Source organism: Vibrio sp. SG41-7, from assembly GCF_014164465.1.
GTDB classification, from domain to species: Bacteria; Pseudomonadota; Gammaproteobacteria; order Enterobacterales; family Vibrionaceae; genus Vibrio; species Vibrio splendidus.
On record NZ_JACJFF010000021.1, the window covers coordinates 1 to 57671 of the forward strand.

The window sequence follows — 57671 nt, forward strand, 5'->3', positions numbered from 1 at the left end:
TCGCGAAAGAAACGACTCAGATGACTAAGTCTCAGATCCTTTCTCAAGCTTCAAGCTCGATTCTTGCTCAAGCGAAGCAAGCTCCGAACTCGGCACTTAGCCTACTAGGTTAATCGATTGAAAGGCCACGTTGCCACGTTGGTTATAAGCGCTGTTGATCATAAGCGTTGTTGATCATAAACGTTAACGTTAGGCTTCCACAAATTAGCTCGTGGTGAGAGATGAGCGCTAAACAGACCCAGCTTCGGCTGGGTTTTTTATTGCCCGTTATTTGGCGAAGGTGTATCTGGAAAAGTGCAGTGCTGGTAAGCAGACGCAAAAGCGAGATTCCCTGTCACGCTCGTTCCTCACTGTAGGGAATGACGGCTATAGAGAGGTATTTGACTTATTGCCTACCTGAATCGAAGTCTGTAGTCGTCATCTCAGAATCGAGTAGAACGAGATATCAGAGATCCCTGTTTGTTAAAATTCACAAGTGTAATTTGATGTATAGGCGAAATGCCTTGAATAGCGCTTAACAACGTTTAGTAAAAAACTAGGTCGGATAGCAGGGGATAAACGGTCAGTGTAGTTGTCATTGGTTGAGGGAACTAGGAGAAGGGTTTCGGTGTGATAGTCAGTAATGCCTATCTGAGGTATTGAACAAATATAGCAGGCACAAAAAACGCCACCCTTAGGTAGCGTTTTTATTAAAGCAGTTAAGTAATCGAAATTACTTAGTTACTTTAAGAACTGGAGTTTCGCCAACAGTTACAGAACCAGAAAGCTTGTTCAGCTCCTTGATTTCGTCCATGTTAGAGATAACAACTGGAGTAAGCGTAGATTTCGCTTTCTCTTCTAGAAGCGCTAGGTCGAAAGTGATGATAGTGTCACCAGCTTTAACAGATTGACCTTCTTCAGCAACACGAGTGAAGCCTTCGCCTTTAAGTTCAACAGTATCGATACCGAAGTGAACGAAAAGCTCAACACCGTCGTCAGACTCGATAGAGAATGCGTGGTTAGTTTCGAAGATCTTACCGATAGTACCGTTAACTGGAGCTACCATTTTATCGCCAGCTGGTTTGATAGCGATGCCGTCACCAACGATTTTTTCAGCGAAAACTACATCTGGCACGTCTTCGATGTTTACGATTTCACCAGAAAGAGGTGCGATGATTTCGATTGCACCAGCATCAGCGCTGTCATCAGATACAAGCTTTTTCAGTTTGTCAAACAGACCCATTGTGTCATGCTCCTAACGTTTAGTTTTATTCTGTAGAATATACTATACCAATCTAACAAATTAGACGACTATTTTTAGCCGTCTAACTTTATTAAGCTCTTGGTGATTACTGAGTTTTCTCAGCGATGAATTTTTCTACGCAAGCTTCAATTTCTGCAGCTGTAGGTAGAGATAGCGCTTCGTCAGCCATAGCTTTAACTTCTGCGAAGTTAGAGTTACGGATTACTTTCTTAACTTTAGGGATAGAGATACCGCTCATAGAGAACTCATCTAGACCCATACCAAGAAGAAGTAGAGTTGCACGCTCATCGCCTGCTAGCTCGCCACACATACCTGTCCATTTGCCTTCTTTATGAGAAGCATCGATTACTTGCTTGATTACAAGAAGAACCGCTGGAGACAGTGGGTTGTAAAGATGAGAAATCATCTCGTTACCACGGTCAACTGCAAGAGTGTATTGCGTTAGATCGTTAGTACCGATAGAGAAGAAAGCCACTTCTTTAGCAAGGTGGTGTGCGATTGCAGCAGCTGCTGGAGTCTCAACCATTACGCCAATTTCGATGTCTTCATCGAAAGCATGACCTTCAGCGCGAAGTTCAACTTTGTACTCTTCGATTGCTTTTTTCAGTTCACGGATCTCTTCGATAGAAATGATCATTGGGAACATGATACGTAGCTTACCGTGTGCAGATGCACGAAGAATGCCGCGTAGTTGGTCACGTAAGATTTCACGACGATCCAAGCTGATACGTACTGCACGCCAGCCTAGGAAAGGGTTCATCTCTTGTGGAAGATCCATGTATGGTAGATCTTTATCGCCACCGATATCCATAGTACGGATAATCACTGACTCACCGTGCATTGCTTCAGCTACTTCTTTGTAAGCAACGTATTGCTCTTCTTCAGTAGGAAGTGCAGTACGGTCCATGAATAGGAATTCAGTACGGTACAGACCAACACCTTCGCCACCGTTGCGCAGGATACCGTCACAGTCTTTAACTGTACCGATGTTGCCGCAAACTTCTACTTGATGGTTATCAAGTGTGATAGCTGGTAGGTCTTTAAGTTTTGCTAGTTCAGCCGCTTCTGCTTCAAAATCAGATTTGATTTTCTTAGCTTCTGCTAATTCAGCGTCAGAAGGGTTGATGATGATCTTATTGTTCATCGCGTCTAGCACAAGCATGTCGCCGTTCTTAACTTGCTTAGTGATATCGTTAGTACCTACGATAGCTGGAAGCTCAAGTGAACGTGCCATGATTGATGTATGAGATGTACGACCGCCGATGTCACAAGCGAAACCAAGAACGTAGTCTAAGTTGATTTGTGCAGTTTCAGATGGCGTTAGGTCGTAAGCAACTAGGATAACTTGTTCATTGATATCTGCTAGAGACACAATGTTAATGCCTAATGCATTTTTAACGAAGCGAGTACCGATATCACGGATATCAGTCGCACGTTCTTTTAGGTACTCATCATCAAGTGACTCAAGTGCAACAGCTTGCTCTTCGATCACTGTGTAGATCGCGTTGTCTGCGTGCATTTTGTCTTTCTTGATGAGTGCTAAAATCTCTTCTTCTAGCTCTTCATCTTCAAGCAGCATGATATGGCCTTCAAAGATTGCTTCTTTTTCTTCGCCAAAAGTTTCAAGTGCTTTTTGCTTTACAACTTCAAGTTGTTGAGAAGATTTGTTACGAGCGTCAAAAAAACGCTGAACTTCTGCTTCAACTTGATCGTCTGAGATAGATTGAGTGTTTAGGACAATTTCATCTTCTTGAAGTAGTAGTGCTTTACCGAAAGCAATACCAGGAGATGCTAGGATGCCTGAAATCATAGCCTTACCTTAGTTGTTCAACTGTAAACGGGAGAATGTGTGACTTTAAGTCGTCGACTAATGTCGCGCTTATCGCTATCTATTTCGAACAAAGCCACTTTGCTGTGCAAAATGGCTTTGAAAGAAGGAGACCGTATTAGTGTAGTTGATCCATAAGAGCAACTAGGTGGTCTACTGCTTGCTGAGCTTGAGGGCCTTCAGCAGAAATAGTTACGTTAGTACCTTTTACTAGGCCTAAAGTTTGTAGTTTGAACAGGCTTTTAGCGCTAGCGCTTTTGCCGTTAGAAGTCACTGTGATGTCAGCATCGAAAGATTTTGCTTCTTTAACGAACTGTGCAGCTGGACGTGTGTGAAGGCCGTTTTCTGCTGTGATTTCTACTTGCTTCTCGTACATTTTATATACCCCAATTAATTTATTTTTTGTAAGTTTGTAACCAGATTAGCTTAACTGCTTTAGCCCAAATGCGCTAGAGGCTAGTACGCCATGTTCGTGTTAGAACTTAGACTGGTTATAAATTTTTATCCAGCCATGGTCGTCTTTTGTTGAGTACTCATGACTTTCAGAATTTGTTTATTGCTTCTTTTATTTTGAAGCGAAAAATAAAACAGACCCGATATTACCAAAGGTGGGGCAGGGATCAACAAAAAAGCCCCTAAATGGGGCTTTTTTGGACGAAAAATTGATTTGACCACATATTATTGTTGGTTCTCTTTCTCCGTAAAGATGCCTGCAAATAGGGCTGTACTTAGGTAACGTTCGCCAGAGCTTGGCAGTACGGTGACAATGGTTTTTCCTGCAAATTCAGGTAGTTCCGCGATTCTGTTCGCCGCTACTACCGCTGCGCCAGATGAGATGCCCGCAAGAATACCTTCCTCTTTCATTAGGCGTTGAGCCATCTCAATCGCTTCTTCAGAAGTTACTGGCTCTACACGGTCGATAAGGTCTAAATCTAGGTTTCCAGGGATAAAGCCTGCACCAATACCTTGGATTTTGTGTGGAGCTGGTTTGATTTCTTCGCCAGCAAGCGCTTGTGCAATCACTGGAGACTCTGCTGGTTCAACCGCTACTGAAGTGATCGCTTTACCTTTCTCGCCTTTAATGTAACGGCTTGTACCAGTAAGCGTACCGCCGGTACCTACGCCAGCGACAAATACATCGATTTCGCCATCTGTTGCTTCCCAAATTTCAGGGCCAGTTGTCTTCTCGTGAATTTGTGGGTTAGCTGGGTTGTTGAATTGCTGAAGTAGCAGATACTTTTCTGGGTCTGAAGCGACAATTTCTTCTGCTTTAGCTATCGCGCCGTTCATGCCTTTTGGTGCTTCAGTCAGTACTAAGTTTGCACCTAGTGCTTTAAGCAACTTACGACGCTCTAGGCTCATTGACTCAGGCATCGTTAGCGTTAGCTTGTAACCGCGAGCGGCTGCTACGAATGCAAGAGCAACACCTGTATTACCACTGGTAGGTTCAACAAGCTCGATACCTGGTTTTAAAGTTCCTGCTTTTTCTGCTTCCCAGATCATGTTTGAACCGATACGACACTTAACGCTGAAGCTTGGGTTACGAGCTTCAATCTTAGCTAGAACGTTGCCTTTGCTTACTTTGTTAAGGCGGACTAGCGGTGTGTTACCAATCGTTAGGGTGTTGTCTTCGTAGATCTTGCTCATGCGATATTCCTTCATTTAATGACAGAACTAAACGTAGTATATCAATCACTTTACCGTCTAGTGTCTTTCGATGTTTGTTTAGCTTGAATTTAGATTAAACAAGTTGAAAAAAAAGTAAAAGGATTAAAAAGTTATATCATATAGATATGTAGCAGAGTTCACGCCTATCTTTATTGTGTTCAGAACTTCAAAAAGATAGGCGTTGTTAAAGAGAGAATGAAGGTTATAGACGAGAACGCAGAGCTTGGTCTTTAAACTCAGCAACCCACATTGCAGTAGCGCCGCAGACGGCAACTGGCATGACGATCAGATTTAAAATTGGAATCGTTGTGAAAACAGACACAAGTGCACCGAAGCTGTAGCTCTTACCTTGTTTTTGTTTCAAATTGTTTCTCATATCATCAAATTTGATTTTGTGGTTATCAAATGGATAGTCGGCGTACTGGATCGCTAACATCCATGCTGTGAAAATGAACCATAAAAACGGTGCAACGGTTTGTCCTAGTGCTGGAATTAACAAAAGTAGGAATAAACCTATCGCTTTTGGCAGAATGTAGACAAGCTTGCGCCATTCTCTCGCTAAAATACGTGGAGTATCTTTGAGTGCATCCAGCAAACCATCGTCATTCACTTTTTTGCCACTGAGTAGCTCTTCTACCTTTTCTGCGAGCAACCCATTGAAAGGTGCGGCAATGAAGTTAGCGAGCGTACTAAAGAAATACGAAAACGTGGCCAAGACGGTTAACACAAGTAGTGGCCATAGAATGTATGACAACCACGACAAAAAGCTTGGTAATGCGCCAATCCAGCCCTCAATCCAAATGTTGAGGTTGGAAAAGATATAAAACAAAGCACCACCAACGAGTAACACGTTAGCGATGAGTGGAAGTAAAACAAACTTACGAATACTCGGTGATAAAGCGATTTTTATTCCGAAAATAAAATAGCCAAAGCCTGAGCGTGGAATAGATTCAATAGTCATATTTAAATTAGGTCACATGTGAATTTGGTTAAATAGCAAACATCCCTAGTGTACTCGACCGAAATTAAGAAAAAAAGCGTGGCGAAAATCACACCATGTAAGGAACTAATTGTATTAAGTTGTTCTAAAACAGTGGCTACTTTTGATAGAGTAGTGAGATTAGCCAAATTAACCCAACTTAGTGACAGCGTGTTTATAGCTAGTCGACTAAGAAAGCTGAGAGCGAAAAATGCAGGAATTGCGATTTGTACTCATTATTGTTGGCGCATTAGCTATCGCCGCATTATTGTTCCATGGTCTATGGACGAGTAAAAAAGAAGGGAAAGCAAAGTTTGGAGATAAGCCGCTTGGTAAGCTTGATAACGACAGCTTAGATGAAGCAGAAACGATCCCAAACCGTTCATTCGCCCCAGAAGATGATTTTGAGATAATCCGAAAAGAGCGTAAAGAGCCGGATTTTGCAGTCTCACCATCTGAGACTGATCCGCTGATTGACTCAGATCCACTTACTGCGCCACAAACGAAAGAAGTTATCGAAGACGACATCGAATTGAATGATCTTCCTTCTTTCAGTGTCAAAGAAGAACCAATTCAGATCGAGAGTGAACCTGAAGACATAAAAGAGGCCGCTGAGCCAGAGGTTCCAAGCTTTGAATTGACTGACGAGCAAAAAGAAAGTCATGCTGGTTTTCAAGAGCAGTGCGGTTCGTTTGAAGAAGCTTCTGATTCGGTTGTTACCGAGCCACTCGTTCCTAGTGAATCATTGACGCCAAGTGAACCGCTTGTTTCGAAAGAGGTCGTTGCTCCACAAAGTGCATCGCCTGTTGAAGAAGCTAAGCCAGATGAAGAACTTGGCTTAGAAGTGATTGTTCTTAATGTTCACTGTGCAGGAGAAATCCCATTCGTAGGGACTGAACTTTTCCGTAGTATGGAGAATAACGGCCTAACTTATGGTGAGATGTCTATCTACCATTGCTTTGCACAATCTAGCGATGAGCCAAAAGTTATTTTTAGTGTTGCGAACATGATGCAGCCCGGAACTCTAGAACATGATGATCCCGCCGACTTTACAACGAAAGGTATTTCGTTCTTCATGACGCTGCCTTGTTACGGTCAAGCTGATCAGAACTTCAATGTAATGCTGAGTGCAGCTCAGAAAATTGCTGATGATATGGGCGGAAACGTTTTGGACGAGTCACGTAACTTAATGACGCCCAATCGTTTGTCAGACTACCGTAAGCAAATCAGAGACTTTATGACGGCTACGAATGCCTAGCCATATTGTTTAGCCTTGTAAATAATCTATATTTATAGAAAAGGGCTCCTAAGGGAGCCCTTTTTGATATTTCAATCACGACAGAGAATGATATGAAAGAATCGATTCAAGTTACCTTAGAGCAGTTAAGAGAAACTCTGCACTATCATGCCGTTCGTTATTACGTAGAAGATAGCCCTGAGATCCCTGATGTCGAGTACGATCGATTAATGCAACAGTTGCTAAAGATCGAGGAAGAGAATCCAGAGCTTGTGACGGTGGATTCTCCGAGCCAACGTGTCGGTGGTCAGCCTCTCGATGGTTTCACTCAAGTGGCTCATGAGATCCCGATGCTTTCTCTGGATAATGCATTCTCTGATGAAGATTTGGATGCGTTTAATAAGCGTATGTCTGATAGAGCGCCAATGGCCAATCTTAAGACTTTCTGTTGTGAGCCTAAGCTTGATGGCTTAGCGGTAAGCCTACTCTATGTAAATGGCACCTTAGTTCAGGCAGCAACGCGTGGTGATGGCGCTACTGGCGAAAACATCACTGAAAACGTGCGTACTATCAGCTCTATCCCACTTAAGTTGCAAGGTGAAGGCTGGCCAGAGCGTATTGAAGTTCGTGGCGAAGTGTTTATGCCAAAAGCGGGGTTCGATAAGTTGAATGAGATGGCGTTGAAGAAAGGCGAGAAAGTCTTTGTTAACCCACGTAATGCCGCTGCAGGTAGCCTACGTCAGCTTGATTCTCGTATTACAGCGAAACGTCCATTGGCTTTCTACGCATACAGTGTCGGTGTTGTACAAGGCGCTGAGCTATCAAATAGTCACTATCAACGCTTTTTACAGCTGAAAGGTTGGGGCTTACCTATGTGCCCTGAGACTAAGCAACTGACCTCTCTTGAAGACGTGAAAGCCTATTACCAAGATATTATGACTCGTCGTGATGCGTTGGCTTACGAGATTGATGGCGTTGTTATCAAAGTCGACGATATCGCGGCTCAAGAAGTGCTTGGCTTTGTTGCTCGAGCGCCTCGTTGGGCTATTGCATACAAGTTTCCTGCTCAAGAAGAGATTACGTTACTTAACGATGTTGAGTTTCAGGTGGGTCGTACAGGTGCAATTACGCCAGTCGCTAAACTAGAACCTATCTTTGTTGGTGGTGTGACGGTAAGTAATGCCACGCTGCACAACGCTGATGAGATTGCTCGCCTAGGTGTGAAGGTCGGAGACAGCGTAATCATTCGTCGTGCTGGTGATGTTATTCCACAGATTGTAGCTGTGGTACTCGATCGTCGTCCTGAGTCGGCAAAAGATATTGTATTCCCTGATGCTTGCCCAGTATGTAACTCTGCAGTAGAGCGCGTTGAGGGAGAGGCTGTAGCGCGTTGTACTGGTGGCTTAGTCTGTCAGGCACAACGTAAAGAAGCGCTTAAGCATTTTGTGTCACGAAAGGCGCTGGATGTTGATGGTCTTGGCGTAAAAGTGATAGAGCAGCTTGTAGACCGTGAAATGGTAGAAACTCCAGCCGATCTCTTTAAGTTAAGCGCTGGCGTGATTACGGTTCTTGACCGTATGGGGCCTAAATCGGCACAGAATGTAGTGAGTGCGCTGAATAAAGCCAAAGACACTACATTAGCCCGTTTTCTTTATTCTTTAGGGATTCGCGAAGTGGGTGAAGCGACGGCTATGAACTTAGCTCAGCACTTTAAGACGTTGGAGTTGGTTCAAGCTGCCACTCATGAACAGTTGGTTGAAGTGTCAGATATTGGCGACATCGTAGCAAGTCACCTCACGAGCTTCTTCTCGCAGGAGAAAAACAGAGCCGTAGTCGAGCAGTTGCTAGAGCTTGGTGTTAACTGGCCTACAATCGAAGCTGTTGCAGATGACCAAGAGCTACCGTTAGAAGGCAAAGTGGTCGTGTTGACGGGCTCACTGTCTAAATTAGGACGCAGTGAAGCGAAAGCCGCTTTGCAGGCTTTAGGCGCAAAAGTGACTGGTAGCGTGTCTAAGAAAACGGATATCTTATTCGCTGGTGAAGCCGCTGGTTCTAAACTGACTAAAGCACAAGATTTAGGTATCGAAATAAGAACAGAAGAAGATCTAATTGCACTTATTTCGTAAGTAAACCAAGGTAAAAAAAGCTCAAAAGCACTCCTTTAAAGGGAGTGCTTTTTTTGTGTCTGCTACAAATTAGATGCCTTTTTAATTGTTGAGAATTTTGTTCCTATACGAACTCTAAAACTAGGACAGTGACGCTGCTCAACATTAATGAAATACCATTCTAGTTGTACAATAATTGCGAGTCATATCTATCTTTATAAATTTAAAGTTCCATTAAAGTGTTGAATTTGTTGGTCTTTATTTTATTTTGTGAGGTTTTTTCTATTTATCGACCTGGATCACTAAGTACCTGCTAAATTTGCACTGACTCATATTTTTTTAGATGAAAATTAAGTTCTCATTGATATTTTTTAGAGCGAAGTTAGTCTTAATACCATGGATGCACACGATGTGCATAACCAGAAAGGAAATAGAGAATTCAGAGTTTAGGGTTCTCAAACAAGAAAAGGTATTTCTCTCTACGGCGGCCAACTTTAGGTGGGGAATATTCAAACAGCTATGTCCATTTTTAGGAGTTTTATTCCATGGAAAACAAATTTTTTAAAGTATCTGCTTTAGCAGCTGCAATGGTAGGTGCTATCGCTGCAACTCCAGTGCTTGCGTCAGAGGCTAATGCCGTTGGTGATGGTTATGTTGAGGCAGTCGATAACTTTATTCATGATGCTACGTTTACCGGTGCTGCAGTTGTAGATACTAGATATAGAGGTCGTGCTAACGCTGACGGCGATATCGAAACGCGACTGAACTACTCTTCATATAACCTGATGATGAACTTTAACTCCGGTTATCATAAAGATACTGTGGGTATTGATCTGGGTGGTTATTTCTCAGGTGATATTTACAACGATAGTATTGAAGATGCTGACGGCAATAAGCTGTGTAATGAAATCTCAATCTGTCAGTCTGGTGACTGGACTGATGGAAGCAGTAACTTTAAAGTTACGACAGCTGCAATTAAACTAAAACTTGGTGAAAAAACAGATGCTCAAGTAGGTTTCATCCAAGGTGGTGTTGGTACAATTGGTAATGTATGGAGCTTTGTACCTGGCACATACCGCGGTTTTAAAGTGTCTACAACTTTAGACAATGGAATGACATTGGGCTATATGGGTACAGATGATCATTCTGCACCATGGCTAATTAACTCGGAAGATGCAACTGAACCGTGGTACAACCAACAATTTAGCTACCTGCACTCTGTCGGCCTAAATGGTTCAGTTGGTGACTTAACATATGGCGTAGGTATTGGTCAGGCATTGGACGTAAACTATGGTACAGATGATCAAGATAACTTCTCGTATAAAATTGACACTAGTTATGCTGTAAACGATTCGATTAAAGTCGGCTACAATATGTACGGTGTTGATGATGATGAGATGTATAACGGTTTCGCAGCTCACCACGGTCTATCTTTAAATTGGTCGTTGACAGACAAAGTATCTTGGCTATCCCAAGTACAATACACTCAGCTTGATGCAGATGCAGGTATGGGTGAATTTGCACCACGTACAATGGCTAGATACGGTTCAAATCAAGGTGGTTTTTATTGGTGGGATGCACTATCTGATTGGAACATGCCTGGTGAAGTGGCTTGGTACAATCGCTTGTCATACGACACTGGTACGGGTTGGGGCTTTAATTTAGGCTTTGGCTACGGGACTGGAGCTGATGAAAGCGTAGCTGGTTTCTCTTATGAAAGTGAGTACGCAATTAACGGTGATATAACTTATTCTGTTTCTAGCGGTGCTCTCAAAGGTACTTTATTCAAGCTACATGCTACTCAACTTGAGCGTGACCCATTTGACGGCAAAGAAGATCGTGATGAGCAAGACTTACGTTTCATCGTAATTGCACCATTCTCATTCTTCTAAGCTACAAAACTGAAGGAAAAGCTACGATAAATATCGTAGCTTTTTTTTTATACAGGTTTTCCATCATACATTTTGCAATAAGTTGGCGGTAATGATTGTACAACTCCGTTAGGAAGTTCACACTTGATCTCATTGTCTAGAGCTCGACCGCCACTAGCTCCATTTGCTAGTATTGAGGCGGAATACAAACTAACTATAAATGTTAGAGTTACCGTTAAAAGCTTCATGATACTCGTCCTTCTTTAATTACCAAAAATAAAACAAATCGCATTTAAACGCCATGCTTAATACTCAATTATGTATAAGGCCAATGAAAGGTCAAAGTAATATAAAAATTTTCTATTAAAAATAACAAGGACCTATTTTAATCATTCAATCAGTAACTTATTGATAAATGGTGTTCGACTTTGTAGAAAAAACTAAGCTATTTACATAATTTCCCGTAAAATGCCTATAAACAGCAGACTTTATTTTCGGCCATTATATTGGTTCTAATATCATTTGTTTAAATGACATAAATCTATAGGTGTTTGAAGATAAGTTATATGCTTCAAAGTGATCTCTATTCATTACTTACTTGAGTAATATTATGAACATAAGTGAAGTCGCAAAGCTTACCTTGTTATCACCTAAGTCTATTCGTTTGTATGAAGACAAAGGAGTGATTACTGCCCCTTTACGCTCTGAAAATGGCTACAGAACCTATGGGCCTAAGCAGATTAAAGAGCTTGGGATCGTTGCAAAGGCGAGAAGTGCTGGATTTTCGCTTGATGAGTGTCGTGCGCTCGTTGAATTAGCCGACAACCCATGCCGAGAAAGTGCCGATGTTAAAGCAAAAGCGCAAAGCAAACTAAACGAAGTGAACAGAAAAATAGAAGATTTATTGGCAATTCAGAATACATTGAAGGAGTGGGTTGAACAGTGCCCTGGTGATTCAAATAGCCATTGCCCGATCATTGATTCACTTGTAGAGAAAAAGCCATAATTTGGTTACTTATGGCTTTAATAAGGAATGCTTGAATTACTCTTTAGTTGGAGTAATCGTTAATACTATGCCATCTACAGCAGTGACAATCACCTCTGTGCCTGCTTCTAAGTCCTGAGCACTAACAGCTGACCACGTAGTATCACCTAGACGGATGCGACACTTGCCTTTTTGAATGTCAGTGTCGACTCGAGTTGTTTGCCCTACAAGTTGTTTTTCTCTTTGATTTAGCTCTCGCCCTGCGTCTGACTGCTTGTCATTAGATAGTTGTCTTCTCCACCACAACCAAGTGGTGATAAGTGAAAAACTCGCAAAGGACAACCATTGCATCTGCCAACCGATTGGTAGCGCGCCTAATAGCGCTCCGACCAACATGGCAGATATGCCTATCCACAAAAAGTAACCAGCAGTACCAACCAGCTCTAGGGCTAGCAGCGCTAGACCAAATGCTAACCAATGCCAGTGGTTTACTTGCTCTAGTAACTCGAACATAAGTTAGTCCTTACTACCCTTGTCGTTGCTTTGTGCAAACATCTCTGCGATACCTGCAACAGAACCCATTAGGCCAGTCGCTTCGAGTGGTAGCATGATTATCTTGCCGTTTTCAGCTTGGCCAATAGACTTCAGTGCGTCGGTGTAACCTTGTGCAATAAAGTAATTGACCGCTTGCATGTCACCTTGAGCGATGGCTGTCGAGACCATTTCTGTCGCTTTTGCTTCTGCTTCTGCTGCACGCTCACGAGCTTCTGCTTGCAGGATGGCTGCTTGCTTTTGACCTTCCGCTTTTAAGATTTCTGATTGCTTATGACCTTCCGCTTTTAGGATCTCAGCTTGTCTTACACCTTCAGCCGATAAAATGTCGGCACGTTTGTTTCGCTCAGCTTTCATCTGGGCATTCATTGCGGCGGTTAAATCAGCTGGGGGCTGTACATCTTTGATTTCGATACGAGTAACTTTTACGCCCCATGGGTTAGTTGCTTCATCCACGATATTTAGCAGCTTGGTATTGATCATGTCACGCTGGCTAAGCATTTCATCCAGCTCCATAGAGCCAAGTACAGTACGGATATTGGTGAGGGTTAAATTACGGATCGCATGCTCAAGGTCATTTACTTCATAAGCCGCTTTCGGTGCATCGATAACTTGTACGAAGCAGACAGCATCAATCATGACATTAGCATTATCTTTGGAGATGACTTCTTGAGCTGGGATATCGAGAACTCGTTCCATCATACTGATGCGTTGTCCGACTTTATCGATAAATGGAATGATCAGGTTTAGGCCTGGTTTGAGTGTCTGTGTATAGCGGCCAAAGCGTTCTACTGTCCAGTTGTTGCCCTGTGGAACGGTTTTGACACCAGCGAAAATGAACAGTAGTGCGACGACAGTAAAGACGCCAATAGTAATCAATGTATCAATAGCCATACAAAATCCTTTGCAAATTTAAGTTTTTGATAGTTCACTATTGATACTGGCTCATATTTAAATTCTGAGCAAATTTATAAACGAGAAATGGGCCATAAAATATTGATTTTATGGCCCATTTTATATTGTTTCATTCGATAAACTAATTGATTAAATTATCAGTTTTCGATGTTTAATCTAACGATTTTAGGGTTTTGTTAGTAAAGCAGAGAGTACAGTTGTCGACGGTACTTACTGGCAACTGGGTTTCCTTGCCCAAGCGCACTTAAGATGTCCATGAACTCTTTTTTCATATCGCCATCGCAAGCATTTAGATCTTTTGCTAGGAAAGACCACAACAGCTCCATCGCTTCTTCGTTGCGGTTCACTTGGTGATATTGCAATGCTAACTCAGAGGCAGTCTTAGCGTCACTCGGGTCTTGCTGAAGAGCGGTTTCTAATGCCTGTATTTCAGGGCTGTCTGCTGCTTGCTTGTGAAGTTCAAGTTTCGCGACTAAGCCTTTGTAGTAGTTGTCTTGGTACTCAAGAGGAATGGTGGCTAGTTGAGTTTCAGCAAGATCAAACTGTTGCGTTTCTAACAAACACTCTGCAATCGCCAGTTTTACTTCGCCTTTGCTTGTTAGCGCAGCTGGAAGTTGTTGCATTGCTGCCAGTGCTTGTGTGTGCTCACCTGCTTGCATTTGCTCTAGAGCTTGACGTAATGCAAGTTCATCTTGGCTAGGAAGGTGCTTGTTTAGCATTTCAACAATGGCTTCTAAGCTCTGAGGGCCACCAAGCCCATCGACAGGCTGACCGTTAACAAACAGTGCAATAGTCGGTAGTGCTTGAACCCCAAATTGGCTAGCAATGGCTTGCTCTTGCTCGCAGTTCAATAAGGCTAAGGTGAAAGCGCCATTGTATTGCTGAGTTAATGTTTGCAGTTCAGGAATGACTTGGGCGCTCTCTTGGCTCATTGGTGCCCAAAATTGGATGAGTACAGGGGTCTGCATCGAACCTTCTAATACTTGACGAAAGTTCTGCTCATTAAGTTCAACAATATGCGGAGATTGCATTTACGTTCCTTGAGGTTTGTTTATGGATACGTTGCAAATATGGGGGGATAAGTCGGTAACTTCAAGATCTAACTGGGGTATCTCAGATAAAAAGAGACAAAAATAAAAAAACGCTATGCTTCGATGTTGGTAGGATGTTTATCTCTACATAGAAGGCATAGCGTAATCATTGAGGTGGTCAGTGAGATATTGCGTGAGATACTCAAAACAGAATAAACAACGTAATCGCCACACTCACACCTACCCAATTAAGGCGGTTTAAAGTCATGAAATATCCAGATTAGATTCACCAATTGAGAGTAATTGATGAGATAGGATAAATCATGACATCTTATTGTTACGGAAAAATTACATCGTTACATTAAAGTTTGCGACTGTGCATTCAAAGTTAGAAAATTATGCAGCTTTTCTCAAAATAGGGTCTAGCCAGCGACTCGGCAGAATCCTTTTCAATACCGCGAACACTTTAGTCGGGGTCGTAACTCGGTATCTTAGCTTTGGTTTCTCTGCGGTGAGTGCGTGATAAACTGGCTCAACACAACTTTCAGGCGGAAGAACAAAAGCGTTGTTCGATGATTCTTTTTCGAGTCGGTCTTTTTGTTGTTGATAAGCTTCTTGATGAGCGCTGCCAGCAATGGTGATCCATTTATTGAAGGCTTTCAGGGCATTATTTCTAAATTGGGTTTCTATTGGACCTGGCTGCAATAACGAGATATGAATACCGCTGCCATGCAGTTCTAAACGTAACGTATCTGTCCAGCCTTCTAGCGCGAACTTTGAAGCGTTGTAAGCGCCACGATATTTCATTGCGGCAAAACCTAATACGGAACTGTTTTGCACGATTCGGCCTTCACCACGTTCGCGCATGTGCGGGAGGATCTGACAAACAAGATGATGCCAACCAAAGAAGTTGGTTTCGAATTGCTCTCTGAGCCCCTGGGTCGGTAAGTCTTCTAGCGCGCCTGCTTGACCGTAAGCGCCGTTATTGAATAACCCATACAATCCGTTAGGTGCGAGTGCAATCGCAAGCTTGGCGCCATTCTCGATACTCTCTTGGTTGGAAAGATCTAATTGAATACAAGTGAGGCCTTCATCTTGAAGGCGTTGAACATCTTGTGGGTCACGGCAAGATGCAATGACATGAAAGCCGCGTTTTTGAAGTGCATGAGCACATGTATAGCCAATGCCTGTTGAGCAACCAGTGATAAGAATCGACTTGTTCACACTTAATCCTTTATTAGAGTCTCTATCGCTTTAGAGTAAAGAATTAGTCTTGATGTTGTAACAAGTTTTTTAGTGCCGGTTCGATTCTTGAGTAACTAAAGATAAATCCCATTTCAGTGAGCTTCTTTGGTTTAGAACGAATGCTGTCAAAGAGGAGACAAGAAGATTCACCCATCAGAAGCGACATTGCCCACTTAGGCGTGAACAAGAAATGCGGTCGGCGTAGTTGTTTGGCGAGTGTGCTGCTGAAAAGTTTGTTGGTGACGGGGTGCGGGGCACACATATTAAATTCCCCTTGAGCATGAGGAATCGACAATAAGTGGTTGATGGCTCTCACCATATCCAGCATGTGAATCCAAGGCATGTATTGCTCGCCTGAACCTAGCGGCCCACCAACTCCGAGTTTGTACGGCATAAGCATCTTTTTGAGCGCACCGCCATTTTCACCAAGTACAATACCTGTTCGTAGTAGTATCACGCGTGTGCTTTCTGATTGTGCTCTCTTGGCTATCTCTTCCCAATGAGCACAGACTTTGTGAGGAAAACTGTCGTCTTCTACTTGTAGTGATTCATCAAATGGGTGTTGCTGTTGATCGCCATAGTAACCTACAGCCGAACCGCTAATGAAAGCCTCCGGTGGGTTGCTACTGGCATGAATTAACTCGACCAGTTTTTCGGTAATGTGCCAGCGGCTATTGCAGATCCTCTCTTTTTGCTCCGCACTCCAACGCTTGTCAGCGATCGATTCGCCAGCAAGATTGACCACAACATCGAAGTCATTGAGATCGCTGAGTTCATCAAGAGATTGAATGTAATGAAGGTTATTCTGGTTCAGATGATTTAGGTTTTGCTTCGCTTTTTCGGGGCTCCGCGTCAACAATGTCACGTCGTCAGTATTCCAGCTTTTGACCAATTCAGAACCAATAAATCCCGTACCACCCGTTAACAATATCTTCATACCAATCTCCCTATTAAACATAATTATAGACATGGCTTGTTTTTGAACGCCAATCAATACGAAAAAATCACTATAACGATCAGTTGGTTTCAATCGTGTGATACCTAATTTACGCCTTATGCAATTTACTCAGGAGTGAAATTAAATCCACCTAGCTCGTTTGCAAACTAGGCAACTCTCGCTGAGCCACGCATCTTGAGGTTACTTGGGTATATACCGCTATCACATTTATGCACTTTACTCCGATATGTTACCAACTGCGTAATATTTGTCACATAAGGAATGATAAGGATTTGTCATGATTATTAGTAATTAATAACCAGACACAATTTCAATGACTAGGAGTTGCGATGACGGCAGTGCTTGCTTTGTTTCGAGCCATGTTAGGTAGCCTAAGGGATCTCTTGCCGATCGTGGCGGTGATTGCTTTCTTCCAGCTTGCTGTTTTGCAAGAGCCACTCCCTCATCTTTTGTCTATTCTAACTGGCTTAGTGTTGGTGGTCTTTGGGCTGACTTTCTTTATCTTTGGCCTTGAAATGGGGTTGTTCCCGATTGGCGAATCGATGGCGCAAGCATTTGCCAGAAAAGGGAGCGTGTTCTGGTTATTGACCTTCGCTTTCTGTTTAGGTTTTGGTACCACCATTGCCGAACCCGCGTTAACCGCAGTGGCTGCTGAAGCAGCAGAAGTTGCAGCTGAAGGTGGTGTTATTCCCAACTCTTTAGATGAAAGGGAACAATATGCCGATGGGCTGCGCTTCACCGTGGCGTTATCGGTCGGTATTGCCATTCTATTAGGAGTACTTCGGATCTTAAAAGGCTGGCCAATTCAGTACATGATCATCGGTGGTTATATTGGAATCGTGGTGCTCACCGCTTTCGCCCCTGAAAACATTATTGGGATTGCGTACGACTCTGGCGGTGTCACAACATCGACGATCACCGTTCCGTTAGTGACCGCATTAGGGGTGGGTTTAGCCTCGGCGATTAAAGGACGAAACCCGATGATTGATGGCTTTGGATTGATCGCCTTTGCTTCACTTCTGCCGATGATGTTTGTCATGGTGTACGGGATGGTGGTGACATGATCAGTGTGCAGCAATTTATCGACACCTTTCTAGGCACTGTGATGGATGTGATTCCGATTGCGGTGATCATCTTCGGTTTTCAGTTAGCGGTACTGCGTAAGCCTGTCAATAACCTTGCCAAAGTGCTCATCGGTTTCTTTTACGTCATTCTTGGCTTATCACTCTTTTTGATGGGGTTGGAGCTCGCGTTATTCCCTCTAGGGGAGACGATGGCAATGCAACTCACCGAACCAAGCTTTTTGACTGAGTTTAAGATCAGCTCTGGTCTTTCATTGGCTTGGTTTGATTATTACTGGGTTTACCTGTTTGCGTTTTGTATTGGTTTTAGTACCACGATAGCCGAGCCTTCTTTGATTGCTGTAGCGATTAAGGCAAACCAAGTATCCGGTGGCAGTATCAGTGTTAACGGACTGAGAATCGCTGTGGCATTAGGCGTTGCCATCGGTATCTCATTGGGTAGTTACCGTATTGTTGCGGGCGATCCTATTCATTACTACATTATTTGTGGCTATGTCATTGTGGTGATTCAAACCTTTTACGCCCCCAAATTGATCATTCCATTGGCCTACGATTCAGGCGGGGTTACGACATCTACCGTGACTGTACCTTTAGTGACGGCTCTTGGATTAGGGCTTGCTTCAACTGTACCGGGACGAAATCCAGTAATAGACGGTTTCGGCTTAATCGCCTTTGCGAGTTTGTTCCCCATCATTTCGGTGATGAGCTACGCCCAAATAACCCAATGGTTAAACCGTTTACACACCTCTAAGGAGAGCAAAGATGCGCTTTAAACTTATCCTAGCGTTTGTAGAAGAGAGCAAAACCGACATTGTGCTCGATGCCGCGCGTGATGCGGGCGCAACCGGAGCAACCGTGATTAATAATGCCAGAGGGCAGGGCTTAAACCAAAAGCGCACCTTCTTCGGATTAACATTAGAGGTGCAAAAAGATGTGCTGCTGTTTGTCGTTGAGGAGCATCTAGCAAGGCATATTCTTGAAAGAATTAGTGAAGTGGGGGAGTTTGACCAAGAATCGGGACAGGGTATTGCAGTACAGATAGATGTGGAAGATGCAGTCGGCGTTGCGCATCAAGTTGAGACGTTAACAAAGGTTGTGGAGGATGAGCTATGAGTACCAGTGAAAAGATCCGAGTAGGCGATGTCATGGCCAATACGTATGTGATTATCGATGGGCTAACTACGGTGTTTGAAGCGATAGAGATGGCTAAAAAGCACAAAGTGAAGGCAATCATTGTCGATAAACGCCACGAGGATGACGAGTACGGTATCGTGTTGATGAATGATATAGCAAAGAAAGTGTTGGCTAAAAATCGATCTCCGAAGCGAACCAATGTTTATGAAATCATGACCAAGCCAGCGCTAAGCGTGTCTGCTGAGATGAACGTAAAGTATTGCGCTCGCCTGTTTGAACGCTTTGGTATCAGTCGCGCGCCAGTAGTTCGTGATCACAAGATAGTCGGTATGGTTAGTTACAATAATATCGTGATCAACGGTATGGCGAGAGATGACGTGTAGCATTTAGATACGTACAATAGGCTCATAAATTTTATGGAGAAGTACGTGTGAAATTATTTTTTGCTTCAGACCTACACGGTTCGCTGCCAGCAACAGAAAAGGTATTAGAACTCTACCAAGCGTCTGGTGCGCAATATTTAGTGCTATTGGGTGACATTCTGAATCATGGGCCAAGAAATCCGATTCCAGAAGGATACAACCCACCGGCGGTTGCAGAGAAGTTGAATGCGTTTTCTCAAGAGATCATCGCCGTTCGTGGTAACTGCGACAGTGAAGTGGATCAAATGCTGTTGTCTTTTCCAATGATGATGGATTACTCATGGGTGTTATTGGAATCAGGTCAGCGTATCTTTCTAACCCATGGTCATTTGTATAACACCACTAAACGACCAGCACTAAAAGCGGGTGATATTATTGCCCATGGGCATACTCATATTCCAGTTGCCGAATACCAAGATGATATCTTTATCTTTAACCCTAGTTCGGTGACATTCCCACGAGATGGTTACGCAGCGAGCCATGGCATCTATGAAAATAATACCTTTAAAGTCATTAGCCTTGAAGGTGACGTAATTGTGAGTGGCGAGCTTTAAATAAACTCAATCGGCGGCGTTAGAAAAGGCTCACTTTGAGTCTACGTGGCCGAGGTCCCTGTCTGGAGCAATGATGTTTCGCACTCTTTGCTTCAGAACTTTCGCTTCTGGAAAACCTTGATCTGCTTTTCTTTCCCAAATCTGCACACCATTACAAAAGATTTCGAACCTGCCTCCGGTGTCTGGATGCAAGCTCACTTGTTCAATTTCTTCGCTAAAGGTATGCAGCAGCTCTTGGCATAACCAACTAGAACGAAGCATCCAATTACACTGACGGCAATAGTGTATTGCGATTGTCGCTTTTGTTGCTGTCTCTTTAGCTGGCGTCAGATTTGGTTGATCCGTATTCATAGTTCATCCTTAAAATGCTACATCCGTAATTTGATACCAACGGCTAACAAAAAAGGGGCATCATGCCCCTTTTCTATTGGTTTACCGTTTAATGGTATTCAGCTATTTTTATACAAAAATAACTGCAGAGTTTTAGTTGGAACCAGTTTTAGTTTGAGAACAAAACGGTAGAACCGTGATTTAAGCTAGTGAGCAGCAGTGCTTTCTGATTAATAATATCAATGCGTCGGCTTTGCTCTGCATCCATCTTAATCACTTGAGTGATAAGTTCGAGTTGCTCTTCCGAAAAGTCTTGGCGCTCAGCCGAAGTTACATCTTTAAACTCCGTTGGCGAAATCAGTAAATAGTTATCGTTAATATCCCACTGACCTGTTTCTGATATGTTGATCACATTCGCAGGTGCAGTTTGAGTGCTGTACAGCCTAACCACTGACATTCTCAGGTACGTACCATTTGGTAGGTATTTCGCATTCGATGACAATTCAACTTTACGAAGCGGGCCGATTGAATCAGCTTGCTTGTTGTCGCTAATCAGAGTCACCATTTTCGATTGCCATTCATGCTGAGTGAGCAAGCGCTCTACTTTTGCATCGCTGCCCCAATATAACCAACCACTTAAGAATGCAGATAGAACCAGTAAAATAATCGATACTTTTAATTTCATGTTACTGACCACCGTTACAAATGTCGTTTACATCTGACTGATTTGCGTAAATTCTTAGGGTTATATTTTCGCTAGAGTAATCTTGCGGGTGAATGTAGTTGAGGGCAAGGTTGTTGGTTTGTCCACCTGTTGCAATCACCTCTGTTGGCTTCAACATACCAGTGTGATTGGTGTTGTAACGCATTACACACTTCTCTATCGCTGGTAGCCAACTGCTGAGATCAGGGTGATTGATTGGGGTTTGAATCTTTACACCATTCACTTCAGTCAATGTTCTGAACTCGGATTCTGCGGGGTTAGTAAACGTTAAAACCAGAATTGGCATGATGAAAGCCGCAAGCAATAACGAAAACGCTAACCACTTATTGGTGCTTTTAACCGGGGTCGCAGTTGGTGTTGCTGCTGGTTCCACTTCAACTTTGGTTTCTTGAAACTTTGTAATTGACTCGGGCTCGACAGCTTCAGTCATTGCTTCTTCGGTCATTGTAGGCGTTGCAAACGTTAAGATAGGTTCTACGTCATTTTCTGCAATTTCAGCCGCTGCTGGCTGATCATTTGATGAAAGTGGTGCAGAGCGTTCAACGGTTGCAATAAATTGGTAACCGCGTTTAGGTACCGTTTTTACGAATTCTGGAGATTTGGTTGAGTCCTTGAGCATCTTTCTCAGGGTCGAAACTGCTTGCGTTAAGCTTGAGTCATCAACCTCAAAGCCTTGATCTCGCCAAACATACTCGTGCAATTCATTACGAGTGATAACTTCATTGGGTCTTTCTGACAGCATCAGGAGAATGCGGCTTTCATTGCTGCCAAGGCGCACGACTTCGCCGTCGCTCATTTGATCAACAAGTGAATTGCTATTTGGATCGAATACGAACCGCTGTGCGAGAATAAACTTTGTGCCGATATTGCTCATTGAATTCTTCTATTTTGGATGATTTTGAGTGCGAAATAGACAAATCTCAGGTGAAGTTCCGTTAATTCTTCACCAAATCATGGCTTCTTTTATGTTCTTTTATATTTATCAGGCTCAAGGATAATAAAAACAGATCAAAAAAACAGTGTTTTTATGATTTTTGACCTTGAATTTACATTTGTCATCCTCATGTTAATGAACATAAGAGTGGCATCAAGTGTTACGCCCCTATGGTATTCAACATAAAGTATAGATGTTTTGGAGTAAAAATGAGCGAAACAGCAACGCAAAATAAAGAGACTCGTGGCTTTCAATCTGAAGTAAAACAACTACTTCACCTAATGATTCACTCACTGTATTCAAATAAAGAAATCTTCCTACGTGAGCTGATCTCTAACGCATCTGACGCGGCTGATAAGCTTCGTTTCCAAGCCTTGTCAAACGGTGACCTTTACCAAGGTGATGCAGACCTAGGCGTAAAATTATCTTTTAGCGCTGAAACCAATACTTTAACGATTTCTGATAACGGCATCGGCATGAGCCGCGACAACGTTATTGAGCATTTAGGTACGATTGCTAAATCGGGTACTGCAGATTTTTTCTCAAAGCTGTCTGAAGACCAAAGCAAAGACTCTCAATTGATTGGTCAATTTGGTGTTGGTTTCTATTCTGCATTCATCGTTGCAGACGCGGTAACGGTTCGCACACGTGCAGCAGGTCTAGCGAGTAATGAAGCTGTTCAGTGGCACTCTGCAGGGGAAGGTGATTACACCATCGAAGACATCACTAAAGAGTCTCGTGGTACTGATATCATTCTTCATATGCGCGAAGACGGTAAAGAATTCCTAAATGAATGGCGTCTGCGTGAAGTCATTGGTAAATACTCTGATCACATCGGTATCCCTGTTTCTATCTTAACTGCGGTTAAAGATGACGAAGGTAAAGACACCGAAGAGAAACATTGGGAACAGATTAACAAGGCTCAAGCGCTTTGGACTCGTAACAAGTCTGATATCGAGAAAGAAGAGTACCAGGAGTTTTACAAGCACGTATCTCACGACTTTGCTGATCCACTAACGTGGAGCCATAACAAAGTTGAAGGTAAGAACGACTACACAAGCCTACTTTACATCCCAGCTAAAGCACCTTGGGATATGATGAATCGTGACCATAAGAGCGGCCTTAAGCTTTATGTACAGCGAGTATTCATCATGGATGATGCAGAGCAGTTCATGCCATCTTACATGCGTTTCGTTCGCGGCTTGATTGACTCAAACGATCTACCACTGAACGTGTCTCGTGAAATCCTGCAAGATAATAAGGTAACTCAGTCTCTTCGTGGCGCATGTACTAAGCGTGTCCTGACAATGCTTGAGCGCATGGCGAAGAATGACAACGATAAGTACTTGGAGTTTTGGAAAGAGTTTGGCCTAGTACTGAAAGAAGGCCCAGCGGAAGACATGGCGAACAAAGAAAAAATCGCTGGTTTACTTCGCTTCTCATCAACGGAAGTTGATTCTGCTGACCAAGCTATCAGCCTAGTGTCTTACGTTGAACGCATGAAGGAAGGTCAAGACAAGATCTATTACCTAACAGCAGATAACTACGCTGCCGCTAAGAACAGCCCGCATTTGGAGCAGTTCAAAGCAAAAGGTATCGAAGTGGTTCTAATGTACGATCGTATTGATGAGTACGTAATGAACTACTTGACTGATTTTGATGGTAAGCAGTTCCAATCGATCACCAAAGCGGGCTTAGACTTAAGCAAGTTCGAAGGTGAAGAAGAGAAAGAGAAGCAAAAAGAGGCAGAAGAAGAGTTCAAATCTGTTGTTGAGCGCACTCAATCTTACCTAGGTGATCGTGTTAAAGAGGTTCGCACGACATTCAAGCTTGCAACCACGCCAGCTGTTGTTGTTACCGATGATTTCGAGATGGGCACTCAAATGGCTAAACTTCTCGAAGCGGCGGGTCAAGCTGCTCCTGAAGTTAAGTACATCTTTGAGATTAACCCTGAGCATGCGCTAGTTAAACAAATGGCTGATGAAGGGGACGAACAGGCGTTTGGTCGCTGGGTTGAGCTACTACTTGGCCAGGCTATGCTGGCTGAAAAGGGCTCAATGGAAGATCCGTCACAATTCTTAGGTGCAATCAACGAACTGCTGACAAAACGTTAGTCTTTCGACTTTGGGCTAAGCCCATAATTATGAATAAAAGCTCGCGAATGCGGGCTTTTTTTATGAACGTCGCTTAACTTCATCGAAATATCGCTAAAGTTGCTAACAAGACGAACGCAAACGCTGTCGATACATTCTTTAGTCTTAATTTCAGCCAAATTGAATATTAATGTGATAGAATGCTCGACCTAATCAGCTGGTACTATGAACCTATCGTCTCCAGTTGTATGATTTTTAAACGTTATACCGAAACTTACCGTTTTGCTTCTGTTTACAGTTGTGCTTAGCCTCAGTTGTTACCTAACCTCTCTTGTTTGACCTCAATTAAACCAGAAAGGCGGGATAGTGAGCTTCGGTATAAATCATAATTTTTATAAGAGGATTAAACATGCGCATCATTCTTCTAGGTGCTCCTGGCGCGGGTAAAGGTACTCAAGCTAACTTCATCATGAACAAATTTGGTATCCCTCAAATTTCAACTGGTGACATGCTACGTGCTGCTATCAAAGCGGGTACTGAGCTTGGTAAGCAAGCAAAATCAGTAATCGACGCTGGTCAGCTAGTTTCTGATGAAATTATCCTTGGTCTAATCAAAGAGCGTATCGCTCAAGATGACTGTGAGAAAGGTTTCCTACTAGACGGTTTCCCACGCACAATCCCACAAGCGGATGGCCTAAAAGAAATGGGCATTGCTGTTGATTACGTTGTTGAATTCGACGTAGCTGACGATGTGATTGTTGAGCGTATGGCTGGTCGTCGTGCTCACCTTCCTTCTGGTCGTACATACCACAATGTGTACAACCCACCTAAAGAAGAAGGTAAAGATGACATCACTGGCGAAGAGCTAGTGGTTCGTGATGACGACAAAGAAGAAACAGTTCGTGCACGTCTAGGCGTATACCACGATCAAACGGCTCCGCTTATTTCTTACTACGGTAAGGAAGCAGAAGCAGGCAACACTAAGTACCTTAAATTTGATGGTACTAAGCAAGTTGCTGAAGTTAGTGCAGAACTTGAGAAAGCACTAGCATAATTGGCTAACAGCCAGTTTTAGAATTTGATATATTGGAAGCGACCGTTAAGGTCGCTTTTTTTGTTTCAATTTTTAGTAATATACCAATCTAGATAAATCGATTGTGCACTGTTTCCGCGGTACGGTTTAGATTCGCGAGGCTAACGCTCAAGGTGATATTGTGATAACCCAGGTTAAGAACGATTATTCTTAAATTTAGTGGCACAACAATGATCTTAAACTTATGCCAATTAGTATATTACGTTCCAGAAAATCACACATTGGTCTCAGGTATCTATGGAAAATAATAAAAAGCAGGGCGTTTTACTGGTGAACTTAGGAACACCAGATTCGGCGACCCCGGCTGGCGTTCGTCGATTTTTGAGTGAATTCTTACACGACAAGCGAGTCGTAAACCTAACGCGTTGGCTTTGGTGTCCTATTTTACATGGGGTGATCTTACCGATTCGAGCGCCGAAAGTGGCTAAGCTGTATCAGTCTGTTTGGATGGATGAAGGCTCACCACTGCTTGTATATTCTCAAAGACAAGCCGACAAGCTCCAGAAAAAATTAGAGATGCCCGTAGCGCTGGGTATGACCTATGGCAACCCAAGCCTTAAGGCGGGGGTCGAGCAACTGATGGAGCAGGGTGTTGAAGACATTATCGTCCTGCCTTTATATCCTCAGTACTCAGGTACAACCACAGCGGCTGTTTCTGATGGTTTAACCAAAGCCTTTAAGCAGATGCCAGTGATTCCGAGCTATCGCTTTATTCGCGACTACTACGCGCACCCAAGCTATGCAAAAGCTTTGGCTGAAAGTGTTCGTAGTCATTGGGATAAAAATGGCAGAGGTGATCATTTAGTGTGTTCTTTCCACGGTATTCCGAAGCGACTCGCTGATGAAGGTGACATCTACCCTCAGCATTGTGAAGCGACGACAAAATTACTTGCTGCTGAGTTAGGCTTATCTGCGGACGATATCACTATGACATACCAGTCTCGATTTGGTCGAGAAGAGTGGTTGAAGCCTTACACTGACGAGACACTTGAATCACTGCCGAGTAAGGGCATCAAGAAGATTGATATCATGGCTCCTGCGTTCTCGGTTGACTGTTTGGAAACGTTGGAAGAGATTTCTGACCAGTGTAAAGAGACGTTCATTGATGCTGGTGGCTCAGACTTTAGCTATATTATGTGTCTTAACGACAGAGACTCACACATCGATATGATGGTTGAGCTAGTGGCGCTTCATCGCTAACTGATATGCCAATAGAATAAATAACAAAAGGGCTGCTCATTGAGCAGCCCTTTTTGATCTTGATGTTTCTTCTTGAAATAGATCTAGATATTAAGCAACCGAAGTTTCTGCTTTTGGTTCTGCTTCAAGCGTCATGTTGGTTTCTACACCATGCATCCATGATACAAGTTTACCTGCACAAAGAAGCAGTAAGACGCCACTTATTGTAGCTGTAATTGCGATACCACCGAAGATAGACATTGCGCCAAGCTCACCAACGTGAGAACCCACAAGGCCAGCGACGTAGTTTGCGACAGCATTGAAGCCAAACCATGCACCCATCATTAACGATGCTAGACGAAGCGGAGCTAACTTAGTGACCAACGACAGGCCAATAGGAGATAGACAAAGCTCACCAAGAGTATGGAAGAAGAAAGCACCGACTAGCCACAGCATTGATGTTTTCACTGTTAGGTCGCCACCTTGCTCCATTACTGCACCCATCATGCACACAAAGCCTAGTGCTAAGAAAAACAACGCCATCGCAAATTTCACTGGCGAGTTTGGTTCACGCTTACCAAGCTTGACCCAAAATGCAGCAATGATTGGTGCAAGTGTAATGATGAAGAATGGGTTCAGAGATTGGAACCAAGCTGCAGGAACTTCAAAGCCACCAATCATACGGTCCGTATATTGTTGAGTGTAGATGTTCATCAAACCGCCAGCTTGTTCAAAGCCAGCCCAGAAAACGATTACGAACAGACCCATAACAAGAATAACTTTTAGTCTGTCGAACTCTTCTTTGGTCAGTGGTGTTTTCTCTTTCGATTTGTTCAGCGCTTTCGCTCGTGCAGCTGCAGGTACTGAGCCAATGTTGCCTAACCATGACTGAGCCATCGTCAATTGCATAACTAAGCTAATAACCATACCGATACCAGCGGCTAGGAAGCCAGCTTTCCAGCCGAATGAATCGACTGCAGCACCTGAAATTAAGCCACCCAGTAGCGCGCCTAAGTTGATGCCCATGTAGAAAATGGTGAAAGCGCCGTCACGTCGGTTATCGCCTTCTTGGTATAGGTCGCCAACCATGGTCGAGATGTTTGGTTTAAACATACCGTTACCACTGATAAGCAGTGCTAAACCTAGATAAAGAGCATTTACTTGGTCTAAGCCAATAGCGCCGTTAGGAAGAGCAAGCGTAAATTGGCCTAATGCCATTAATACACCGCCCACTAGGATCGATTTACGTTGTCCTAAGTAGTTATCGGCAAGCCAGCCGCCGATTAATGGCGTGATATAGACTAAACCGGTATAGATACCATAAAGATCGAGGGCATCTTTTGTTGACCAACCAAGGCCACCATTGATAGTGGTATCGGTAAGAAATAAAACAAGGATCGCACGCATTGCATAGTAGGAGAAACGTTCCCATAGCTCTGTGCTAAAAAGTAGAAATAGGCCTCTAGGGTGGCCAAAGATGTTGTGATTGCTTGGCATAAGTTTTACTAATTTTAGGTATTAAAAGATTTTATAGTTCCTTATGTATACAGAGTGGAATAACCATCTGCAATAGGCGTCTTTTATGGTCACGATAACTATTTTTTTATAAGCTCATGAAAATATGGGGTTTTATTGGGAATGTTGCCCAGACAATGCGTGCTGCAAACTAATTTTCCAGTTTTGAGTTGAGCGCATAGTGTTCTTTTTAAAAGAATTATCGAATGCTAACCGTTCAATTGATTGGTTTGTTGGATGGTTTCTGTATTTAAATGGTATCTCGTTCCTTTTGTGTGTCGCATACATAGCCTTACAATAATGCGTCTTTTTATCTGTAAATGTTCCCTGTACAATGCTTAACCACTTTTTGTCCCTATGGCTTTTTGTTGATAAGTTGGTCTGTTACGCATAATTTATTGCTTATCAGGATTCATTTTATTAACGGTGATTAACGGTTTTAGGCTTGTGGTAATATGTCCCAAAATAGAAAATGGCTAGTAAAATGAAACGTTGGTATTTACTTTACTGTAAGCGTGGTGATCAAAAACGCGCTCAACAGCACCTAGAAAACCAGGGGGTAGAGTGCTTTTATCCTCAAATCGATGTCAAGAAGGTCGTGAGAGGGAAAGAGAAGCAGGTCAAAGAACCGCTATTCCCATCTTACATCTTTGTACGTTTTGACTACGAACAGGGTCCAAGTTTTACTACTGTTCGTTCAACGCGTGGTGTCGTCGACTTTATTAAGTTTGGCGCAAGGCCACACGAAGTCCAAGGCGACTTAGTGTATGAACTGAAAGAGTTTGAGAAGTGTTGCGAAGATGAACCTGAAGAGTGCTGTGTTGAGTTTGAATCAGGGCAAGTGGTCAAGATCAATAGTGGTCAGTTTGCTGGGGTTGAAGCTATTTTCCATCAGAAAGATGGTGAAGCACGATCTATTATGCTGGTAAAAATGATCAGCAAAGTGGTTCCGATCAGTATTGAGAACGAAGCACTACAAGCTCACGCATAAGTGCAGTAATACAAAGCAAAAAATAGGCTTAAAACAAAAAGGCGCATAATGCGCCTTTTTTAGTCTTTAGGGTTTGTTCAAAACGCGCTAAGCGTTGTAAGCATCGTTGTGAACGGCTTGTACTGCACGACCTGATGGGTCGACACAGTTTTTGAATGACTCATCCCACTCAATCGCTTTCGCTGATGAGCAAGCAACTGAAGGACCACCAGGTACACATTCTGCCGCTGATTCTAGAGGGAATAGCTCCTCAAAGATTTCACGGTAAGCATAACCTTCTTTGGTTGTTGGCGTGTTGTAAGGGAAACGGAACTTCGCAGCTTCCATTTGTTGATCCGTTACTTTTTCTTCAGCCGTTGCTTTTAATGTGTCAATCCAATCGTAGCCAACACCATCAGAGAACTGCTCTTTTTGACGCCATGCAATTGAATCTGGTAGGTAGTCTTCAAAACACTCACGTAGAATGTGTTTCTCCATTTTACCGTTACCACACATCTTATCTTCAGGGTTCAAACGCATTGCTACATCGATGAACTCTTTGTCCAAGAATGGAACACGACCTTCAACACCCCATGCCGCAAGAGATTTGTTGGCGCGAGCACAGTCAAACATGCTTAGAGCAAGAAGTTTACGCACGGTTTCTTCGTGGAACTCTTTTGCGTTTGGCGCTTTATGGAAGTACAGGTAGCCACCAAAGATCTCATCAGCACCTTCACCAGACAGTACCATTTTGATACCCATTGCCTTGATCTTACGAGCAAGCAAGTACATCGGCGTTGAAGCACGAATCGTCGTTACATCGTAAGTTTCAATGTGGTAGATAACATCACGGATTGCATCTAAGCCTTCCTGAATGGTGTAAGTCATCTCATGGTGTACGGTACCAATCTTATCAGCAACTTCACGAGCAGCGATCAGGTCAGGCGCGTTTTCTAGACCTACTGCGAATGAGTGTAGTTGTGGCCACCAAGCTTCTGATTGCTCATCGTCTTCGATACGCATTGCAGCAAAACGTTTAGCTACTGCTGAAGTGATTGAAGAATCAAGACCACCAGATAGAAGTACACCATAAGGTACATCTGTCATTAGTTGACGTTTAACTGCAGCTTCTAGCGCTTCAGTCAGTTCTTCTTTACTTGTGCTGTTACCTTGTACCGCAGCGTATTCATTCCAATCGCGGATGTAGTAGCGATGAGGCTCTGCATCTTTCGAAGAGTAGAAGCTACCAGGAGGGAACTCACTGATCGTCTTGCATACTTCAACGAGTGCTTTCATCTCTGAAGCAACGTAGTAGTTGCCGTGCTCGTCGTAGCCTTGGTAAAGCGGGATGATACCAATATGGTCACGGCCGACTAGGTATTCGTCTTTCTCTTCGTCGTATAAAACGAATGCGAAAATACCGTTAAGTTCTTCTAAAAGGTCCGCGCCCATTTCTTGGTATAACGCTAGGATAACTTCACAGTCAGAGTCAGTCTGGAACTGGTACTTATCTTCATAGCGTGCACGAAGTTCTTTGTGGTTATAAATTTCGCCATTCACTGCAAGAATGTGCTTTTTATCTTGGCTGTATAGTGGTTGTGCACCACTGTTAAGACCAACGATAGCCAAACGCTCGTGAGCAAGAATTGCTTTTTCACCAGCATAGATACCAGACCAGTCTGGGCCACGGTGACGAAGCTTTTTAGACATTTCTAAAGCAATAGGGCGAAGTGCTGCGGCATCACTTTTAATGTCGAGAATGCCAAATACTGAACACATAGAACTTCCTTTTAAATAATTTCTAAATCAACTGTATTCAATTTGCCATTCTGGCTAAAAAAAGCAACCGAATGTGAGCAAAAAAATAATATAAAGGGGTTTCTGTTAGAAATTATCTAATTTTAAGGTGGTTTTGGTGAGTGGTGTCTAATTGCGGTTGGTTTTTTAAACAAAAACCTCTCAAAAGTGCAAAAGAACAGCAATTTTGAGAGGTTAACTAGACAATGTTTAGGATTAGATCTTATTGATGTTAGGGTTTAATTGCTCACATACGTGTCGAGCAAAACCACTACCAGCTTCACTGTAGATGTTGAATGCTGCATCGACACCATTCTCTTTCAATGTTTCTAGCTGGTCGGAGTATTCAGCAATGGCGGCGATTTGACCTTTAAAATTACGTGATTTTAGCTGTTCTAAGGCTGTTTGATTACCTTGGTGATGAGGCATCGCCAAGATCACTAGCTTCACGTTTGCTGTATCTAAAATACGCTCCCAGAAATCTGGGTCAGTTGCATCGCCAGAAATAACGTTTCTTCCAAGGCTTCTATGGTTGTGTGCGGCTTCTTCACGAACTTCGACACCTAAGCTAACCTTGCCATAGCGAGAACGCAATTCATCGTAGGCGCCGGTACCAATGCGCCCCATACCAAGAATAAGCACTTGTGCGCGACCAGGATCAATTCGTTTATCACGTTGGTGAAGCTTTTCAGCAGCGTGCTCTTTGAGCCACTTACCTGACTGTTGATAAAGCTTATGACCCGCTTTGTTTAAAGGAGCAGCGATTAAGAACGATAACGAAACCGCAATTGCCACCGCCACTAATATATCGCCAGACATCCACCCCATCTTAAAGGCAAGACCACCGACGATAAGACCAAATTCACTGTAGTTAAATAATGATAGAGAGGCGAGTAGAGAGGTTCGAACACGGAATTTGAAGCGGTTGAGTACCAAGAAGTAAAGCACGCCTTTCACTGGCAGCAACAGCAAGAATAAGATGGCGAGCATAAAGCCTTGAATGGTAGGTTGCTCGGATAATCCAATATTCAAGAAGAAGCAGACAAGGAAAAGCTCTTTGAGGTTAAACAGCGATTTCGACAGCTCTGAAGCTTTTGGGTGACCGGCTAACAACATACCTAAGATCAGAGCACCTAGATCTGGTTTAACCCCTACAAACTGGAACAAGCCTGCACCGACGACCAATGCGAAGAAAATGCCGAACAGCACCAACATTTCGCCGTGACCAACCCAGTCGAGGACTTTGTAGAACAATGGACGACAGAATGGCAAAGCGAACAGTGCGATGGCATACCACTCTGGAATTTTGCCTGTCGATGCCGTTAAGAAGACCACGGCAAAGATATCCTGCATGACCAGAATACCGATCGCTAATGTTCCATAGGTCGCATTCATTTCCCCTTTCTCTTGCAGAGACTTAACTGCGAATACGGTACTAGAGAATGAAAGGGCAAAACCGAGTAGAACAATCTGTTCTATTGACATGGCTGCCAACGAGGAAATACCTAGGAATTTAAAACCAAACAGGGCGACCGCAAAAAACAGAGTGGATAAAAGGTTGTGGATTGTTGCGCCAGCCCAGATCTCTTTAGAGAGCAGGGTTTTGATATCGAGCTTTAAGCCAATCGTAAATAGAAGCAGGGTGACACCAAGGTCAGCCAAAGTAATGATGGTGTCATTGGTTTCAAAACCCAGAGCAAAGAGCCCAAAACCAGCGACCAAAAAGCCGACCAATGGGGGAAGGTGACACTTTAAAGCAATAAATCCTGCAATAAACGCAGTGGATATTAATATAAGTTCCATAACTTGTAGTAGTAGTTCCCTAGCTTAAAAAAACGGGCCGTGTTTATACAAACACGGCCCGCGGAAAATCAGAGTTGTTTTTCTTTAGTCTTCAAGAAGCTTTTGAAGTAACACACCGTTGAGCATGGCGCGCTTAATCATGGCAAAAGCTCCCATCGTAGGATGTTTATCGATCTGTGATGCTACAATAGGCAGGCCGCTATGGAAAGCCGTTAACGACTGATTCTCTACATTGCGCTTAATTGCAGGGAAAACAATCTCTTGTGCCTTTGTAATATCACCCGCAATGATGACTTTCTGAGGATTAAACAAGTTAATCGTCATTGCGATAGCTTTACCCAGTTGATTACCTACTCGAACCAAACTTTGCTTAGCCAGTTCGTCGCCATTGATAGCATGGTCACATACATCTTGAATGGTAATGTGTTCAATCTCTGTTAGCGAGGACTCATAACCTTGCTTAATTAGCTTTTGGACACGTTCAACAATGGCAGGGTTTGCCGCTACGGTTTCAAGACAACCGAAATTACCGCATTGGCATTGCTCGCCAAGTGGATCAATTTGGATATGACCAATTTCACCCACGTTGCGGTTATGGCCAAGGAAAACCTGACCATTAACAATAATTCCAGCACCAGTACCACGGTGAACGCTAACCAAAATAGAATCTTGGCTGTCTTTACTTGCACCGAAGTAGTGCTCAGCAAGTGCCATTCCTCGAACGTCATTACCAACAAAACAAGCAACATGGAATGTATCGCGAATAATGTCGCTTAACGCAAGGTTATCGATGTCTGTATTTGGCATGTACTCAACCACACCTGTCGTTGGGTTGACCAAGCCAGGAAGAGTGACACCAATGGCAATCAGTTGGTCGATCTTTGGTTGGTGTTCAGCAATGAAAGCCTTCAAGTTATTGACCAAGCCTTGGGTGAGGTCTGATTGGTCTGAGTAATTCAGGTCTTGCTGTTGGAAAGCCAGCTCACGACCGCCAAGGTCATGCAGGCTTATTTGAATGTAGTCTCGACCCAAGCGCACAGCGACAGAGTGAAAAGGCTCTACTTCTGTGGTTAGGGAGATAGCGCGTCTACCGCCAGTAGACGCTTGCTGCGCAACCTCTTTAATTAGGCCGCGCTCTAAAAGTTGGCGGGTAATTTTTGTAACACTTGCCGGTGCGAGTTGGCTTACATCAGCCACTTGTATACGACTGATAGGCCCTTGTTGGTCTATTAGTCGGTATACCGCCGCACTGTTTAGTTGTTTAACTAAGTCTACGTTACCTATTTGTCCGCCATTCATACTTAATTGTGCTCGTATTGTCCGTTAACAACAGTCGCTTTAACGTTAAAGTCTCGGTCAAATACAGCTAGGTTTGCAACCATGCCTTTTTTGATTCGACCTAGCTTGCTTTCTACACCGATAGCCGTAGCTGGGTATAGCGTAGCCATGCGAAGAGCTTCGTCTAAAGCGATACCGGCGTGCTCAACTGTATTCTGAACTGCTTCAATCATAGTCAGAGCCGAGCCGCCCAGTGTGCCGTTTTCATCAACACACTTACCATCACGGTAATATACTTTCTTACCGACAAAAATAAAGTATTCCATGTCAGCACCTGCAGGAGCTGTGGCATCCGTCACTAATACCAACTTTTCTCCCTTGATTTTATGCGCAATTCTGATGTTTGCGTAATCAACGTGGAAGCCATCGGCAATAATGCCAGCATAAACCTCAGGTGTATCGTAAATCGCGCCAACAACGCCAGGTTCACGACCAACCATTGGTGTCATCGCGTTGAACAGGTGAGTGGCAAATGTAATGCCTGACTCAAAACCTTGACGCGCTTCTGCGTACGTTGCATTCGTGTGACCAATCGAAACAACCACACCAGCTTTGCGCAGACGCTCAATGTGTTCTGGGTCGTTGAGTTCTGGAGCCAATGTTACTTTTGCAACAAGGTCATTGTTCTCACAGATAAGCTCAATCATTTCGCTGTCTGATTTACGAATGTGATCGACGCTGTGAATGCCTTTTTTCGCAACGTTTAAATACGGACCTTCAAGGTGTAGGCCAAGAGATTGGTTTTGGTATTGGTTGTGATATTCACGAGCTGCGGTAATAACCGCGCGCATGTCTTCGTCAGAAGAAGTGATTAGCGTTGGCAGGAAGCTAGTACAGCCAGATTTAAGGTTTGCTTTGTGCATGATCTGCATTGTGTCTGCAGTGATCTCATCGTTAAGCATTACACCGCCACAACCATTCAATTGTAGGTCAATGAAGCCTGGGCTTAGGTTTGCTCCGTTTAGGTCGCGAACTTCGATTCCTTCTGGTAATTCAGAGATAGGACAGACTTTTTTGATCAGTTCGTTTTCGATTACAACAGCATGATCGGTTAGAACATCACTACCAGTGTAAATTTTACAGTTACTTAGCGCGTACATAGTCAGCTAATCCTTATTTCGTGAGATCTTTAAAATTTGTTCGTTACCTAAATGTGGACTTAGTTTGCGAGCATCATTTACGTAACGATTTATCTTTTATGGGCAAACAGCTTCAAAATAGGAAGCGATTTAAGTTGTTGAAAAATAAATGAACAATTGATTATTAATATACATTTAGGTTCACTTTTAATGATTATTTATTGGACAGCGTAAACCCAGGGGTACCATCATTTTACCTAATGGTTAGGTTTAGATTTTATCTATAAACGTTCATTTTTTTGAATGATAAAATAAGTTTTATGATCTCGCTAGCAAAAACCTCTGGATTTGGTAAAAACTGGTGATTACGATCACAAATGGTAAGGTTTTAATTTGCGGAGCAAAATTAATTGAATACACTGAATAGGACTAAATTGAGCGACTAAAATAAGTTTCTCAAACGAATTCTAAAAAATCCTATAGGGGGAAACAACTGGTGAATATTCTAGGATATGCACAGAAGCTTGGTAAGGCGTTAATGCTACCAATCGCAACGCTTCCGATTGCGGCGCTTCTTTTACGTTTAGGTCAAGGCGATCTACTTGATATTCCATTCATGGCAGAAGCTGGTGGTGCTATCTTCGGTAACCTACCATTGCTATTTGGTCTAGGTATCGCGATTGGTCTTTCTAAAGACGGTAACGGCGCAGCGGGTCTTGCTGGTGCAGTTGCTTACTTCGTACTAACAGCAACAGCAACGACAATTAACGCAGACGTTAACATGTCATTCTTCGGCGGTATCTTCGCAGGTATCATCGCAGGTCACTCTTACAACGCTTTCCATGCAACACGCCTTCCTGAGTGGCTGGCTTTCTTCGCGGGTAAACGTTTAGTACCTATCATGGCCGGTCTATTTGCACTTGTTGCAGGTGCTGTGTCTGGTGTGGTTTGGCCTGGTATTCAATCTGGTCTAGATGCACTAGCTCACGCGGTATCAACGTCTGGTGCTGTTGGCCAATTCGTTTACGGTACTCTTAACCGTGCACTAATCCCTGTAGGTCTACACCACGTATTGAACTCATACTTCTGGTTCGGTATGGGTACATGTCAAGAAATCGTTGTTGCTGGTCAAGGCGCATTCGCTAACATCACTCAACTTTGTGTTGACCCTGCACTGGCTAAAACTCTAGTTGTTGGTCAAGAGCACACATTCACATTCGCTAACTCAGTAACTCCAGAGATTACTACTGTTGTTAAAGAAGTGACTGAAACAGTTAAATCTGGCGACCTACACCGTTTCTTCGGTGGCGATAAAGGCGCTGGCGTATTCATGAACGGTTTCTTCCCAGTAATGATGTTCGGTCTACCAGGTGCTGCACTTGCAATGTACCTAGCTGCTCCTGCTGAAAAACGTAGCCAAGTTGGTGGCGCATTGTTCTCAGTTGCATTCTGTTCATTCCTAACAGGTATCACAGAGCCGCTAGAATTCATGTTCGTATTCCTAGCTCCTGCTCTATACGCAATGCACGCGGTATTTACAGGTCTGTCTCTAGTAGTGGCAAACATGTTTGGTACTCTGCACGGTTTCGGTTTCTCTGCTGGTCTAATCGACTTCGTACTGAACTGGGGTCTAGCAACTAAACCATTCACTCTACTATTGATTGGCTTAGCATTCGGTGCTCTATACTTCTTCACTTTCTCTTTCGCAATCCGCGCTTTCAACTTGAAATCGCCAGGTCGTGAAGATGATGACGAAGCTGCAGCAGCTCCTGCTGGTGACGCTCCAAAAGGTGACGTTGCTCGTCAATACCTGAAAGCTCTAGGTGGTCACGAAAACCTGACTTCAATCGATGCTTGTATCACTCGTCTACGTCTAACTCTTAAAGACCGCTCTATCGCTGATGAAGTTGTTCTTAAGAAACTTGGCGCTAAAGGTGTGGTTAAACTAGGTGAGAACAACCTACAGGTTATCCTAGGCCCATTAGCTGAAATCGTCGCTGGCGAAATGAAAGCTATCGGTGCAGGTGAAGACCTATCTGATGTAAAACTTCCATAGTAAAGGAAGTACTTATTAAGACGTAACAACGGCTCTTAAGTAAGTTTCAAATAGCAAGCCTCCCACACGGGAGGCTTTTTTGTGCCTGTCATTTAAGGCCAGTGAACAAGGTTCGTTCTATTCTTCATCGAATAGCGGAAATAATCACAATTAACTGATGGTTCTTATTGTGCAAAGGCGAAGAATTGTGGATGATTAGCAACAATGATCTTTCTATCTTTGATAGGCAGCAAAAGCGGCCTTTGTCTCGGATATGAAAGATAACTTTCTCTGACAATACTAAATACATAGAGGTGCTATAGATGAGTGAAGCTGAGGCTCGTCCATCGAATTTCATTCGCCAAATTATCGATAAAGATTTAGCGGATGGTACACACAGTAGCGTGCATACTCGTTTCCCGCCGGAGCCAAATGGCTACCTGCACATTGGTCACGCTAAATCTATTTGCTTGAACTTTGGTATTGCTCAGGACTACCAGGGACAATGTAATCTTCGTTTCGATGATACAAACCCTGAAAAAGAAGACGTTGAATACGTTGAGTCAATTAAGAATGATGTAAGCTGGTTAGGCTTCGAATGGTCTGGTGATATTTGTTACTCATCAAACTACTTCGATACGCTTTACGCTTATGCTGTGGAATTAATTAATAAAGGCTTAGCGTATGTTGACGAGCTAAGTCCTGAGCAGATCCGTGAATACCGTGGCACGTTAAAAGAGCCTGGTAAAGCGAGCCCATACCGTGATCGCAGCCCTGAAGAAAACCTAGCGTTGTTTGAAAAAATGCGTGACGGTGGCTTCGAAGAAGGCAAAGCATGTCTACGTGCTAAGATCGACATGAGCTCTTCATTCATGGTTATGCGCGATCCAGTTATCTACCGTGTTCGTTTTGCTCACCACCATCAGACTGCTGACAAGTGGTGCATTTACCCAATGTACGACTTCACTCACTGTATCTCTGATGCATTAGAGGGCATTACGCACTCTATCTGTACGCTTGAATTCCAAGATAACCGTCGTTTGTATGACTGGGTTCTAGACAACATCACGATTGATTGCCAACCTCGTCAGTACGAGTTTAGCCGTCTGAATCTTGAATACACGGTAATGTCGAAGCGTAAGCTGAACCAACTTGTGGTTGAAAACCTAGTTGAAGGTTGGGACGATCCACGTATGCCAACAATCTCTGGTTTGCGTCGTCGTGGCTTCACTTCAAGCTCGATTCGCGAATTCTGTAAACGTATTGGTGTGACTAAGCAAGAGAACATGATTGAGTTCGGCTCACTTGAATCTTGTATCCGTGATGATCTGAACGAAAATGCACCTCGTGCAATGGCTGTTCTTGACCCTATCAAGGTCGTGATTGAAAACTACGACGCTGATACAGTAGAAACACTGACAGTGGCGAACCACCCGAACAAGCCAGAAATGGGTACTCGTGAAGTTCCATTTACACGCGAAGTTTGGATTGAGCGTGACGACTTCCGTGAAGAAGCAAACAAGAAATACAAGCGTTTGGTTCTTGGCAAAGAAGTTCGTCTACGTGGTGCTTACGTGATCAAAGCTGAACGTATCGAAAAAGATGCAGAAGGCAACATTACGACTATCTTCTGTTCTTACGATAACGAAACACTCGGTAAGAACCCAGCAGATGGCCGTAAAGTGAAAGGCGTTATCCACTGGGTATCAGCTGATAAAGCGCTACCTGCTGAGATTCGTTTGTACGATCGTCTATTCACAGTGGCAAACCCAGCTGCTGCTGATGACTTTGCAGCGACGCTTAACCCTGAATCACTTGTTACGCTAAACGGTTTTGTTGAACCTAGCTTAGCGGAAGGTGTAGCAGAGCAAGCGTACCAGTTTGAACGTACAGGCTACTTCTGTGTGGATTCGAAAGACTCTAAAGCAGACGCACTAGTCTTCAACCGCACGGTTGGTCTACGTGACACTTGGGGTAAAACTGAGGCTTAATGGCTTTGTTTTTCTCAGCTCTGTTTTTCCAAGCTTAGTGTCTTAAAGCTTAGTTTCTCAAGATTCGCTTAATAAAAAACCGGCTTAGAGCCGGTTTTTTTGTGTCTGGGAAATAACCAAATTGTGGGCCAAGCTACTGTGATTCTTAATACGGTATCAGCCCAAATAAAAAACGCCGGCCTAAGCCAGCGTTCTGTGTTACTTCTTCGCTTTATGCGCGTCTGGGTTGCCTTTGCAATCCCCAGTGATGCTTTTACCATACAGATATAAACTGTGGTTAGTTAACTGTACGTTGTAGCGTTGAGCGATTTCTTTTTGTCTTTCTTCGATAAGATCATCAGAGAATTCGATAACTTCACCGCAGTCTAAACATACTAGGTGATCGTGGTGATGCTGTGTTGAAAGTTCAAATACAGACTTGCCGCCTTCGAAGTGGTGGCGAGTTACAATGCCAGCATCATCGAATTGGTTCAGTACGCGATAAACGGTCGCAAGACCTATCTCTTCACCTAAGTCGATCAGCTTTTTATATAAATCTTCAGCACTAATATGTTGGCAGTCTGGTTGTTGTAATACTTCTAAAATTTTGAGCCGTGGGAGGGTCACTTTAAGACCAGCATCTTTTAGCGCTTGATTATTGTCTGACATATACTTTCCTGTTGATGATCTGCAGCAATTAACAGAATTCAATATTAATACCATTATAGTTTAGTCAGGCATAACAATAAACCACGAACTTCAAAGGGTTACTTACTGACATCACAATCTGTTTTGTAAATTGGAAGTATCTCACTTATAGTGGAGGTACGACCAGTCAAGCTGGCGGTGTTTCTGATATGAACATGGAATGTTGTTATGAATAAGCAACTCGCAAAAATATATAAACCCAACATTGTAAAATTTGCTCTCAATATTTGGCCTCCTTTTTGGGGATCGGGAATTCGAATCGCTCACATTAGCCCTGACTTTAGGGTTGTTAAGACGATACTAAAGCTGCGCTGGTGGAATAAGAACGCCAATCGTACTCAATATGGCGGCAGTATCTTTTCTCTTACCGATCCAGTTTACTCTTTGATGTTAATGGGAATTTTAGGTGAGCGATATTATGTTTGGGATAAAGAGGCGAGTATTAACTTTATCAAGCCGGGTCAATCCGACTTGTATGCAGATTTTGAGATAAGCCAAGGGCAACTGGATGATATCTATCGTCAGACGCAGCTTGGTGAGAAGTGTTTCCCCGAATTTATTATCCACGTTAAAGATAAGCAGGGGAATGTAGTGTCAGAAATTCAGCGAACCCTGTATGTGAGAAAGAAGCCACAATTTAGAGATGATGACGAAGCATTAGAAGCTGAGTGTTGATTGGTGAACATTAAATAGCAAAAAACCTCCTATAAGGAGGTTTTTTCATATCTACATATCGGTCATTAATTGTAACAATTAACAATCGGTAGAGAATTAGTCTTCTAGCTCTGCTAGGCACATTTCTTCGTGGATTTGTTTAACCCAGTTAGATACACGCTCATCAGTTAGCTCAGGTTGACGGTCTTCATCGATACATAGACCAACGAATTGGCTGTCATCGCCTTCAACTAAGCCTTTCGATGCTTCGAATTCGTAGCTTTCAGTTGATGTGTGACCTAGGATAGTACCGCCTTTCGCTTCAACGATGTCACGGATAGTACCCATAGCATCACAGAAGTATTCTGCGTAATCTTCTTGGTCGCCACAACCAAAGATAGCAACAAGCTTAGTTGAAAAATCAATAGCTTCTAGCTCAGGGAAAAAGTCGTCCCAATCACATTGTGCTTCGCCGTAGTACCACGTAGGGATACCAAGCAGCAGTAGATCGAAGTTATCGATATCTTCTTTGCTGCTTTTTGCAATGTCTTGAACTTGAACGAGCTGCTTGCCCAATTGCTTTTGAATCATCTTAGCAACAGCTTCAGTGTTACCTGTATCGCTACCAAAGAAGAGACCTACACTTGCCATAGAATCATTACCTTTCATTTTGTCTGTTGTCGGTGTAATAAAGTTCGGAGGAAATCGTTAGATTCCAGTTCCTTCCCAGCTTAGTTGGATTATCCCTTTTGCGATAAAACCTTCGCAGCCAAGGAAAAGTACTAACCATACGATGCGACGACCAAATGCAGGAACATTTCCTTCCTTTAGAACGTCTTTAATTGCCATTCCGATTAGAAAGAAAATCGCGGCAAACAGAAGATCTAAACCAATAGATTCAATGATGTTCATGTAGTCGTAAAGCATGGGAACCTTATATACCAAATTTGCTTGGGCGCACTATATCACTGTTGTGAGATAAAGTTAATCTGCTGTGATTACACAGCTCTCATTTATATCGACTAATCAACCTATCTAAGCGATGAATTTTCTTATTGCACGGAGTACTTCAGCTGGCTTTTCCGCGTGTAACCAGTGTCCCGTGTTAGCGATAACATGAGCCTTTGCGTTGGAAAACTGCTGTTGAACGGCGGTTTGATGCTCAGCTGTGAGGTAATCAGAATCCCCACCTTTTATTAACAAGGTTTTGACCGAGGTTTTCTCGATCGGTTCCCAACCAATAATTTGTGGATAGTTGCTCAATAACGAAGCAACGTTGAAGCGCCATTCCATGATGCCTTGTTCCGTTTTGAACAAAGATTTGGTCAAGAACTGGCGAACCCCATCAATTTCGATATGTTTTGCGAGGATCTTAAGCGCGTCTGAGCGTGAGGTCGGTTTTTCTTCTATCACGGCTTGTAGGCCGGCGAATACGTTGTCGTGACGACTTTGGGTGTACGCGACTGGTGCCATATCCAAGACAATCAATTTATGCAGCGTAAGATGTTGTGTCAGCGCCATCGCTACCTTGCCACCCATGGAATGACCAATCACAGTGACATCATTTAACTCAAGATCATTCAGTAGTTGAGCCACATCTTGTGCCATTGCTTTATAGCTGTGAGTGTCACTATGGAAGGATTGGCCGTGGTTGCGTAGATCGATACTAAGTACCTGGTGATCGGCTTTTAGATCCCTAGCGAGCAAGCCAAGGTTGTCCAGATTACCGAATAATCCATGGATCAAAACAATGGTGTGACCCGCACCTTCTAATTTATAGTTGAGCTGTACTGACATTTTTATCTTATTCATGGTGGGTTTGACGTAGAGTATCCGCGCGGATCTCGCTATAATCCCCCTGAGTTTAAACATTGAGATTGTGAAAAGCGAATGAAAACAATTGAGGTTGATGAGGACCTATACCGTTTTATTGCGGGTCAGACAGAACGTATTGGCGAAAGCGCTTCAGATATTCTGCGCCGCTTATTACAGGTTGATAGCCAAGGCATGGTTCCGATCGAAGAGATCGTTGAGCCAAAAGGTATCGTTGTTAGCAAAGAGGTAGGCTTTACTCCAGAGAAGTTCGATGGTGTTAAAGAAATGCGCTCACTACTAATATCAGATGAGTTTGCATCACTGAAGAAAGCCATTGATCGTTTCATGCTTGTGTTATCGACACTGCATAAAATCGACCCTTTAAGCTTTTCAGAAGCAACTCAAGTAAAAGGCCGCAAGCGTGTTTACTTTGCAGACAACGAAGAGACCTTGCTAGCAAACGGCAACACAACTAAGCCTAAAGCCATTCCACAAAGTCCTTTTTGGGTTATAACTAATAATAACACTAGCCGTAAAAGACAAATGGTTGAACAGCTTATGAGCCGCATGAGTTTCCAAGCAGAATTGATAGAAAAAGTAACAGGTTCAATTTAACGAAATCTGATTTAAACCTCATAATATCCATGGATAAGAAGATATTATGAGGTTTTTTTGTTTTTAAATTTTATATATAAGGATGTCGAAAAATGGCTATGCACCCTCGTGCTGGGCAGAAAGCTCAGCAGGAAGATCTTCATAATATTCCGGCTTTAGTGGCTAACTATTTCTTACAGCAACCGGATGCTACTAACCCAGACCACAAAGTACTGTTCGGTACTTCAGGTCACCGTGGTACAGCAGACAAATCAACATTTAATGAAAACCACATCCTAGCGATCGCACAAGCGGTGGCTGAAGTTCGTGCTGAGCAAGGTACAACAGGGCCTCTTTTCTTAGGTAAAGATACTCACGCTCTCTCTGAGCCTGCGTTTTCTACTGTAATCGAAGTGCTTGTAGCCAACAGTGTTGAAGTTATTATTCAAGAAAAAAATGGCTTTACTCCAACACCTGGTATCTCGCACGCGATTCTTACGCACAACCTAGTGAATGATAAAAAAGCGGACGGCATTGTTATCACGCCGTCGCATAACCCACCACAAGACGGTGGTATTAAATACAACCCGACACACGGTGGCCCTGCTGAGGCTGAGCTAACTCAAGCGATTGAAGATCGTGCGAACGTCATCATTGCTGAGCAAATGCAAGGTGTAAAGCGTACTCCTATCGCACAGGCTAAACAGTCTGAGCTAGTGAAAGAAGTTGATTTAGTTGCTCCTTACGTTGCTGACTTGGTTAACGTGGTTGATATGGAAGCGATCCAGAAAGCAAACATCAAGATTGGTGTTGATCCTCTGGGTGGCAGCGGTATTGATTACTGGCGTCAAATTGGCAAAGCGTACAACCTAGATCTTACTCTGGTCAGTGAAGCGGTTGATCCTTCGTTCCAATTTATGTCTCTAGACAAAGATGGGGTGGTTCGTATGGATTGTTCTTCTCCGTACGCAATGGCAGGCTTACTGGCGCTTAAAGATGACTATCAACTAGCGTTTGGTAACGACCCTGATTACGATCGCCACGGCATTGTTACGCCAAAAGGCTTGATGAATCCAAACCACTTCCTAGCGGTTTGTATTGACTACCTATACCGTAACCGTGAAGGTTGGGGCAAAGACGTTGCAGTGGGTAAAACACTAGTATCAAGTGCACTAATCGACCGTGTTGTTGCTGACTTAGGCCGTGAACTTTGCGAAGTGCCAGTTGGTTTCAAATGGTTCGTTGACGGCTTATACAACGGTCAGTTTGGTTTCGGTGGTGAAGAGAGTGCTGGCGCATCATTCTTACGTAAAGACGGAACGCCTTGGTCAACAGATAAAGATGGCCTAATTCTTTGTTTGCTTGCGGCTGAGATCACAGCAGTAACGGGTAAGAACCCACAAGAATATTACGAAGAGCTTGCTGCTAAACACGGTGAGTCTAAGTATAACCGTATTCAAGCGGTAGCAAATGGTGCACAAAAAGACGTACTTAAGAAGCTGTCTCCAGAGATGGTTTCTGCTGAGACGCTGGCTGGTGACCCAATTACTGCACGCCTAACGCACGCTCCGGGTAATGGCGCTGCGATTGGTGGCCTAAAAGTGACGACTGAAAACGGTTGGTTTGCTGCTCGTCCATCAGGTACAGAAGACATCTACAAGATCTACTGTGAAAGCTTTAAAGGTGAAGAGCACCTGAAAGCAATCGAAGCAGAAGCTCAAGAGATTGTTAATCAAGTATTTGCAGCTGCTGGCCTATAATCGAATACCGATTAGTAGAGTCACAAGGTAAATAGTGAAAGGGTTGATGTGAAAGCATCAGCCCTTTTTTATATCAGCTCGTGGGTAAAGCGGCTAAGGCTAGGTGGTTGAATTACTGTACAACTGAGTAGGTTATACTATCCGTGTGGCCAACTTTGTGGCATCACAAACCAAAACTGCCCTGATTTAGTTTGCCCATGAACGAAGCGATCACCAAACTCGGTGATAGGTTCACAGGTGAAGTCATCAGCGCCAGCTGCCCATTGCTCTTTGGTGAGAGGGTAGAGCACGTCAGTAATTAAATGGGCTTGGTTTTGATAACACCAAAAACCGTTTACTTGGCTTGAATTAATGTCATAACCCAAACATTCAGTAGGTACTTTTTGATCTAAGAATGGATTTGTATATAGACGACCCTGCATGAGGAGATGTTTTGAGTCGACATCGATCTCTGGATATTGCTCCACAAACGCCGTTGAAGAGGACATGCCAAGTTGATGGGTGAGCATCCTGTCTAACTTCTTATCCAATTGGTCATGAGAGTTAGAACCAAACCATGTCTGTTCATGGAGCAGGTAAAACTTGATCGCGACTTCCCAGTGTTGCAGCTTTTGGTTGTTCTCTTTTTCAAGAATAAAGTCGATAGCACCGAGTGTTCTTCCCTCAACATTAATTTGAATCTCATCGTACTTGACCGAATAATCAGGTGAGGCTTCAATGACTTGTTCACATAGATGCTGGTAGAGGAAACCTAACCTTGGGTTTCCGTTATAAGTGTGTGATGAGTCGATGGTATGGGTGCTTAAGAATGCACCAAGATCGGAAATTGGTGGCTTAATTTTCAGTAACGGCGGTGAGTCGATGACCCATTGGTAAAAACGTTGCAGTGCTGTCATCGGTTCCTCATAAACTCATCGTGGGGCTTTCGACATTCTACCCGTAAATTGATATAACGACGTTATTATAAAGTTAAGCTGGAAAAAAAATGAATAACTTACAATTAGAAAAGCTACTTAACGAAAAACTTCAGCCACAGCAGATTAAAGATTACTGTCCTAATGGTCTTCAAGTGGAAGGTACTTCGCAAGTGAAGCGCATTGTTACTGGTGTGACAGCTTCTCAAGCATTAATTGATAAAGCGGTAGAACTGAACGCAGACGCTTTATTGGTCCATCACGGTTTCTTTTGGAAAGGTGAGTCAGAAGCCATTCGTGGTATGAAGGGTAAGCGCATTCGGACTCTGATTAAAAATGACATTAACCTTTTGGGTTACCACTTGCCTCTTGATATTCACCCTGAGTTAGGCAACAACGCCAAGCTTGCTGAGTTGCTTGATATCGAAGTTGAAGGCGGTTTAGAAGGGCACCCACAATCAGTTGCGATGTTTGGTAAGTTGAGTTCACCAATAACTGGTGCGGAGTTCGCAGAAAAGATTGGCCAAGCTTTGAACCGCAAGCCATTACATATCGCTCCAGAAAGCCAAGATAAAATGATTACGACTGTCGGTTGGTGCACTGGTGGTGGTCAAGACTACATTGAGTTAGCTGCGTCTAAAGGTATTGATGCATTTATCTCTGGTGAAATTTCAGAGCGCACAACGTACTCTGCACGTGAGCAAGACATTCATTACTTTGCCGCAGGCCACCATGCAACAGAACGCTATGGTGTGAAAGCGCTAGGTGAATGGCTAACGAAAGAACATGGCTTAGACGTAGAATTTATCGATATTGATAATCCAGTGTAACCACGTTTAGAGATTATGACTTTCTGGATATTTGTACCTTCATTGAAGTGATACGAAATACTGGAAGACAAAAAAGGGTTGATGTTAATACATCAACCCTTTTTGATTTCAATCGATTAGAAAAGTCGAAACTTTACTATTCGCGCTCGTGTAGAGCTTGGAAATCACGCTGTTCTTCACCAGTGTACAACTGACGAGGACGACCGATACGGTTCGTCGGATCGCTGTGCATTTCGTTCCAGTGTGCAATCCAACCGATAGTACGAGACATCGCGAAGATTACTGTGAACATAGATACTGGAATACCGATCGCTTTCAGAATGATACCTGAGTAGAAATCTACGTTCGGGTATAGCTTCTTAGAAACAAAGTACTCATCAGAAAGAGCGATGCGCTCAAGTTCCATTGCTACGTCTAGTAGTGGATCTTGAATGTTTAGCTCTTTAAGTACTTCGTGACACGCTTCACGCATTACCGTTGCTCGTGGATCGTAGTTCTTGTAAACACGGTGACCGAAGCCCATTAGGCGGAATGGGTCATCTTTGTCTTTTGCTTTTGCTACATATTCTTCAATGTTGTCTACGCTACCGATCTCTTCAAGCATCATTAGACAAGCTTCGTTAGCACCACCGTGAGCAGGACCCCACAAAGAAGCGATACCAGCAGCAATACAAGCAAATGGGTTTGCACCCGAAGAACCTGCTAAACGAACCGTTGACGTTGAAGCATTTTGTTCGTGATCAGCATGTAACGTAAAGATTTTGTCCATTGCGCGAGCCACAACAGGGTTTACTTCATATTCTTCACATGGGTTTGCATACATCATGTGTAGGAAGTTTTCTGCGTAGCCTAGGTCATTGCGCGGGTAGATAAACGGTTGACCGATAGAATATTTGTAACACATTGCAGCCAGTGTAGGCATTTTTGAAATTAGGCGGTATGCCGCAATTTCACGGTGTGTGTCGTTATTAACATCTAGTGAATCATGATAGAACGCAGCAAGCGCACCTACCACACCACACATAACAGCCATTGGGTGAGCATCACGGCGGAAACCGTGGAAGAAACTAGCAATTTGCTCATGAACCATGGTGTGACGTGTGACTGTCGTCTTGAACTCTTCGTATTGAGCTCGAGAAGGGGCTTCGCCGTATAAAAGAATGTAACAAACTTCTAAGTAATCAGCGTTATTGGCCAGTTGATCAATTGGATAACCACGGTGTAGAAGAATACCTTTTCCACCGTCAATATAAGTTATTTGCGATTCACAAGATGCAGTGGCAAGAAAACCAGGATCAAAAGTGAAAAAACCATTAGAACCCAGTGTACGAACGTCGATGACCGGAGTACCAAGTACACCTTCTGTAATCGGCAATTCGATCGGTGCTTGACCTTCAATATGAAGGGTAGCTTTCTTATCCGCCATAACAATCTCCTTTGTTATTATTAATCCGTCCAGGATGTTTATGTGCCATTTTTTTACTGGTCTTACGTGAGAAAGTCAATTTTTCTGCAGCTTTGTGTGCACTTGTTAGTGTTTTTTACATTAAATTCGTTAAAAATCTGTTCTGTGTAGCATTATTTGTTGCATCAATTGTATTAGAATGTTGCCAGCCGTATAGTGGCGCTGAAAAGTTTGGTTAAAACCTTATAAATGCAAGGCTAAGAAGAAATGTGAGGTGTCTTCAGAAACCTAGCTGTTAACAATTATTTTACAATTATCTAAGGCTCAACTTACGTTATTTGTTAAGTTAATGTTAAATTTTGAAGGTTTGCAATCAAATTTTGTCCATAACAATACATAAGGTTATTTAATGACCATCATGCTCAATGGAGCTGAGTGAGCGAGCCCGTGAAAGAAAGAAAGACAAGACCTGTTAATTTAGATTTACAGACCATCCACTTTCCTATCACAGCAATAGCTTCCATCCTACACCGTGTGTCTGGGGTGATTACTTTTGTTGCGATCGGAATTCTGCTTTGGTTACTATCCATTTCCCTCTCTTCCCCTGTAGGCTTTATGGAAGCTAGCGACATTGTCGACGGTTTCTTCGTGAAGTTTATTCTGTGGGGCATTTTAACCGCTTTGGCTTACCACATTGCTGGTGGTATTCGTCACCTTCTTATGGACCTTGGTCACTTTGAAGAGCTGGAATCTGGCGCTAAGAGCGCGAAGGTTGCATTCGCAGCAACAGCGGTATTGTCTCTACTAGCGGGGATCTTAGTATGGTAAACAACGTTTCTACTTTTGGTCGTAATGGTGTGCATGATTATCTATTGATTCGTGCAACAGCCATCATTATGACGCTTTACACTATCTACCTAGTGAGCTTCTGTGCTTTCTCAGGTGATATTTCTTACGCATCTTGGACGCAATTCTTTGGTGGTACTTTCACTAAAGTCTTCACCATGTTGGCGCTTACTTCAATTTTGGTTCACGCGTGGATCGGCTTGTGGCAAGTACTAACTGACTACATCAAATGTGCAAAATTGCGCGTTGGTCTTCAAGTCGGTGTTGTTGCGGTTCTTCTAGGATATTTCTTCTCTGGTCTGTTTATTTTGTGGGGTGCGTAAGTGACTATTCCTGTTCGTGAGTTTGATGCTGTAGTAATTGGCGCTGGTGGTGCTGGTATGCGCGCCGCGCTACAAATTTCTGAGCAAGGCCTATCTTGTGCGTTGCTTTCTAAAGTTTTCCCAACTCGTTCTCATACTGTATCTGCGCAAGGTGGTATAACCGTTGCTCTTGGTAATGCGCATGAAGATCACTGGGAACAACACATGTACGATACGGTAAAAGGTTCCGATTACATCGGCGACCAAGATGCTATCGAATACATGTGTAAAAATGGCCCTGAGTCGGTTATCGAATTAGAAAAAATGGGTCTTCCATTTTCTCGTTTTGATAACGGCAGTATTTACCAACGTCCGTTTGGTGGCCAGTCTAAGAATTTTGGTGGTGAGCAAGCGGCTCGTACCGCAGCTGCAGCCGACCGTACTGGTCACGCACTGCTACACACGCTTTACCAACAAAACATTAAACACAAAACGACGGTTTTCTCTGAGTGGTATGCACTGGATCTTGTTAAAAACGAAGATGGTGCAATCTTAGGTACTACCGCGCTTTGTATGGAAACGGGCGAGGTTTGCTACTTCAAAGCGAAGGCAACAATCCTTGCTACTGGTGGTGCTGGTCGTATCTATGCATCAACAACGAATGCACACATTAACACTGGTGACGGTGTTGGTATGGCAATTCGTGCTGGCGTTCCAATGCAAGACATTGAAATGTGGCAGTTCCACCCAACGGGTATCGCTGGCGCAGGTGTTTTGGTAACAGAAGGTTGTCGTGGTGAAGGTGGTTACCTTCTCAATAAAGACGGCGAGCGCTTCATGGAACGTTATGCTCCGAATGCTAAAGATTTAGCAGGTCGTGATGTGGTCGCTCGTTCGATGATGGTTGAGATTCGTGAAGGTCGTGGTTGCGATGGCCCATGGGGTCCTCACATTAAGCTGAAACTTGATCACCTAGGTAAAGAGACGCTTGAGTCTCGTCTACCGGGTGTATGTGAGCTTTCTCGTACGTTTGCTCACGTTGATCCAGTTAAAGAACCAATTCCTGTAATCCCAACGTGTCACTACATGATGGGCGGTGTTCCTACACAGGTTTCTGGTCAAGCAATCAAACAAACTGAAGACGGTATAGACGTTGAAATTCAAGGTCTATTCGCTTGTGGCGAAATCGCTTCAGTATCTGTACATGGTGCAAACCGTCTAGGTGGCAACTCGCTACTTGATTTGGTTGTGTTCGGTCGTGCGACAGGTCTTCACCTTGGTGAGACGCTGAATAAGCAAGCTGAAGCAAAACCTGCAACTGAAGCCGACATTGAACGTTCACTAGAGCGCTACAATCGTTGGGAAAACAGTACAGACGGTGAAGACCCTGCGGTAATTCGTAAAGATCTTCAGCAATGTATGCAGAACAACTTCTCTGTATTCCGTGAAGGTAAAGCGATGGCTGATGGCTTAGAAGAGCTTAAAGTGATTCGTGAGCGTCTTAAGAATGCACACCTTTCAGACAAGTCGACAGAGTTCAACACGCAACGTATTGAGTGTTTAGAACTTGAAAACTTGATGGAAACGGCATTCGCAACTGCGGTTGCAGCAAACTTCCGTACAGAGAGTCGTGGAGCGCATGCTCGTTTTGACTTCCCAGACCGTGATGATGAGCAATGGCTATGCCACTCACTTTACAACCCAGAATCAGAAAGTATGACTAAGCGTGGCGTGAACATGGAACCTATCCATCGTGAAGCATTCCCGCCGAAAGCACGTACGTACTAAGGAGATATGACCATGAAACTGAATTTCTCTTTATACCGTTACAACCCAGATGTGGACCAGAAGCCTTACATGAAAGAGTACACCCTAGAGGTGGAAGAAGGCTCTGACATGATGCTTTTGGATGCGCTTATTCTTTTGAAAGAGCAAGATCCAACGATTTCATTCCGTCGTTCATGCCGTGAAGGTGTATGTGGTTCTGATGGCTTGAACATGAATGGTAAAAACGGATTGGCGTGTATTACGCCTCTGTCTGCTCTTACTGGCCAAGATAAAATCGTAATTCGCCCACTTCCAGGTTTGCCTGTCGTGCGTGATTTAATCGTAGACATGACTCAGTTCTACGATAACTACGAAAAAGTTAAGCCGTTCTTAGTGTCTGATGGCAATGTGCCACCGGCTCGTGAAAACCTACAAAGCCCTGATGAGCGTGCTCATTTAGATGGTTTGTATGAATGTATCATGTGTGCATGTTGTACGACTTCGTGCCCATCATTCTGGTGGAATCCAGATAAGTTCATCGGACCAGCTGGCCTGCTTGCAGCATACCGTTGGCTAATAGATAGCCGAGATACGGCGACAGACGAACGTCTGTCCGATCTTGATGATGCATTTAGCGTTTTTCGTTGCCATGGCATCATGAATTGTGTAAGTGTTTGTCCTAAGGGATTAAATCCGACGAAAGCGATTGGTCACATCAAGACCATGCTTGTGAATCGTTCGGTTTAAGTTATATAAAAATTGCCGCCCTAGAAGTTTTGGGGCGGCCTTTTAATAGCTCGGCATAGACCGCAGCAAACGTGAAAACTACTGGTTAAGGGAAAATATGCACAACGGCGTGATGAAGGCATGGCTCGAGTCTTCACACTTGGCTGGCGCCAATGCAACGTACGTAGAAGAACTCTATGAACTGTATCTAAGTGACCCCGATTCGGTAAGTGACGAATGGAGAAGTGTTTTTGAAGAATTGCCTGTGCAAGCTTCAGAAGCAGTGGAACAACCACACTCTCGTGTTCGTGAATACTTCCGTCGACTCGCTCAAGAAACAAAGCATTACAGTGTCCAAGTTAGTGATCCAGATGTCGATGCGAAACAAGTAAAGGTTCTGCAACTTATTAATGCCTATCGATTCCGAGGGCATCAATCAGCAAATCTAGACCCCCTAGGTTTATGGGAAAGAGATACAGTCGCTGAACTGGATCCTTCTTTTCACACTCTTACCGAAGATGACCTCAATGAGACGTTTAACGTCGGCTCTTACGCCATTGGCCAAGAGACGATGGTGCTTCGAGATTTGTACAAATCTTTAAAGCAAACTTATTGTGGTTCGATTGGTGCTGAATACATGCACATGACTAACACAGAGCAAAAGCGTTGGATCCAACAACGTTTAGAGTCTGTTTCTGGTCAACCCTCTTTCGATAAAGAAGAAAAGCAAGCTTTCCTAGAAGAGCTAACTGCTGCTGAAGGTCTTGAGCGCTATCTTGGTGCTAAATTCCCAGGCGCAAAACGCTTCTCGTTGGAAGGTGGTGATGCGTTGATCCCAATGACGAAGGAAATTATTCGTCATGCAGGTGGACAAGGCATGCGTGAAGTTGTTGTTGGTATGGCTCACCGTGGTCGTCTAAACATGCTGGTCAATGTGCTTGGTAAAAAGCCACAAGACCTGTTTGACGAGTTTGCGGGCAAGCACAGCGATGACTCGTGGGGCACTGGTGATGTGAAATACCACCAAGGTTTCTCTGCGGATTTCGCAACACCAGGCGGCAACGTTCACTTAGCACTTGCATTTAACCCATCTCACTTAGAAATCGTAAACCCGGTAGTTATCGGTTCGGTACGTGCTCGCCAAGATCGTCTAGACGATAAAGATGGCAGCCGCGTACTTCCAATTACTATCCATGGTGATTCAGCTATCGCTGGCCAGGGTGTAGTACAAGAGACGTTCAACATGTCTCAAGCTCGTGGTTTCTGTGTAGGTGGTACGGTTCGTATCGTTGTAAATAACCAAGTTGGTTTTACAACGTCTAACCCTCGCGATACACGTTCTACGATGTACTGTACCGATATCGCGAAGATGGTTCAGGCTCCGATTTTCCACGTTAACTCTGATGATCCAGAAGCTGTCGCTTTCGTAGCGCGTCTTGCATTAGATTACCGTAATACGTTTAAGCGTGATGTTGTTATTGATTTGGTTTGTTACCGTCGCCACGGTCACAATGAAGCCGATGAGCCGAATGCAACGCAGCCTTTGATGTACCAAAAAATCAAGAAGCATCCAACGCCACGTAAGCTTTATGCTGACGTGCTAATGGAACGCGGTGAGTTTGGTATTGATACGGCAACACAACTCGTTAACGAATATCGTGATGCACTTGATCACGGTGAAGTTGTGGTTAAAGAGTGGCGCCCAATGGCACTTCACTCAGTGGACTGGTCACCTTACCTAGGTCATGACTGGAACATCGAATGGGACAACAAGATTGACATCGAGCGCCTGAAAGAGCTTGGTAGCAAACTTTGCCAATACCCAGACAGCCACAAGCTGCAAAGCCGAGTAAACAAACTGTACAACGATCGTACTGCCATGGTGAATGGTGAGAAACAAGTCGATTGGGGTATGGCCGAGACTCTGGCTTACGCAACACTTGTTGATGACGGTAAGCGTATTCGTATCTCAGGCCAAGATTCAGGTCGTGGTACGTTCTTCCACCGTCACTCAGTACTGCACAATCAATCAGATGCAAGCACGTATGTTCCTCTTGCGAACATTCATGATAAACAAGGGCCATTCCAAGTATTTGACTCTGTGTTATCTGAAGAAGCGGTACTCGCATTTGAGTATGGTTATGCAACGGCAGAACCAAGCGGTCTAACCCTTTGGGAAGCACAATTTGGTGACTTCGCAAACGGTGCACAAGTTGTAATCGACCAATTCATTTCGTCAGGTGAGCAAAAGTGGGCACGTTTATGTGGTCTAACTATGCTGCTTCCTCACGGCTATGAAGGCCAAGGCCCAGAGCACTCATCTGCACGTCTTGAACGTTACCTTCAATTATGTGCTGAACAAAACATGCAGGTTGTTGTTCCTTCAACACCGGCACAGGTTTATCACATGATTCGCCGTCAGGTTGTTCGACCAATGCGTCGTCCACTGATCGTAATGTCACCTAAGTCATTGCTTCGTCACCCTCTATGTACGTCTTCTATGGAAGATTTAGCAGAAGGTACGTTCCAACCAGCTATCGCAGAAATTGATGATCTGGCTCCTGAGAACGTAAAACGCGTCGTGTTCTGTTCAGGTAAGGTTTACTTTGACCTGCTTGATCAAAGACGTAAGAACGAGCAAGACGATGTCGCTATTGTACGTATTGAGCAACTTTACCCGTTCCCTTACGAGGACGTGAGAGCTGCAATCGCACAGTACACAAATGTAGTCGATTACGTTTGGTGTCAAGAAGAGCCACAAAACCAAGGTGCTTGGTACAGTAGCCAACATAATTTCCGAGCTGCTATTCCAGTGGGTGCTGATATTCAATATGCAGGTCGTCCTGCATCAGCATCACCAGCTGTTGGCTATATGTCGGTACACTTGAAACAACAAAAAGCGTTAGTTGACGACGCTTTGACCCTACTTAAGAACTAGAAGTAAAAGGAAAATACGCACATGACAATTGAAATTCTGGTTCCAGATTTACCTGAATCTGTGGCTGATGCAACAGTGGCGACTTGGCACAAAAAACCAGGCGAAGCCGTTGCACGTGATGAAGTCATTGTAGACATCGAAACAGATAAAGTAGTTCTAGAAGTACCTGCTCCTGAAGCGGGTGTTCTGGAAGCTATCCTAGAAGAAGAGGGTGCTACGGTACTTTCTAAGCAGCTTCTTGCAAAGATCAAACCTGGTGCTGTCGCTGGTGAACCAACGAAAGATACCACTGAAGATACAGAAGCTTCTCCTGATAAGCGCCACAAAGCGGCACTGACAGAAGAAAGCAACGACGCACTAAGCCCAGCTGTTCGTCGTCTTCTTGCAGAACACAACCTACAACCAGCTGACGTCAAAGGCACTGGTGTTGGTGGTCGTATTACTCGTGAAGACATCGACGCGCACCTAGCAGCAGCGAAAGCGGCTCCGGTAGCAGCATCTGCGCCAGCAGTTGAAGCGCCAGCAGCGGCTCGTAGCCAAAAGCGCGTGCCTATGACTCGCCTACGTAAGACCGTTGCAAACCGTCTTCTAGAAGCGAAGAACAGCACAGCAATGCTGACTACTTTCAACGAAGTGAACATGAAACCAATCATGGACCTTCGTAAGCAGTACAAAGACCAATTCGAGAAGCGTCACGATACGCGTCTTGGTTTCATGTCTTTCTATGTGAAAGCAGTAACAGAAGCGCTGAAGCGTTTCCCAGAAGTTAACGCTTCGATTGATGGTACAGATATCATTTACCACAACTACTTCGATATCAGCATGGCGGTATCTACGCCACGCGGTCTAGTGACTCCAGTACTGAAAGACTGTGACACACTAGGTTTTGCTGACATCGAAAAAGGCATCAAAGAGCTAGCAATCAAAGGCCGTGATGGCAAGCTAACTGTTGATGAACTGATGGGCGGTAACTTCACTATCACAAACGGTGGTGTATTTGGTTCTCTAATGTCTACGCCAATCATCAACCCGCCTCAAGCGGCAATTTTGGGTATGCATAAAATCCAAGATCGTCCAATGGCTGTTGATGGCAAGGTAGAAATTCTACCAATGATGTACCTAGCGCTTTCTTACGATCACCGTCTAATCGATGGCCGTGAATCAGTTGGCTTCCTAGTGACTATCAAAGAGCTTCTAGAAGATCCTGCACGTCTGTTATTAGACGTTTAGTATCGCTAAAACGTCTAGTTAACCTCGTTAGCTAGACGTAAAAAGTTTCAAAGGCTAGGCTGCTCAACGTCTGGCCTTCACTTGAACTGTAAAGCCATTAGAAAATGGACAGCAGTTGATTTGAGAAGACCCTACAGACGTACCACAGGAAACTGTGTCGTTATGGAAATAATAATCCCTTAAGGGAAAATAAACGGAATATCAAAATGAATTTGCATGAATACCAAGCCAAACAGCTGTTTGCAGAATTCGGTTTGCCTGTACCAGAAGGTTTCGCATGTGATACAGCACAAGAAGCTTTCGAAGCTGCAGGTCGTATCAGTACAGCCAAGAAAGTCGTTAAGTGTCAAGTACACGCTGGTGGTCGCGGTAAAGCGGGCGGCGTAGAGCTACATGACACTAAAGAAGGCGTTAAAGAGTTTGCACAAAAGTGGCTAGGTAAAAACCTAGTGACTTACCAAACAGACGCTAATGGTCAGCCTGTAACAAAGATCCTAGTTGAAGAAGCATCGAACATTGCTAACGAGCTTTACCTAGGTGCTGTTGTTGACCGTGCAACTCGTAAAATTGTATTCATGGCGTCAACTGAAGGCGGCGTGGACATTGAGAAAATCGCTGAAGAAACTCCAGAGTTGATTCACCAATCTGCGATCGATCCTCTAGTTGGCCCTCAAGCTTACCAAGGCCGTGAATTGGCATTCAAACTTGGCCTAGCTGGCGATCAAATTAAACAGTTCGTTAAGATTTTCATGGGTCTTGGTGAAATGTTCGCTCAGTACGACTTAGCTCTACTAGAAATTAACCCGCTTGTTATTACAAATGAAGGTAACCTTCTTTGTCTAGACGGCAAGATCAACATTGACTCAAACGCAATGTACCGTCAGCCAAAGCTTCGTGAAATGCACGATCCTTCACAAGAAGACGAGCGCGAAGCGCACGCAGCTCAGTGGGAACTGAACTACGTAGCACTTGATGGCAACGTTGGCTGTATGGTTAACGGTGCAGGCCTTGCTATGGGTACGATGGATATCGTAAACCTACACGGCGGCAAGCCAGCAAACTTCCTTGATGTAGGCGGCGGCGCAACAAAAGAGCGTGTAGCTGAAGCATTCAAGATCATCCTTTCTGATGACAATGTTAAAGCAGTACTCGTAAACATCTTCGGTGGCATCGTTCGTTGTGACATGATCGCTGAAGGTATTATTGGTGCAGTTAAAGAAGTTGGCGTAACAGTTCCTGTCGTTGTTCGTCTAGAAGGTACAAACGCAGACCTAGGTCGCGAAGTACTTGCTAATTCTGATGTTGATATCATTGCTGCTGTATCTCTAACAGATGCTGCTCAGAAAGTTGTTGCTGCTGCGGAGGCTAAATAATGTCTGTATTAATTAACAAAGACACTAAAGTAATCTGTCAGGGTTTCACTGGCGGTCAAGGTACATTCCACTCAGACCAAGCTATCGCATACGGTACGCAAATGGTTGGTGGTGTTTCACCTGGTAAAGGTGGTCAAACTCACCTAGGCCTTCCAGTATTCAACACAGTACGTGAAGCAGTAGAAGTAACTGGCGCAACAGCAACAGTTATCTACGTACCAGCTCCTTTCTGTAAAGATGCAATCCTAGAAGCGATTGATGCAGGTATCGAACTGATCGTAACGATCACTGAAGGTATCCCTACAACAGATATGATCGACGTTAAAGTGAAGCTAGAAGAAACTGGCGTTCGCATGATCGGTCCTAACTGTCCAGGTCTTATCACTCCAGACGAGTGTAAGATTGGTATCATGCCTGGTCATATCCATAAGAAGGGTAAAGTAGGTATCGTATCTCGTTCAGGTACTCTGACGTACGAAGCAGTTAAGCAAACAACAGATGAAGGCTTTGGTCAGTCTACATGTGTTGGTATCGGTGGTGACCCTATTCCAGGTTCAAACTTCATTGATATCCTAAAACTTTTCCAAGAAGACCCAGAGACTGAAGCAATCGTAATGATTGGTGAGATCGGTGGTACTGCGGAAGAAGAAGCTGCTGAGTTCATCAAAGCAAACGTAACTAAGCCAGTTGTATCTTACATCGCTGGTGTTACTGCTCCTCCGGGTAAACGTATGGGCCACGCTGGCGCAATCATCTCAGGCGGTAAAGGTACTGCTGAAGATAAATTCGCAGCGCTAGAAGCAGCAGGCGTTAAGACTGTTAAGTCTCTTGCTGACATCGGTAAAGGCCTACGTGAAATCACGGGTTGGTAATCAGCTGGCTTTTATCTAACGAGATAGAAGCTAACTGAACGATATAAGAAAGGCTTGGTCATTGACCAAGCCTTTTTCTTTTTTGACCGATTTTTTTGTAAACGATTCTTTTATAAACGACTGCCGCACCAACTGTTGTGTTGTTAAAAGCCAGAATGAATCTCGACTTTTCACTTTAGGCGCGGGTTCTGTACATTTGAGACAGCATAAACATTGCCGCAGCACTAATAACAACAGACGGGCCGGCTGGCGTGTCATAGAACCAAGA

Annotated in this window: 54 protein-coding genes (1 of these 54 running past the window's edge); 29 read left to right on the forward strand and 25 right to left on the reverse strand. The window is 43.7% G+C overall.

Going from position 1 to position 57671, the window contains the following annotated elements; all coding sequences use genetic code 11:
- Positions 1 to 113 (forward strand): flagellin (locus H5300_RS08140; RefSeq protein WP_259397661.1); only part of this gene is annotated, 113 nt, incomplete at its 5' end.
- Between the two features lie 599 nt (positions 114 to 712).
- Here H5300_RS08140 and crr read toward each other — a convergent pair.
- The 5 genes from crr to cysZ all read right to left on the reverse strand — a co-directional run bounded on the left by crr (position 713) and on the right by cysZ (position 5700).
- Positions 713 to 1222, reverse strand: a complete 510-nt coding sequence (gene crr, locus H5300_RS08145) for a PTS glucose transporter subunit IIA (protein ID WP_004737851.1) — start codon at positions 1220 to 1222, stop codon at positions 713 to 715.
- 106 nt (positions 1223 to 1328) lie between these two features.
- Positions 1329 to 3053, reverse strand: a complete 1725-nt coding sequence (gene ptsI / locus H5300_RS08150; protein WP_017079443.1) for a phosphoenolpyruvate-protein phosphotransferase PtsI — start codon at positions 3051 to 3053, stop codon at positions 1329 to 1331.
- Positions 3054 to 3189: 136 nt separating this feature from the next.
- The gene (locus tag H5300_RS08155) at positions 3190 to 3447 is read right to left on the reverse strand and encodes an HPr family phosphocarrier protein (RefSeq protein WP_004734263.1); all 258 of its coding nucleotides are present in this window, start codon (positions 3445 to 3447) and stop codon (positions 3190 to 3192) included.
- A gap of 302 nt (positions 3448 to 3749) precedes the next feature.
- Entirely contained in the window at positions 3750 to 4718 is a 969-nt protein-coding gene (gene cysK, locus H5300_RS08160; protein ID WP_017079444.1) for a cysteine synthase A, read from the reverse strand.
- 223 nt (positions 4719 to 4941) lie between these two features.
- On the reverse strand, positions 4942 to 5700 hold the full coding sequence (cysZ, locus tag H5300_RS08165; protein ID WP_182795761.1) for a sulfate transporter CysZ: 759 nt from the start codon (positions 5698 to 5700) through the stop codon (positions 4942 to 4944).
- Between the two features lie 229 nt (positions 5701 to 5929).
- On the opposite strand from cysZ, the gene zipA reads away from it, so the two are divergent.
- The 5 genes from zipA (at position 5930) to cueR (ending at position 11937) form a co-directional block, all read left to right on the forward strand.
- Entirely contained in the window at positions 5930 to 6976 is a 1047-nt protein-coding gene (gene zipA / locus H5300_RS08170) for a cell division protein ZipA (protein ID WP_017091372.1), read from the forward strand.
- Between the two features lie 92 nt (positions 6977 to 7068).
- Positions 7069 to 9081, forward strand: coding sequence for an NAD-dependent DNA ligase LigA (gene ligA, locus H5300_RS08175; RefSeq protein ID WP_102453302.1), 2013 nt, complete (start codon positions 7069 to 7071; stop codon positions 9079 to 9081).
- Between the two features lie 388 nt (positions 9082 to 9469).
- The gene (locus H5300_RS27885) at positions 9470 to 9625 is read left to right on the forward strand and encodes a DNA ligase (RefSeq protein WP_259397657.1); all 156 of its coding nucleotides are present in this window, start codon (positions 9470 to 9472) and stop codon (positions 9623 to 9625) included.
- The gene (locus H5300_RS08180) at positions 9606 to 10952 is read left to right on the forward strand and encodes an OprD family outer membrane porin (protein WP_182795762.1); all 1347 of its coding nucleotides are present in this window, start codon (positions 9606 to 9608) and stop codon (positions 10950 to 10952) included. The genes H5300_RS27885 and H5300_RS08180 overlap by 20 nt, the downstream gene beginning before the upstream one ends.
- A 589-nt stretch (positions 10953 to 11541) precedes the next feature.
- Positions 11542 to 11937 (forward strand): Cu(I)-responsive transcriptional regulator, encoded by a 396-nt coding sequence (cueR, locus tag H5300_RS08185; RefSeq protein ID WP_182795763.1) that lies wholly within the window; start codon positions 11542 to 11544, stop codon positions 11935 to 11937.
- Between the two features lie 36 nt (positions 11938 to 11973).
- Here the strand turns inward: cueR and H5300_RS08190 are convergent, their stop codons facing one another.
- The 5 genes from H5300_RS08190 to H5300_RS08210 form a co-directional block, all read right to left on the reverse strand.
- Positions 11974 to 12429 (reverse strand): NfeD family protein, encoded by a 456-nt coding sequence (locus tag H5300_RS08190; RefSeq protein ID WP_004734252.1) that lies wholly within the window; start codon positions 12427 to 12429, stop codon positions 11974 to 11976.
- 3 nt (positions 12430 to 12432) lie between these two features.
- Positions 12433 to 13362 (reverse strand): SPFH domain-containing protein, encoded by a 930-nt coding sequence (locus H5300_RS08195; RefSeq protein WP_004734251.1) that lies wholly within the window; start codon positions 13360 to 13362, stop codon positions 12433 to 12435.
- Positions 13363 to 13559: 197 nt separating this feature from the next.
- Positions 13560 to 14414: a co-chaperone YbbN gene (locus H5300_RS08200; RefSeq protein ID WP_004734250.1), complete on the reverse strand. Its 855-nt coding sequence runs from the start codon at positions 14412 to 14414 to the stop codon at positions 13560 to 13562.
- Positions 14415 to 14810: 396 nt separating this feature from the next.
- On the reverse strand, positions 14811 to 15638 hold the full coding sequence (locus H5300_RS08205) for an SDR family oxidoreductase (protein ID WP_104215956.1): 828 nt from the start codon (positions 15636 to 15638) through the stop codon (positions 14811 to 14813).
- 43 nt (positions 15639 to 15681) lie between these two features.
- Positions 15682 to 16596 carry a TIGR01777 family oxidoreductase gene (locus H5300_RS08210; RefSeq protein WP_182795764.1) on the reverse strand — a complete coding sequence of 305 codons (915 nt, stop codon included), beginning with the start codon at positions 16594 to 16596 and terminating at the stop codon, positions 15682 to 15684.
- A 350-nt stretch (positions 16597 to 16946) separates the two neighbouring features.
- Here H5300_RS08210 and H5300_RS08215 point away from each other — a divergent pair, with 350 nt between their 5' ends.
- From H5300_RS08215 to yfcE, 5 genes are read left to right on the forward strand one after another with little or no spacing between them, the layout of a single operon-like run.
- A complete protein-coding gene (locus tag H5300_RS08215) occupies positions 16947 to 17681 on the forward strand; it encodes a DUF1538 domain-containing protein (protein WP_182795765.1) in 735 nt (244 codons plus the stop codon).
- Complete coding sequence (locus H5300_RS08220; protein ID WP_017090179.1) at positions 17678 to 18472, forward strand: DUF1538 domain-containing protein; 795 nt, start codon at positions 17678 to 17680, stop codon at positions 18470 to 18472. Before H5300_RS08215 ends, H5300_RS08220 begins: the two co-directional genes overlap by 4 nt.
- Entirely contained in the window at positions 18462 to 18812 is a 351-nt protein-coding gene (locus H5300_RS08225) for a P-II family nitrogen regulator (protein ID WP_004734245.1), read from the forward strand. Before H5300_RS08220 ends, H5300_RS08225 begins: the two co-directional genes overlap by 11 nt.
- Positions 18809 to 19216 carry a CBS domain-containing protein gene (locus H5300_RS08230; RefSeq protein WP_182795766.1) on the forward strand — a complete coding sequence of 136 codons (408 nt, stop codon included), beginning with the start codon at positions 18809 to 18811 and terminating at the stop codon, positions 19214 to 19216. The genes H5300_RS08225 and H5300_RS08230 overlap by 4 nt, the downstream gene beginning before the upstream one ends.
- Positions 19217 to 19263: 47 nt before the next feature.
- Positions 19264 to 19809 (forward strand): phosphodiesterase, encoded by a 546-nt coding sequence (gene yfcE, locus H5300_RS08235; RefSeq protein WP_182795767.1) that lies wholly within the window; start codon positions 19264 to 19266, stop codon positions 19807 to 19809.
- Between the two features lie 30 nt (positions 19810 to 19839).
- Here yfcE and H5300_RS08240 read toward each other — a convergent pair whose 3' ends face one another.
- The 3 genes from H5300_RS08240 to H5300_RS08250 all read right to left on the reverse strand — a co-directional run bounded on the left by H5300_RS08240 (position 19840) and on the right by H5300_RS08250 (position 21737).
- Positions 19840 to 20160 (reverse strand): SelT/SelW/SelH family protein, encoded by a 321-nt coding sequence (locus H5300_RS08240; protein ID WP_017090181.1) that lies wholly within the window; start codon positions 20158 to 20160, stop codon positions 19840 to 19842.
- 148 nt (positions 20161 to 20308) lie between these two features.
- Positions 20309 to 20824, reverse strand: a complete 516-nt coding sequence (locus tag H5300_RS08245; RefSeq protein ID WP_054547640.1) for a regulatory protein ToxS — start codon at positions 20822 to 20824, stop codon at positions 20309 to 20311.
- A gap of 1 nt (position 20825) precedes the next feature.
- Positions 20826 to 21737, reverse strand: coding sequence for a transcriptional regulator (locus H5300_RS08250; protein WP_151417357.1), 912 nt, complete (start codon positions 21735 to 21737; stop codon positions 20826 to 20828).
- A gap of 269 nt (positions 21738 to 22006) precedes the next feature.
- Here H5300_RS08250 and htpG point away from each other — a divergent pair, with 269 nt between their 5' ends.
- The 3 genes from htpG to hemH all read left to right on the forward strand — a co-directional run bounded on the left by htpG (position 22007) and on the right by hemH (position 26183).
- Positions 22007 to 23911 carry a molecular chaperone HtpG gene (gene htpG / locus H5300_RS08255; RefSeq protein ID WP_182795768.1) on the forward strand — a complete coding sequence of 635 codons (1905 nt, stop codon included), beginning with the start codon at positions 22007 to 22009 and terminating at the stop codon, positions 23909 to 23911.
- Positions 23912 to 24299: 388 nt separating this feature from the next.
- Positions 24300 to 24944, forward strand: a complete 645-nt coding sequence (gene adk, locus H5300_RS08260) for an adenylate kinase (protein WP_009847341.1) — start codon at positions 24300 to 24302, stop codon at positions 24942 to 24944.
- 276 nt (positions 24945 to 25220) lie between these two features.
- The gene (gene hemH, locus H5300_RS08265) at positions 25221 to 26183 is read left to right on the forward strand and encodes a ferrochelatase (RefSeq protein ID WP_102441677.1); all 963 of its coding nucleotides are present in this window, start codon (positions 25221 to 25223) and stop codon (positions 26181 to 26183) included.
- Between the two features lie 90 nt (positions 26184 to 26273).
- Here hemH and H5300_RS08270 read toward each other — a convergent pair whose 3' ends face one another.
- Positions 26274 to 27659 carry a peptide MFS transporter gene (locus tag H5300_RS08270; RefSeq protein ID WP_004734236.1) on the reverse strand — a complete coding sequence of 462 codons (1386 nt, stop codon included), beginning with the start codon at positions 27657 to 27659 and terminating at the stop codon, positions 26274 to 26276.
- Between the two features lie 502 nt (positions 27660 to 28161).
- On the opposite strand from H5300_RS08270, the gene rfaH reads away from it, so the two are divergent.
- A complete protein-coding gene (gene rfaH, locus H5300_RS08275; RefSeq protein ID WP_004734235.1) occupies positions 28162 to 28668 on the forward strand; it encodes a transcription/translation regulatory transformer protein RfaH in 507 nt (168 codons plus the stop codon).
- Between the two features lie 87 nt (positions 28669 to 28755).
- Here the strand turns inward: rfaH and asnB are convergent, their stop codons facing one another.
- The 4 genes from asnB to nagA all read right to left on the reverse strand — a co-directional run bounded on the left by asnB (position 28756) and on the right by nagA (position 34685).
- On the reverse strand, positions 28756 to 30426 hold the full coding sequence (gene asnB / locus H5300_RS08280) for an asparagine synthase B (protein ID WP_004734234.1): 1671 nt from the start codon (positions 30424 to 30426) through the stop codon (positions 28756 to 28758).
- A gap of 234 nt (positions 30427 to 30660) precedes the next feature.
- Positions 30661 to 32247 (reverse strand): cation:proton antiporter family protein, encoded by a 1587-nt coding sequence (locus H5300_RS08285; RefSeq protein ID WP_017079462.1) that lies wholly within the window; start codon positions 32245 to 32247, stop codon positions 30661 to 30663.
- An 84-nt stretch (positions 32248 to 32331) separates the two neighbouring features.
- A complete protein-coding gene (locus tag H5300_RS08290) occupies positions 32332 to 33546 on the reverse strand; it encodes an ROK family protein (RefSeq protein WP_004734232.1) in 1215 nt (404 codons plus the stop codon).
- 2 nt (positions 33547 to 33548) lie between these two features.
- Entirely contained in the window at positions 33549 to 34685 is a 1137-nt protein-coding gene (nagA, locus tag H5300_RS08295) for an N-acetylglucosamine-6-phosphate deacetylase (protein ID WP_017079464.1), read from the reverse strand.
- A 475-nt stretch (positions 34686 to 35160) separates the two neighbouring features.
- Between nagA and nagE the strand changes: the two genes are divergently transcribed.
- Together nagE and glnS are read left to right on the forward strand one after the other, a co-directional pair.
- Complete coding sequence (gene nagE, locus H5300_RS08300) at positions 35161 to 36720, forward strand: N-acetylglucosamine-specific PTS transporter subunit IIBC (RefSeq protein WP_054542500.1); 1560 nt, start codon at positions 35161 to 35163, stop codon at positions 36718 to 36720.
- A gap of 302 nt (positions 36721 to 37022) precedes the next feature.
- Entirely contained in the window at positions 37023 to 38690 is a 1668-nt protein-coding gene (glnS, locus tag H5300_RS08305; RefSeq protein WP_017085952.1) for a glutamine--tRNA ligase, read from the forward strand.
- 198 nt (positions 38691 to 38888) lie between these two features.
- Here the strand turns inward: glnS and fcrX are convergent, their stop codons facing one another.
- Positions 38889 to 39338 carry a ferric iron uptake transcriptional regulator FcrX gene (gene fcrX / locus H5300_RS08310; protein WP_004734226.1) on the reverse strand — a complete coding sequence of 150 codons (450 nt, stop codon included), beginning with the start codon at positions 39336 to 39338 and terminating at the stop codon, positions 38889 to 38891.
- 207 nt (positions 39339 to 39545) lie between these two features.
- On the opposite strand from fcrX, the gene H5300_RS08315 reads away from it, so the two are divergent.
- Positions 39546 to 40052: a DUF4442 domain-containing protein gene (locus H5300_RS08315; RefSeq protein ID WP_017092672.1), complete on the forward strand. Its 507-nt coding sequence runs from the start codon at positions 39546 to 39548 to the stop codon at positions 40050 to 40052.
- Between the two features lie 96 nt (positions 40053 to 40148).
- Here the strand turns inward: H5300_RS08315 and fldA are convergent, their stop codons facing one another.
- The 3 genes from fldA to H5300_RS08330 form a co-directional block, all read right to left on the reverse strand.
- Positions 40149 to 40682 carry a flavodoxin FldA gene (gene fldA, locus H5300_RS08320; RefSeq protein WP_004734224.1) on the reverse strand — a complete coding sequence of 178 codons (534 nt, stop codon included), beginning with the start codon at positions 40680 to 40682 and terminating at the stop codon, positions 40149 to 40151.
- Positions 40683 to 40739: 57 nt separating this feature from the next.
- Positions 40740 to 40958 carry a DUF2788 domain-containing protein gene (locus H5300_RS08325; protein ID WP_182795769.1) on the reverse strand — a complete coding sequence of 73 codons (219 nt, stop codon included), beginning with the start codon at positions 40956 to 40958 and terminating at the stop codon, positions 40740 to 40742.
- Between the two features lie 108 nt (positions 40959 to 41066).
- Positions 41067 to 41828, reverse strand: a complete 762-nt coding sequence (locus H5300_RS08330) for an alpha/beta fold hydrolase (RefSeq protein WP_102450870.1) — start codon at positions 41826 to 41828, stop codon at positions 41067 to 41069.
- A 93-nt stretch (positions 41829 to 41921) separates the two neighbouring features.
- Between H5300_RS08330 and seqA the strand changes: the two genes are divergently transcribed.
- Positions 41922 to 42461, forward strand: coding sequence for a replication initiation negative regulator SeqA (gene seqA, locus H5300_RS08335; RefSeq protein ID WP_004734221.1), 540 nt, complete (start codon positions 41922 to 41924; stop codon positions 42459 to 42461).
- A 92-nt stretch (positions 42462 to 42553) separates the two neighbouring features.
- Positions 42554 to 44200, forward strand: a complete 1647-nt coding sequence (gene pgm, locus H5300_RS08340; protein WP_182795770.1) for a phosphoglucomutase (alpha-D-glucose-1,6-bisphosphate-dependent) — start codon at positions 42554 to 42556, stop codon at positions 44198 to 44200.
- Between the two features lie 137 nt (positions 44201 to 44337).
- On the opposite strand, the gene H5300_RS08345 is transcribed toward pgm, so the two are convergent.
- Positions 44338 to 45096: a DUF1853 family protein gene (locus tag H5300_RS08345; RefSeq protein ID WP_182795771.1), complete on the reverse strand. Its 759-nt coding sequence runs from the start codon at positions 45094 to 45096 to the stop codon at positions 44338 to 44340.
- An 89-nt stretch (positions 45097 to 45185) separates the two neighbouring features.
- On the opposite strand from H5300_RS08345, the gene H5300_RS08350 reads away from it, so the two are divergent.
- The gene (locus tag H5300_RS08350) at positions 45186 to 45944 is read left to right on the forward strand and encodes a Nif3-like dinuclear metal center hexameric protein (RefSeq protein ID WP_182795772.1); all 759 of its coding nucleotides are present in this window, start codon (positions 45186 to 45188) and stop codon (positions 45942 to 45944) included.
- 136 nt (positions 45945 to 46080) lie between these two features.
- On the opposite strand, the gene H5300_RS08355 is transcribed toward H5300_RS08350, so the two are convergent.
- Positions 46081 to 47370 (reverse strand): citrate synthase, encoded by a 1290-nt coding sequence (locus H5300_RS08355; RefSeq protein WP_004734217.1) that lies wholly within the window; start codon positions 47368 to 47370, stop codon positions 46081 to 46083.
- Positions 47371 to 47784: 414 nt separating this feature from the next.
- Between H5300_RS08355 and sdhC the strand changes: the two genes are divergently transcribed.
- The 8 genes from sdhC to sucD all read left to right on the forward strand — a co-directional run bounded on the left by sdhC (position 47785) and on the right by sucD (position 57403).
- Positions 47785 to 48177, forward strand: a complete 393-nt coding sequence (gene sdhC, locus H5300_RS08360) for a succinate dehydrogenase cytochrome b556 subunit (RefSeq protein WP_012604532.1) — start codon at positions 47785 to 47787, stop codon at positions 48175 to 48177.
- Positions 48171 to 48518, forward strand: coding sequence for a succinate dehydrogenase, hydrophobic membrane anchor protein (gene sdhD / locus H5300_RS08365; RefSeq protein ID WP_004734215.1), 348 nt, complete (start codon positions 48171 to 48173; stop codon positions 48516 to 48518). Before sdhC ends, sdhD begins: the two co-directional genes overlap by 7 nt.
- A complete protein-coding gene (gene sdhA / locus H5300_RS08370) occupies positions 48519 to 50285 on the forward strand; it encodes a succinate dehydrogenase flavoprotein subunit (RefSeq protein WP_102486341.1) in 1767 nt (588 codons plus the stop codon).
- Positions 50286 to 50297: 12 nt separating this feature from the next.
- On the forward strand, positions 50298 to 51011 hold the full coding sequence (locus H5300_RS08375) for a succinate dehydrogenase iron-sulfur subunit (RefSeq protein ID WP_004734213.1): 714 nt from the start codon (positions 50298 to 50300) through the stop codon (positions 51009 to 51011).
- Positions 51012 to 51108: 97 nt separating this feature from the next.
- The gene (gene sucA, locus H5300_RS08380; protein WP_017079473.1) at positions 51109 to 53928 is read left to right on the forward strand and encodes a 2-oxoglutarate dehydrogenase E1 component; all 2820 of its coding nucleotides are present in this window, start codon (positions 51109 to 51111) and stop codon (positions 53926 to 53928) included.
- Positions 53929 to 53949: 21 nt separating this feature from the next.
- The gene (gene odhB / locus H5300_RS08385; protein WP_004734211.1) at positions 53950 to 55158 is read left to right on the forward strand and encodes a 2-oxoglutarate dehydrogenase complex dihydrolipoyllysine-residue succinyltransferase; all 1209 of its coding nucleotides are present in this window, start codon (positions 53950 to 53952) and stop codon (positions 55156 to 55158) included.
- Between the two features lie 206 nt (positions 55159 to 55364).
- Complete coding sequence (gene sucC / locus H5300_RS08390; RefSeq protein ID WP_004734210.1) at positions 55365 to 56531, forward strand: ADP-forming succinate--CoA ligase subunit beta; 1167 nt, start codon at positions 55365 to 55367, stop codon at positions 56529 to 56531.
- Complete coding sequence (gene sucD / locus H5300_RS08395) at positions 56531 to 57403, forward strand: succinate--CoA ligase subunit alpha (RefSeq protein WP_004734209.1); 873 nt, start codon at positions 56531 to 56533, stop codon at positions 57401 to 57403. Before sucC ends, sucD begins: the two co-directional genes overlap by 1 nt.
- Positions 57404 to 57578: 175 nt before the next feature.
- Here the strand turns inward: sucD and znuB are convergent, their stop codons facing one another.
- Positions 57579 to 57671, reverse strand: the end of a protein-coding gene (gene znuB / locus H5300_RS08400; RefSeq protein ID WP_004734208.1) for a zinc ABC transporter permease subunit ZnuB. Its footprint extends 693 nt past the window's final position; the window shows 93 of its 786 coding nt (coding positions 694-786); its start codon lies beyond the right edge, outside the window — the gene reads right to left on this strand; it ends in the stop codon at positions 57579 to 57581.

What these genes read in the sequence shown, in the direction of transcription:
- H5300_RS08180 (WP_182795762.1), top strand. Translation starts at nt 9,606, where the DNA reads ATGGAAAACAAATTTTTTAAAGTATCTGCTTTAGCAGCTGCAATGGTA.
- ptsI (WP_017079443.1), bottom strand. Translation starts at nt 3,053, where the DNA reads ATGATTTCAGGCATCCTAGCATCTCCTGGTATTGCTTTCGGTAAAGCA.
- nagA (WP_017079464.1), bottom strand. Translation starts at nt 34,685, where the DNA reads ATGTACGCGCTAAGTAACTGTAAAATTTACACTGGTAGTGATGTTCTA.
- H5300_RS08230 (WP_182795766.1), top strand. Translation starts at nt 18,809, where the DNA reads ATGAGTACCAGTGAAAAGATCCGAGTAGGCGATGTCATGGCCAATACG.
- htpG (WP_182795768.1), top strand. Translation starts at nt 22,007, where the DNA reads ATGAGCGAAACAGCAACGCAAAATAAAGAGACTCGTGGCTTTCAATCT.
- H5300_RS08350 (WP_182795772.1), top strand. Translation starts at nt 45,186, where the DNA reads ATGAATAACTTACAATTAGAAAAGCTACTTAACGAAAAACTTCAGCCA.
- H5300_RS08325 (WP_182795769.1), bottom strand. Translation starts at nt 40,958, where the DNA reads ATGCTTTACGACTACATGAACATCATTGAATCTATTGGTTTAGATCTT.
- H5300_RS08155 (WP_004734263.1), bottom strand. Translation starts at nt 3,447, where the DNA reads ATGTACGAGAAGCAAGTAGAAATCACAGCAGAAAACGGCCTTCACACA.
- cueR (WP_182795763.1), top strand. Translation starts at nt 11,542, where the DNA reads ATGAACATAAGTGAAGTCGCAAAGCTTACCTTGTTATCACCTAAGTCT.
- H5300_RS08190 (WP_004734252.1), bottom strand. Translation starts at nt 12,429, where the DNA reads ATGTTCGAGTTACTAGAGCAAGTAAACCACTGGCATTGGTTAGCATTT.
- fldA (WP_004734224.1), bottom strand. Translation starts at nt 40,682, where the DNA reads ATGGCAAGTGTAGGTCTCTTCTTTGGTAGCGATACAGGTAACACTGAA.
- hemH (WP_102441677.1), top strand. Translation starts at nt 25,221, where the DNA reads ATGGAAAATAATAAAAAGCAGGGCGTTTTACTGGTGAACTTAGGAACA.
- H5300_RS08290 (WP_004734232.1), bottom strand. Translation starts at nt 33,546, where the DNA reads ATGAATGGCGGACAAATAGGTAACGTAGACTTAGTTAAACAACTAAAC.
- ligA (WP_102453302.1), top strand. Translation starts at nt 7,069, where the DNA reads ATGAAAGAATCGATTCAAGTTACCTTAGAGCAGTTAAGAGAAACTCTG.
- H5300_RS08250 (WP_151417357.1), bottom strand. Translation starts at nt 21,737, where the DNA reads ATGAGCAATATCGGCACAAAGTTTATTCTCGCACAGCGGTTCGTATTC.
- H5300_RS08225 (WP_004734245.1), top strand. Translation starts at nt 18,462, where the DNA reads ATGCGCTTTAAACTTATCCTAGCGTTTGTAGAAGAGAGCAAAACCGAC.
- H5300_RS08270 (WP_004734236.1), bottom strand. Translation starts at nt 27,659, where the DNA reads ATGCCAAGCAATCACAACATCTTTGGCCACCCTAGAGGCCTATTTCTA.
- H5300_RS08245 (WP_054547640.1), bottom strand. Translation starts at nt 20,824, where the DNA reads ATGAAATTAAAAGTATCGATTATTTTACTGGTTCTATCTGCATTCTTA.
- crr (WP_004737851.1), bottom strand. Translation starts at nt 1,222, where the DNA reads ATGGGTCTGTTTGACAAACTGAAAAAGCTTGTATCTGATGACAGCGCT.
- H5300_RS08195 (WP_004734251.1), bottom strand. Translation starts at nt 13,362, where the DNA reads ATGGCTATTGATACATTGATTACTATTGGCGTCTTTACTGTCGTCGCA.
- H5300_RS08210 (WP_182795764.1), bottom strand. Translation starts at nt 16,596, where the DNA reads ATGAAGATATTGTTAACGGGTGGTACGGGATTTATTGGTTCTGAATTG.
- fcrX (WP_004734226.1), bottom strand. Translation starts at nt 39,338, where the DNA reads ATGTCAGACAATAATCAAGCGCTAAAAGATGCTGGTCTTAAAGTGACC.
- sucA (WP_017079473.1), top strand. Translation starts at nt 51,109, where the DNA reads ATGCACAACGGCGTGATGAAGGCATGGCTCGAGTCTTCACACTTGGCT.
- zipA (WP_017091372.1), top strand. Translation starts at nt 5,930, where the DNA reads ATGCAGGAATTGCGATTTGTACTCATTATTGTTGGCGCATTAGCTATC.
- seqA (WP_004734221.1), top strand. Translation starts at nt 41,922, where the DNA reads ATGAAAACAATTGAGGTTGATGAGGACCTATACCGTTTTATTGCGGGT.
- H5300_RS08220 (WP_017090179.1), top strand. Translation starts at nt 17,678, where the DNA reads ATGATCAGTGTGCAGCAATTTATCGACACCTTTCTAGGCACTGTGATG.
- H5300_RS27885 (WP_259397657.1), top strand. Translation starts at nt 9,470, where the DNA reads ATGTGCATAACCAGAAAGGAAATAGAGAATTCAGAGTTTAGGGTTCTC.
- cysZ (WP_182795761.1), bottom strand. Translation starts at nt 5,700, where the DNA reads ATGACTATTGAATCTATTCCACGCTCAGGCTTTGGCTATTTTATTTTC.
- odhB (WP_004734211.1), top strand. Translation starts at nt 53,950, where the DNA reads ATGACAATTGAAATTCTGGTTCCAGATTTACCTGAATCTGTGGCTGAT.
- H5300_RS08375 (WP_004734213.1), top strand. Translation starts at nt 50,298, where the DNA reads ATGAAACTGAATTTCTCTTTATACCGTTACAACCCAGATGTGGACCAG.
- adk (WP_009847341.1), top strand. Translation starts at nt 24,300, where the DNA reads ATGCGCATCATTCTTCTAGGTGCTCCTGGCGCGGGTAAAGGTACTCAA.
- H5300_RS08315 (WP_017092672.1), top strand. Translation starts at nt 39,546, where the DNA reads ATGAATAAGCAACTCGCAAAAATATATAAACCCAACATTGTAAAATTT.
- H5300_RS08345 (WP_182795771.1), bottom strand. Translation starts at nt 45,096, where the DNA reads ATGACAGCACTGCAACGTTTTTACCAATGGGTCATCGACTCACCGCCG.
- rfaH (WP_004734235.1), top strand. Translation starts at nt 28,162, where the DNA reads ATGAAACGTTGGTATTTACTTTACTGTAAGCGTGGTGATCAAAAACGC.
- H5300_RS08240 (WP_017090181.1), bottom strand. Translation starts at nt 20,160, where the DNA reads ATGAATACGGATCAACCAAATCTGACGCCAGCTAAAGAGACAGCAACA.
- pgm (WP_182795770.1), top strand. Translation starts at nt 42,554, where the DNA reads ATGGCTATGCACCCTCGTGCTGGGCAGAAAGCTCAGCAGGAAGATCTT.
- sucC (WP_004734210.1), top strand. Translation starts at nt 55,365, where the DNA reads ATGAATTTGCATGAATACCAAGCCAAACAGCTGTTTGCAGAATTCGGT.
- H5300_RS08200 (WP_004734250.1), bottom strand. Translation starts at nt 14,414, where the DNA reads ATGCAATCTCCGCATATTGTTGAACTTAATGAGCAGAACTTTCGTCAA.
- sdhD (WP_004734215.1), top strand. Translation starts at nt 48,171, where the DNA reads ATGGTAAACAACGTTTCTACTTTTGGTCGTAATGGTGTGCATGATTAT.
- H5300_RS08330 (WP_102450870.1), bottom strand. Translation starts at nt 41,828, where the DNA reads ATGTCAGTACAGCTCAACTATAAATTAGAAGGTGCGGGTCACACCATT.
- glnS (WP_017085952.1), top strand. Translation starts at nt 37,023, where the DNA reads ATGAGTGAAGCTGAGGCTCGTCCATCGAATTTCATTCGCCAAATTATC.
- H5300_RS08285 (WP_017079462.1), bottom strand. Translation starts at nt 32,247, where the DNA reads ATGGAACTTATATTAATATCCACTGCGTTTATTGCAGGATTTATTGCT.
- sucD (WP_004734209.1), top strand. Translation starts at nt 56,531, where the DNA reads ATGTCTGTATTAATTAACAAAGACACTAAAGTAATCTGTCAGGGTTTC.
- H5300_RS08215 (WP_182795765.1), top strand. Translation starts at nt 16,947, where the DNA reads ATGACGGCAGTGCTTGCTTTGTTTCGAGCCATGTTAGGTAGCCTAAGG.
- cysK (WP_017079444.1), bottom strand. Translation starts at nt 4,718, where the DNA reads ATGAGCAAGATCTACGAAGACAACACCCTAACGATTGGTAACACACCG.
- H5300_RS08355 (WP_004734217.1), bottom strand. Translation starts at nt 47,370, where the DNA reads ATGGCGGATAAGAAAGCTACCCTTCATATTGAAGGTCAAGCACCGATC.
- asnB (WP_004734234.1), bottom strand. Translation starts at nt 30,426, where the DNA reads ATGTGTTCAGTATTTGGCATTCTCGACATTAAAAGTGATGCCGCAGCA.